This window comes from Pigmentiphaga daeguensis (assembly GCF_039523035.1).
In the GTDB taxonomy this organism is placed as follows: Bacteria; Pseudomonadota; Gammaproteobacteria; order Burkholderiales; family Burkholderiaceae_B; genus Pigmentiphaga; species Pigmentiphaga daeguensis.
Genome location: NZ_BAAAEN010000005.1, coordinates 166,647 through 222,841, shown reverse-complemented (window position 1 = coordinate 222,841; position 56,195 = coordinate 166,647). Strand labels below are relative to the sequence as shown.

Sequence of the window (56,195 nt, the reverse complement as noted above, 5' to 3'; positions counted from 1 at the left end):
CTCTCCGTGCGCGCATGGGCGATGCGCATGCGCAGTTCCTGGACCAGGGTGGCGAATTCCGGCGCGTAGCTGTCCTCCAGCGTGCGCGGGCGCGGGAAGCCGACCTCCCGGTCCTCGAGGATGCGGCCGGGGCGCGAACTCATCACGCAGATGCGATTGGCCAGGTAGGCGGATTCGCGCAGGTCGTGCGTCACCAGCAGCACCGTCGGCCGCTTGGCGATCCACAGCTCCTGCATGATGGCCCAAAGTTCTTCCCGGGTGAACTGGTCCAGCGCGCCGAACGGCTCGTCCAGCAGCAGCAGTTGCGGGTCATGCACCAGCGCGCGGCACAGCGACGCCCGCTGCAGCATGCCGCCGGACAATTGCCATGGGCGCTTGTCGCCGAAGCCTTTCAGGCCCACCTGTTCCAGCAGCGCCTCGGCCCGTTCGGCGAACTCGCCCCGCTTCTTGCGGGCGTAGTCGGCGCGGAACGGCTGGACGATCTTGAGCGGGATCATGACGTTCTCGCGGATGGTCAGCCAGGGCAGCATGGTGGGGTTCTGGAACGCCAGGCCGATGCGTACGCGCGGCGTATGCGGATCGACCGGTCCGCCGCCCTTGGCGCCGGCCTCGCGCCCGCCGACGATGACGCCGCCGGAACTGGGATTGAGCAGCCCCGCCACCAGTTTCAAGATGGTGGACTTGCCGCAGCCGCTGGGGCCGACCAGCGCGACGAAGTCGCCCTGATCGATGTCCAGGTCGGTGTGGTCCAGCGCCAGCGTGCCGCCGCCGTAGCGCAGCGTCACGTCCGCCAGTTCGATGAAGGATCGGGTCATGGAGTCATTCCCTGAGGAGAGACGGCGCGTCGATGCGCAGGATGGCGGCCACCGGCCCGCCGCCGGGTGGACCTTGATGCTCGGCGCCGCCGGACACGTACAGCGCGGTATGGCCGGCTACCGATGCCAGCACGCCGCCGACCGCCGCGCGCGCATGGCGGGTGGCGTTGATGTCGGAGTCGTTGAGCATGGTGTGGCGCTGCCCCCGCACGCCGCCGTCGGGACTGGCCTCGGCCTTGGCGAGCAGGTTCACCAGCCGCTGGCCGAGCGCCTCGGCATCGCGGTCGGGATCCAGGCCGAAGGACTCGCGCAGCATGGCGCGCACGCTCGCGGCGTCCACGGCGTCCCGCATCAGCGTGTGCGCCATGCGATAGGGCGACAGGCTGCCCTGGGCCTCGCCCAGGACGATCACCACGTTGCCCTCGAGTTCGATGCCGGCCGACACCGATGCGCGGGCCGACCACAGCGACCAGTCGTCCAGCACCGAGTCATCGCCGACGCGTTCGCGCGCGATCTCGCCGGTCGCCACCGCCACACCCAGCGCCGAGGCGCCGCGCGAGTAGCCCATGGACTCGTAGGTGTCGCGCGTGACCGGATCTGCCGAGCGCGACAACGCATCGTTCACCTTGGCCGAGGTCAATAGCGGACACTTGACCTGCACGAAATGCACGTCGGCCGCCGACACGATGCCGGCGTCGGCCATGGCGGCCTTCACGGCCTCGGCCGTGGCGTCGGTCTGCGCCGCGCGGCCGATTTCCTCGGGCGCGAAATCGCGCGTGTGCGCAACGCCCACCACCAGCCGCTTGCCCGCCGGCGGCGCATCCGCAGCCGCGGCGAAACGGCGCGTGAATACGGTGAAATGCGGCGACAACACGCCTTCGGTCTTGCCCATGACCGCCAAGACGTGGCGCGGATCCAGTTCGCCCGTGTCCACCAGCGTCCCGACTCCGGACAGGTCGCCCGGCCCGCGGCAGGATACGCGATGCACGCCCACGACCTGCGCCCGGCGGCCCGCGGCTTCTGCTGTCCCGGTCATGTGGCCTCCCGGCTGGGTGCCGCCGTGGGCGGGACACCCGCCGGCGTCTCCAGGATGTTCGACGTGTAGCTCTCGACGTTGCGGGGCCTGGAAGCCGGCATGCGCTGCACGCCCTTGACCGACTGTCCCCACCCGGCGGCCTCCTCGACCAGCCGGCCGTCGCGCATGACGAAGCGGCCGCGCACCAGGGTATGCAGCGGATACCCCTTCACGACGCGGCCGTTCCATGGCGAGATCTTGCTGACGCTGTGCAGCTTGCCTTCCGACAGGACGCCTTCGCGCGCCAGGTCCACGATGGCGATGTCCGCATGCGCGCCGGCGGCGATCACGCCTTTCGTGCCATACAGGCCCCAGGCCTTGGCCGGGTTGACCGAGCTCCAGCGCACATAGTCCATCAGGCTTGCCCGCCCGCGGTTGATCTCGGTCAGCATCAGCGGCATCTGCGTTTCCACCCCGGGGAAGCCGCAGTCGCATTGCCAGATATTCGGCCGGCTTTTTTCTTCCGGCGTGTGCGGGGCGTGGTCGGTGGCGATCATGTCGATCACGCCTTCCACCAAGGCATCCCACAGCGGCTGGTTGTGATGGGCTTCCCGTATGGGCGGGTTCAGGCGCAGGATGCCGCCCAGGCGCGTCATGTCGCCGATGTTCAGCAGCAGGTACTGCGGGCAGGTCTCGACCGTGACGTCCACGCCGCGCCGCTTGGCGTCGCGCAGCAGGAACAGCGAATCGCGTGAACTGTGGTGGGCGATGTGCACGCGGGCCCCGGTCCATTCGGCCAGGGTCAATACCCGGCCGATGGCCTCGATCTCGCATACGGCGGGACGCGAGGCAAGATGGGCCATGGCGTCGATGCGTCCCGCCTCTTCCATGCGCTGCTGGCGGCGCGCCATGATGGACGAGTTCTCGGCATGCACGACCGTGCGTATGCCCAGGGGCGCCAGTTTCTCGAACCCCTCCAGCAGCGCGCCGTCGGTGGGCGCGGGCAAGTTGCCGAAGGTGTTGCCGACGAAGGCCTTGAAGCTGGTCACGCCCGCATCCAGCAATTCTTCCAGCCGGTCTATGGTGTCGTCGCCCAGGAGGCCATGGATGCCGTAGTCCACATAGGACGATTCCGCCGCCTTCTGCTTGATGCGCAGCGCCTCGACCGTGCCGGTGGCGGGGTTGGTGTTGGGCATCTCGAACACGGTGGTGACGCCGCCGCAGGCCGCCGCGGCCGACCCGCTCTTCCAGGTTTCCTTGTTGGGATACCCCGGGTCGCGAAAATGCACGTGGCTGTCGATCGCGCCCGGCAACAGGTACAGGCCGTCGGCCTGCAGCGTCTCTCGCGCGGAAGGCATCATGTCGTCATGGCCGACGGCGACGATCCGGCCGCCGTCGATGGCGACCGACGCCTCGATGATCTGGTCGGGCGACACGATCCTGCCGCCCCGGATGAGGAGATCTACCTGGCTCATGTGTCTTCTCCTTACAGTGCGGCCCAGCCGCCGTCGACCGGCAGATCGACGCCGGTGATCTGGCGCGACGCGTCGCTGGCAAGGAAGAGGCAGGCCATGGCCACGTCCTCGTCGGTGGAAACGCGGCGCAGCGCATAGTCGGCGGCATGGCGCGCCATGGCCTCTTCCAGCGGGATGCCGTGCTTGCGCGCCATGTCCGCGCAGACCTTCTCGCGAAAGCGGGGGCCGTCGACCATGCCCGGGGCAACGCAATTGACGTTGACGTTGTGCGGGCCGGCCTCCAGGGCAAAGCTCTTGGTAATGCCGCGCAGGCCCCATTTCGAGGCGGAGTACGCCATGCGACCGGCGCGCCCGCGCATGCCGAACGTGCCGCCGACGTTGACGATCTTGCCGTAGCGCCGGGCGATCATGCCGGGCAGCACGGCATGCATGGTGTTGAAGCAGCCTTTCATGTTGAGGCCGACGATCTCGTCGAACTCCTCGGCGGTGGTCTCCCAGCCCGTCTTGCCGATCGGACCCGAGCCGCCGGCCACGTTGACCAGGATGTCGACCCGGCCGAAGGCCGCTTCGGCTTCCCGCCCCAGGGCCTCGGTCTGGCCGGCGTCGATCAGGTCGCACCGGATCACCTTGGCGCGCACGCCCAGCGCGCGCGCCTCGGCGGCGACCGGCTCGATGGCGACGACATCCCGCCCGGCCAGCACCAGCGCACACCCTTCACGGGCGAAGGCAAGGGTGATCGCCCGGCCCATGCCCTTGGCGGGGCCGGTGATGACGGCCACTTTGTCTTTCAGCTGCAATTCCATGTCTTATCTCTCGTTCAATGCGGTAGTACTCGATCCCGCCGCGCCTGCCGTCGCCGGCGGTGCGGGGGTTCAGAAATGCGTGGGCCGCTCGGCGCGCGCCGGCAGAAAGCCGCGGTCGAACACCGCTGATACGGCGGGCGTGCTGCCCAGCTGGTTGGCCTGCACCACGAGATCGATGGCCCGCTTCAGGCGGGCATCGTCCACGTCGCCGAGCCCGATCCTGGCAATCTCGGGGTGGCTCATGTCGCGCTTCATGGTCGACAGGAGCTTCTCTTTCTCCAGCTCGGCCTTGAGCAGCGGTTCGCGCTTGAGCACCGCGGCGATGCCGGCGTCGGGATCGGCCACGACGTCCTTGATCGCCTTGTTGAGCGCGCGCAGGAAACCCTTGACCGCCTCGGGGTTCTCCCTGGCGAACTTGCGCGAGAACATGATGGTGTTGGAGTACAGGTCCAGGCCGTAGTCGGCGTACTTGATGAAGCGCAGGTCCTTCTCGGGATCCATGCCGCTCAGCTTGGCGGCGAACCACACGGTGTTCACGTAGCCGAACACGCCGTCGACCTGGTCGCGCAACAGCATCTGCTCGCGCAGGTTGGGCGCCATGTTGTTGATCTTGACCTTGGCCAGGTCGAATCCCGCCGTCTTCGCCAGCGTGGGGAACAGCTTCAGGGCGCCGTCGCTGGCGGGCCCGCCCAGGGTGCGGCCCTCGAAATCCTTGGGCGTCTTGATGGGGCTGTTTTTTTTCACGACCACGGTGAACGGCGCGACGTTGTACAGCATGTAGACGGCCACCGGCGCATCGTCGGGCCGGCGCGCGGCAAAGTCGATCAGCGCATTCATGTCGCCGAACGCCGCGGTGTACGTACCGGCGGCGACCTTGGGCACGCCGGCTGCCGACCCCTCGCCCTGGTCGATCTGGACATCCAGTCCTTCGGCCTTGAAATAGCCGCGCTCCTGGGCCAGGAAGAACCAGGCCTGTGCCCCCTCGTACTTCCAGTTCAAGGTCAGCTTGATCCGGGGCTGGGCATCGGCCAGGGCCGGAAGCGCCGACAGGCACAGTCCGAGCGCGGCGGCGCCGGCCGAGGCGCGAACCAGCCGTTTCAGATGATCAATCATGGAGCGATTCCTATAGAACGAGGAGTGGAGGGAAGCTCCGGCGATTGCGGAGCGTTGGCTGCCAGCGCGCCAGCCAGGTCTTGCGCGCTGGCGACGAAACCGTGCAGTTGTCTGACCAGGAAATGAATGGCCTGGGTGACGTAATCAGGCGATGGCGACCCGCAGGCATCGGCCAGGAGAATGTTGTCGTAGCCCAGAAACCCCGCATCCTGCAGCGTGGAGAACACGCAGCGGTCGGTATTCACGCCCGCGTAGAACAGTGTCGTGATGCCCTGCTGGCGCAGCAGGCTGTCCAGCTCGTTGTCCCAGAAGCCGCTAAGGCGATGCTTGTAGACGGTCACGTCGTCCGCCGCCACCGGCAGTTCCTCGACGACGCGCGCGCCCCACTCGCCGGCCACCACGCTGGGGCCGCGATCATCGGGCGAGCACTCGGCATAGCCCACGCCGTCGGCGCTGCGCTTGCCTTTGAAAAGGATGGTGGGGCTGAGATTGAGGCGATCGGCACGCACGCCCCAGTTGAGCCAGACCACCCGTCCGCCCGCGGCGCGCCATGCCGGCAACAGCGCGGCGATGGCCGGGATGGGTGCGCGCATGGGCGAGACGTCCACGCCTTTCTGGCCGAACCAGCCGTCGGCATGGCAGAAGTCATTCTGCATGTCGATCACGATCAACGCGGAGCGAGCAAGATCGAACTCCAGCGCCTGTCCATCGGACGGCAGGCGCAGCGGCCGGGACGGGCGGGCCGGGCGGACGAGGCTCAGGCAATCGTCTCGCTGGGTCCATGCGTTGTCCGGCGAGGGGCCGAAGGAATGGGTGGGAACAGTCGGTGCGGTCATGGTCTGGACGATGCGTGGATGCCGGCGAATCCCGGAACATGATTTGCTCTATGCAATGACCGTACCCGTCCACCTGATTCTGCGATCCAATTCAATGCCATTTGACGGACTACCCGTTGCCGTATCGGCAACGATGCGGAACACGCCCGCGCCGCCCCTGGCTGGTGGCCTTTCCGCACGGCTGCCGCGCTCGACGGGGCGGCGGGCCGGCCGCCGCCGATGCGCCTCGCACACGTACCGGCCCATGCACCAAACCGAAGCGGCATGCCCGCTATCGGGCGGCGCAGGCCACGAAGCAGTGCGTCCACCCCTTCCCCACTTCCACGTCCTCCCCTCATGAATCACCTGCGCTTTCTCCGCTACGTCGACGAAGTCGCTCGCGTCGGCTCCATCCGCCAGGCTGCCGAGCGGCTCCACGTCGCGCCGTCGGCCGTCAACCGCCGCATCCAGGATCTGGAGGAAGAATTGGGCACGCCCATCTTCGAGCGCCTTCCCCGAGGCATGCGGCTGACCACCGCCGGCGAGCTTTTCGTGCGCTACATACGCAGCCGGAGCGCCGAACTCGACGGCGTCCGGTCACAAATCGAAGAATTGAAGGGAAAGCGCCGCGGCACTGTCCGGATCGTCGCCAGCCAGGCGCTCGCGCCGGTCTGCCTGCCCGGCGCGGTGTCCTCATTCCGCGCCGCCCATCCGCTGGTCTCGTTCGAGGTCACCTTCGGCGACCACCTGCAGGCGCTCGAGGCGCTGCGCGCTTTCGACGTGGACCTGGCCCTGGTCTTCAACCTCGCGCCGGAGGCCGACATCGAGTCCATCAGGCAGTTCGACCAGCCCCTGGTCGCGCTGATGCACCGCAGCCATCCCCTGGCCGGGCAGCCTCGCGTCTACTTGCGCGACTGTGCCGACTATCCCGTCGTACTGCCCGATCGCGACATAGGCGGCCGCCAGTTGCTGGAGCGCTTCATGACGCGCAGCTCGATCAAATTGCACCCGATGGTGGAAAGCAACTCGTTCGAATTCCTGCGCGGCTGCCTCTACTACCAGCAAGCCATTTCCTTCCAGATTGCCATCGGGGCGGTCACCGAAGGCGGGGAACTGGTCGCGCGGCAGTTGGAGGACCGGCATTTCCCCAGGGGCAAGCTGGTGCTGGCGAGTTTGCGGCACCGCCAGTTGCCGGTGATCGCGCATGCCTTCGTCGAACACATCCAGCAGACGCTGGCGGCGGCCGAAGCCTGATGCCCCGCCACCCGGCGCGGATCAGACCACGCGGAGCTGTCCCGCCACCTGCATGCCGCGCTTGAACACGGCAAGCCGGGCGGCCTGCCGCAATATCGCGTCGGACACGCAATGCGCGTCCAGCAACACCAGATCCGCATGACAGCCAGGCGCCATGCCATAGTCGCGCAATCGCAGCATGCGCGCCGCATTGCCGGTCATGGTCGTCCAGATCCGCTCCAGTCCGGCGTTGTGCAGTTGGCGCGTGATCTGCGCGAGCAGCAGCATGGCCTTGAGCGGATCGGCATCGCCATAGCGCACGAACGGATCGCGCATGTTGTCGGTGCCACAGGCCACGTTGACCCCGGCCTCCATCAGTTCGAGCACGCGCGTGAGCCGCATGCGGGTGGGCAGTACGCAAACGTTCACCTCGGCGCGCCTGACCGCGTCGATCGCGTCGGCCGCCTCGGCATCGCCGACCGCGGCCAGCGAGGCAATGTGCGACACCGCCACGCGGCCTTGCCATCCCTGCGCCAGGGTCTTGTGCGCCACGTAGGGCAGGGTGAACGACTCGGGCGTATCCCAGTTGTCGAGGTGATAGTCGATGTCGCAGTCGTAGCGCGCGGCCAGCGCGAAGCTCTCGTCCACCTGGCGCTCGGGATCCGATGGCCACAACGCCCGGTTGACGTTGCCGCCGACGATGCGCACGCCGGCCTCCAGGGCCTGCTCGATGTACGGCGCCGCGCCGTCCTCGGCCGAGCCGGCGGTCTCGAACCAGCCTTCCTGGGGAAATGCGATGACCTGCACGTCCACCGCGCCCGCCAACGCCCGGGCTGCCGCACGCACGCCGGCCACGGCGCGCAAGCCGACATGGCGGTCAGCCTCGCAGTTGGTGCGTGCCACGGTCGTGCCGTGCGCCAGCCCCATACGCAGAGACGCCGCCGCCCGGGCGGCGACGTCCTCCTCGGTAAAGCCGGACTTGAGGCGACGCACGGCCCGGATCGCCGCGTCCAGGTCGGACGCGGCCACGGCATCATCCACGCGGTCGCTGGTCAGCGCCTTGTCCACATGGACGTGAGGGTCGACGAAGGCCGTCGAGAGCAGCCGTCCGTCCGCGTCCCAGGCGTCGGCATACCGGCCGCCGTCGCCCTCGGGCGCGATCTCGGCAATGCGCCCCCCGGCCACGATCACGCGCCACCGCCCTTCGCGCCCGGGGAGAGCCGCATTGCGGATGCCCCAGGCATCCGTTGCCGCCTGCGCGGCCGTCATAGCGGCAGCCTGGCCGTGCGGTCGGCCTTGGGCGGCAGGAAACTCCGGTTGAACACCTCGCCCGGCGACGGCTTGCGCGGCAGGCCGTAACTGTCGGCGATCTGGTCGATGGCGCGCGCCATGCGCTCGTCGCGCACGTCCCCCAATCCGATCTCGGCCACCTCGGATGTCAGGATGGAATGCTTGAGGACGTACAACATGCGGCGCTTCTCGATACTCTTGTCGATCAGCGGCTCGTTGCGCGCCAGGTTGTCGATGCAGGCGTCCGCTGCGGCGATGCATTCCTTCATCGCCCGGTTGACCGCCTTCACCAGGCCGCCCACCGCGCGCGGTTGCTCGGCCAGCAGCTTGGGAGATACCAGCACGCCATTGCTGTACAGATCGAGGCCGTTGTCGTTGTAGAAAATCCAACGGATGTCCTTGTCCGGATCCACGTGCTGCGCGACCAGATTCATGTAGCTGGTGGCGGCGAATACCGCCGAAGCATCCACCTGCCCGCGCAGCAGCATCTGCTCCTGCAGGTTCGGGGCCATGTTGGTCCAGCTCACCTTCTTCTCGTCGATGCCATTGCGCTTGGCGAGCGCGGTGAAGACCTTCAGCGCCGCCGCCCCGGCGGGCGACCCCAGCGTCTTGCCCTCGATGTCCTTGAGCGTCTTGATCGGCCCGCCGGCCTTGGTAATCAGCGCAAACGGCGCCTGGTTGTAGATCATGTAGACCATGACAGGCGCCTCGCCGGGCTTGGTCGCGGCATTCTGGATGATGGCGTTCACGTCGCCCACGCCCGCCTGGTAGCCCCCGGACATGACCCGTGTCACCGCCGCCGCCGACCCGTCGCCCTGGTCGATGGTCACGTCCAGGTTCTCATCCTTGAAATAGCCCTTGTCCTTGGCCCAATAGAACCAGGCGTGGACGCCCTGGATCTTCCAGTCCAGCATGAATCTGATCTTGGCGGGCGATTGCGCGGCGGCGGGCAAGGCGCACGCCAGGGCGGCCAGGCCGGCGGCCCGGATAATCCAGCGGAAAATAGACATGTCGGATCGTTCCTTCGATAAGGTTGCGACCCGGAAGGCAATCCGCCTCGCTGCTCCGAGCGGCGGGATGCCCACTGATGGTGCATGCGGGCGCCCCGTTCCAGGCCACGCCCGACTCATGCATACCTTGTGCCAGTTGGCGTACTCGAACCTTGCCTTTTCACGGCCCATCCGTTGCCGTATTGGCAACGGATGGGCGGGCTGGAGCGCTCAGTGTCCGGATTTGCGCTTGCGGCCCGGTTCCAGCAGCCGCGGATCGAGCGCGTTCAGGTGTTCGTAGATGTCGAGCATGGCCGACTTCAGCCGCGCCACTTCGCTCCGGCCGAAACTGTGGATGGCCACCTCCTCGAATTCGACAGCCAGCGGAATCAGTTCTTCCGCCAGCCGTCTTCCTTCCGCGGTGAGATTGATCGCCACGGCGCGCGCATTGTCCTCCAGCCGGTTCCGGACCACCAGGCCGCGCTCCTCCATGGTGCCGATCAGCCGCGACAGCGACGACACCTCCAGCGTGGTCGCCTTGCCCAGTTCGTTCAGTCTCTGATCGCCCCTTTCCCATAGCGACACCAGCACGCGATACATCGGCAGCGTGAGGTCATAGGGCTTAAGCCGCTTGCTGAACAACTCGCCTATGCGCACGCCCACGCGGTTGAGCAAGTAGGGAAAGGAATCGGTCAATCGATACATGGTCAAGGCTGCGCTCAGGAACCGGGGCAGAGAAAACCCCTATCTGATTTGGACTTTACAACAGTTGTATTTTCAATTGTTGTATGTGAAACTGTTCAAACAGTACGAAAAACATGGAGGAAGACACATGGCCGCCACGCCTTCCGGCGACGTGCAAGTCGCGTTTCGCCAGGCCATGCGCAGCATCGCCGCCACCGTCTCCATCATCACCGCTGGCGACCGCGAGCGCGGCCACGGCATGACCGCCACCGCGGTCACCTCTGTATCGCTCGATCCCGCGGCGCTGCTGGTCTGCATCAATAACCGCACGCTGCTGCATCACATCATGTCCTCGACCGAGCGGTTCTGCGTCAACGTATTGGCGCAGGAACACCAGGACCTCTCCGCCGCCTTCAGCGGCGCGGTCGCGCCCGGCGAACGGTTTGCCCTGGGCGACTGGGCCGAAACCGAAGAAGGCATCAAGCACCTGGCCTCGGCGCAGGCCCGCATTTTCTGCGTCAAGAAGCTCGCCGTTCCGTTCGGCACGCATACCGTCTTCATCGGCGAGGTCGACGACGTACAGCTGTCAGACCGCAGTGCCCCGCTGCTTTACCAGAACGCGACTTATTGCCGCTCGATCCCCATGGCGTCGGGCTAGCGCATTTCCACTCCCTCGCACCGCGCGCCGGCAGGCCGGCCATTCATGCACATAACTCGGAGACCATCATGAGCAGTTTCGCGGAACACGCCATTCTGTCGCCGCCCGGCGGCACGGACGCGCCCTCCCCGCCCCTCGTCGCCGCATTGCGCGAGCTGGCTCCCGGCTTGCGCGCCGCTGCGCGAGAAGTGGAGGCCGCGCGCCGCATACCCGCTGCCCACATGGAACGGGTGCGCGCCACCGGCTTCTTCGACCTGGTCAAGCCGGCCGCATACGGCGGCGCGGAGCAGAGCTTCGCAGCGCTGGTCGAGGCCAATCTGCTCCTTGCGCAGCACTGCGCATCGACCGCCTGGGTGTGCGGCCTGCTGGCCGCGCATCAATGGCTGCTGGCGGGTTTTCCGGCCGAAGCGCAGCACGACGTCTGGGGCGCCGACCCCGATGCGCTGCTATGCGGGTCGTATGCGCCGGCAAGCCGGGCGCAGCCGGCGCCAGGCGGCCTGCGGCTGAGCGGAAGCTGGAGTTTTGCCAGTGGCTGCGAGAACGCCCGGTGGGCGCTCTGCGCCGCCATGGTGCCGTGCGCCGACGATCCGTCTCGCCTGGAGCCCGCCTTCCTGCTGGTACCCGCGACGGACTATCGCATCGTCGACACATGGGACGTGGTCGGGCTGGCGGGCACAGGCAGCAAGACACTGGTGCTCGACGATGTGTACGTACCCGCCCATCGTCTGCTGACCTTCGCCCAGACCACGTCGGGCGACACTCCAGGGGCCGCGCATTACCGGCAAGTCCCCGGCTACCGCATTCCCATGCTGACCGTCATTCCCTCGTGCCTGGCCTCGGTCGCGGTAGGCGCCGCGCAGGGGGCACTCGACGAGTACGTAGCGGTCACCAGCGGCCGCGTCACCCGCGGCGCGGTGGCCGGCGCGCATCAGAAGATGGCCGAGTTCGCCACGGTCCAGTTGCGCGTGGCGGAAGCGGCCGCCAGCGCGGACGCGGCACGGGAGATCCTTCTGCGCGACCTGCGCTGGGTCACCGCCAGGGTCGGCGGCGGCCATGCCGTGACCGAGGAAGACCGCATCGTTTGCCGGCGCGGCCAGTCGTTCGCGGTATCGCTGGCGCTGCGGGCGATCGAGGCCCTCAACGCGTCCACCGGCGGCGCGGGCCTGCAGATGGACAACCCGGTGCAGCGGGCCTGGCGCGACATCAACGCGGTCGGCCGCCACATCAGCATGAACTGGGATGCGGTGGGCACGATGTACGGGCAGATGGCGCTGGGGTTGGCGCCGCGCGGGCAATATTGACCCCCCCTACGCCCTTCGGGCGCCCCCCAGGGGGCGATGCGGGTGGACCGGCGGAGCCGGATCCACCGCATCCTGGGTCTAAGGCCGCTTTTTTGGGTTGGGGCACCGGTGCTTCGCTGGCTGCCAGCGGTAGCAGTGGCGTGACACCTCAAGAAGCTCGTACTAGATCCCGGGCACCGCGTGCTGCGTGAATTGGGATCTTGCATTTTCTGACTGCATGTACAGGAGAAAGAGATGAAAGGAAAAATCGCGCTGGAAGAGCATTTCGCCACGGAAGAGACCCTGATGGATTCGGCGGGCTTCGTGCCGGAGAAGGACTGGCCGGAGCTGAAGTCGCGGCTGCTCGATATCCAGGACAGGCGGCTGCGCCTGATGGACGAGCATGGCATCGAGGTCATGATCCTGTCGCTGAACGCGCCGGCGGTGCAGGCCATCGGGGACCACCGCAAGGCGCATGAGACGGCCCGCAGGGCCAACGACTTCCTGGCGGAGGAAGTGGCCAAGCGGCCGGACCGGTTCCGCGGCTTTGCCGCGCTGGCCATGCAGGAGCCGGAACTCGCGGCGGCCGAACTGGAGCGCTGCGTGAAGGACCTGGGTTTCGTCGGCGCGCTGGTCAACGGATTCTCCGAAGACGTGCGGCATTCCAAGCCGCTGTACTACGACATGCCGCAGTACCTGCCGTTCTGGGCAACCGTCCAGACGCTCGACGTCCCGTTCTACCTGCATCCGCGCAATCCGTTGCCACCCGACGCCGGCATCTACGACGGACACGGCTGGCTGCTCGGACCGACGTGGGCATTCGGGCAGGAAACGGCGGTGCATGCCCTGCGGCTGATGGGCTCGGGCCTATTCGACCAGTTTCCGGCGCTGCGCATCATCCTGGGCCACATGGGAGAAGGCCTGCCCTACAGCATGTGGCGCATCGACCACCGCAACGCCTGGCTCAAGGCCAAGCCGAAGTATCCGGCCAAGAGGAAGATCGTCGACTACTTCAACGAGAACTTCTACCTGACCACCTCGGGCAACTTCCGCACGCAGACGCTGATCGATGCCATCCTCGAGATCGGCGCCGACCGCATCCTGTTCTCCACCGACTGGCCGTTCGAGAACATCGACCATGCGGCCGAATGGTTCGACTCAACCAGCATCAGCGAAGCCGACCGGCTCAAGATAGGCAGCGCCAATGCGGCGCGGCTGTTCAAGCTGGACCGGTAATCGCCCCCCCCCCGGCCGGACATCGCATCCGGCCGGCGATCCCATCCCATAGATGGCCCGAGCCATCAGGAGGAAGACAATGAAGACGATCAATCGATGGTGGATCGTGGTCGGATCCGTGTTCGGCCTGTTGGTCGGCAACGGTCCTATCATGCAATTCACCTTCGGCGTGTTTCTGCTGCCGGTCACCAGCGAGTTCGGCTGGTCGCGTTCCACCACATCGCTGGCCCTGGTGATCGGGCTATGCGTGACCGCGCTATGCGTGCCACTGGCCGGAAGGCTCGCCGACCGCCACGGCGTGCGCGCCGTCACCCTGCCGGCCATCACGCTGTTCGCGCTCGCGATGGTCGCGCTGGCCTTCCTGGCCGATACGCCGGCGAAGTTCATGATCATCTATGCGCTGATGGGCATCGCCGCGGCGGGCCAGACGCCCCTGCCCTACGCCAAGGCCATTGCCGCCTGGTTCGACGACAAGCGCGGGCTGGCGCTGGGCGTGGCCATGTCCGGCGTCGGCCTGGGAGCGGCGCTGGTTCCCCAGTTCGCCCAGGCGCTGGTCGCGCACGTGGGCTGGCGCGGCGCATACGTCGGGCTGGCGGCGCTCACCTTCGTGGTCGGGTTTACCGCAGTCGGCCTGGCGGTGCGCGAACCGCCCCATCGCGCCGCGGCCGACGGCCTGCCGGCGTTGCCCGGACTGACCGGTCGACAGGCGCTGCGCAGCCCCCTGTTCTGGAAACTGGCCATCGCCTTTGCGGGCGTCGCCCTGGCCACGAACGGCGTCATCGCCCACGTGGTTCCGCTGCTGGTCGACCGCGGCATTGCCGCCACGCTCGCCACCTCGGCGCTGGGCTTCGCCGGCCTCGCGCTCATCGGAGGCAGGCTGCTGGCTGGCTTCCTGCTCGACCGCATCTTCGCGCCCTACGTGGCGGCCTTCTTCTTCCTGGTCCCGGTAGCCGGCATCGCCCTGCTGCTCGCCAACCCGTCGCCCGCCTATGCGGCCGTCGCGGTCGTGCTGATAGGGCTGGGCCTGGGCGCGGAAGTAGACCTGATCGCCTTCCTGCTGTCGCGCTACCTGGGCTTGAAGAGCTTCGGCGAGATCTATGGCTATCTGTTCGCAGCCTTTATGGCGGGGTCCGGCGGAGGCCCCTATGTCATGGGGCTCGTGTTCGACGCGACGGGAAGCTATTCGTCGGCATTGGCCGGATTGAGCCTGGTCCTGCTGGCTTCGGCGATGCTGGTGTTGCGGCTCGGCGCCTATACCTACCCTCGCCAGAATGGCGGCGGCAATCGGTCGGAGGTGTTGCAGGCGGCGCATTGACCAGCACGGCGCCACCGCAATGCATCGGGAAGCGGGGCGGATGGCCGCCCCCCCCGCCGCTACTCGTCGCTCACCAGGAACAACCGCCGGTGCTCCTTGATCGCATACCGGTCGGTCATCCCCGCGATGTAGTCGGCAATGGCCCGCGGCTGATCCACGTTGGCCCGTGCCTGGTACTGCGGCGGCAACAGGCGCGGGTCGTCCAGGAAGGCGATGAAGAGGTCGCGCAGCACGCGCTTGGCCTTGGTGGTCATGCGCAGCACCCGATAGTGGCGATACAGGTTGTCGCGCAGGAAGATCTTGAGTTCCTCGGCCTCGGCCTTCACTTCGGGGCTGAAGCCCGCCAGCGGCGGCGCGCGGCGCACGTCGTCGATGGAGGCCGGCTGGTGCCGGGCGATGCGGGCCGCCGTGGTCTCGGTCAGGTCGATGATCAGGGTGTTGATCATGCGCCGCACAGTTTCGGTGATGGCACGCCGCTCGGGCAGGTCCGGGTAGCGCTGCACGACCTCGGCATGATGGCGGTTGAAGATGCCGACCTGCCGCATCTGCTCCAGCGAGACGAGGCCGGAGCGCAGGCCGTCGTCGATGTCGTGGTTGTTGTAGGCGATCTCGTCCGACAGGTTGGTCAGTTGCGCTTCCAGCGAAGGCTGGGTGCGGTTCAGGAAGCGCTCGCCCACGTCGCCCAGGCGCGCCGCCCGGGTCAGCGAGCAGTGCTTGAGGATGCCCTCGCGGGTCTCGAAGCACAGGTTCAGGCCATTGAAGTCGCCGTAGCGTTCCTCGAGTTCGTCCACCACGCGCAGGCTTTGCAGGTTGTGCTCGAAGCCGCCGGCCTCGGGTGCGAACTCCTGCATGCAGGCGTGCAGCACATCCTGTCCGGCATGCCCGAACGGGGTGTGGCCCAGGTCATGGGCCAGGGAAATGGCTTCGACGAGGTCTTCGTTCAGGCCCAGGTTGCGCGCGATGGACCGCGCGATCTGCGCCACTTCCAGGCTGTGCGTGAGCCGGGTGCGGAACAGGTCGCCCTCGTGGTTCACGAAGACCTGGGTCTTGTACTCCAGCCGCCGGAAGGCGTTGGAATGGATGATGCGATCGCGGTCGCGCTGGAATTCGGAACGCCCCTGGGGCGGGGCTTCGGGGTGGCGCCGGCCGCGGGTGGCGGCCGGGTCGGCGGCGTAGGGAGCGAGGACTTGGGGCATGACGTCGGGGCTCCTCCGGAGTGGGCGGGGTCAGGCGAGCGTGGCTGGCTGCTCGCCCGCTGTCTTGGCGACGGTCCGGTCCAGGACCTGCCGGACCAGTCCGGCCTCGGCCGGGGTCCGTACCGCTTCCCCCAGCCTGGGCAAGAGGATGAAGCGGATCTGGCCGGCTTCGGTTTTCTTGTCGCCCTGCATCAGGTCGAACCAGCGGTCGGGCCCCAGGTCGGGCGCGTACACCGGGCAGCCGATGGCCAGCACCAGGCCGCGGATGCGTTCGGCGTCGGCCGGCGGCAGCCCGGCGGCCAGCGCCGAGAGCTCCGCCGCCTGCACCATGCCGCAGCCGACGGCCTCGCCGTGCAGCCAGGCGCCGAAGCCCAGCCCGGCCTCGATGGCGTGGGCGAAGGTATGGCCGAAGTTCAGGATGGCGCGCAAGCCGGTTTCCCGTTCGTCCTGCGAGACGACGTAGGCCTTGAGTTCGCACGAACGGGCGATGGCCACGGCCAGCGCGCCCGGTTCGAGCGCGCGCAGGTCCCGGGCGTGGGCCTCGCACCAGGCGAAGAAGTCGGCATCCAGGATGGCACCGTACTTGATGACCTCGGCCAGCCCGGCGGAGACCTCGCGCGCGGGCAGCGTGGACAGCACGTCGGTGTCGATTTCCACGGCGATCGGCTGGTAGAACGCGCCTATCATGTTCTTGCCGATGGGGTGGTTGACGGCGGTCTTGCCGCCCACCGACGAATCGACCTGCGACAGCAGCGTGGTGGGCACCTGGATGAAGCGGATGCCGCGCATGTAGACCGCGGCGGCGAAGCCGGCGATGTCGCCGATCACGCCGCCGCCCAGCGCGACGATCACGGCCTTGCGGTCGCAGTGCCTGGCCAGCATGGCGTCGAAGATCAGGTTCAGGGTCTGCCAATCCTTGTATTGCTCGCCGTCGGGCAGCTCGATGCGCAGGATGGGCCGGCCGGTGGCCGCCAGGGCCTGCTCGGCGCGCTCGGCGTACAGCGCCGCCACGGTGGGATTGGTGACCACGACCAGGGTGGTGGCGTCGGCCGGCACGGCCTCGGCCAGGCGATCGAGGCGGCCGGGGGCGATCCGTATGGGATAGCTCCCGCCCGGGGTCTCGACACGGACTTCTTTCATAGACACTCCAGCGGGGGCAGGTCGGCGGCGGGCGGCCGGACCTGCTTGTTGCAGGTTGCGAGCATGGGCAGGATGCGGCCGACCAGCCGCGCCACCGACACCTTGCCGGTATCGACGACGAGGTCGGCGATTTCCTCGTACAGGGGTTCGCGCTGGCGCAGCAGCTCGGTGATGCGGCCCAGCGGATCGGCCGTCTGCAGCAGCGGCCGGTTGCGGTCGTAGCGGGTACGCTGGTAGAGCTCCTCGGCCTTGGCCCTGAGGTAGACGACCGTGCCGCGCTGCTGCAGCATGCGGCGGTTTTCCTCGGCCAGCACGGCGCCGCCGCCGGTGGCCAGGACTACCCCGGAAATCCGGCTGCATTCGTCCAGCGCATGGGTTTCGCGGCGCCGGAAGCCGGCCTCGCCTTCCAGTTCGAAAATGGTGGGCACCCGGACCCCGCAGCGCGCTTCCAGCACCAGGTCCACGTCCAGGAACTGGCGCGACAACGCCCGGGCCAGGCCGCGGCCGATCGTGGTTTTGCCCGCCCCCATCATGCCGACGAGAAAGACGGGCGGCACGAACACCGTGCCTGCCGGCCCCGTGGCGGCGGCCGCGCATGAATCGTAAGAGACCTGATCCACTAGCTCGTGAGGCCGAAGCCACAGAAAGATATCGATATAAGATGCATTATCCCGCAAGAGGGCCGGAAGCGGAAAATCGGCCCCCGGGACCCGGCACACCAACTGTTACAGGAACGCCCGGGCCGCCGGGCGGTCTATAAGCCGATCCGTTTCGATGTTCCTATAATGGGTCTCGTCCTCGCACGAGAAGCTGCTTCCTCATGTCCCGTATTCTCCTGAAGGTCGCCGGCGTTCTGGCCGGGCTGGCCGTTTGTGGCGCCCTCCTGGTGGGGCTGGCGCTGGCCCTCGCCTACCCGAACCTGCCCGACCTCGACGCCCTGACCGACTACCATCCGAAGATGCCGCTGCGGATCTACACCGCGGACAATGCCCTGATCGGCGAATTCGGCGAGGAAAGGCGCAACGTCGTGCGCATCCGCGACGTACCCGATGTACTCAAATCGGCGATCTTGTCGGCAGAAGACGACCGTTTCTACCAACATGGCGGCATAGACTGGTCCGGCGTCATGCGCGCGGCCCTCACCAACATGGTGAACCTGTCCAAGAGCCAGGGCGCCAGCACGATCACCATGCAGGTGGCCCGGAATTTCTACCTGTCGTCGGAAAAGACCTGGACCCGCAAGCTCTACGAAATCCTGCTGACCTTCAAGATCGAGGCCAACCTGACCAAGGACCAGATCCTGGAGCTCTACATCAACCAGATCTACCTGGGCCAGCGCGCCTACGGCTTCGCCTCGGCGGCCCGCATCTATTACGGCAAGCCGCTGTCGGAGATCACCGCCGCCGAGGCCGCGATGCTGGCCGGCATTCCCAAGGCCCCGTCGCGCTACAACCCGGTGGTCAACCCGACCCGCGCCAAGCTGCGCCAGCAATACGTGCTGCAGCGCATGCTGAGCCTGGGCTATCTGACCGAGCCCGAATACCGCGCCGCCCTGGACGAAAAGCAGCAGGTCCGGCAACTGGGCGGAGAATTCGGCGTGCGCGCCGAATACGTGGCCGAGCTGGCTCGCCAGCTGGTCTACGACATCTATAAGGAAGAGACCTACACCCGCGGCCTGAACGTCTATACGACCGTGAACCGGGACATGCAGGATGCCGCCTACGATTCGCTGCGCGACGGCGTGCTGGACTACGAGCGCCGCCACGGCTACCGCGGCCCCGAGGCCTTCGTCGACCTGCCCAATGGCATCGACAACAACCCCGAGAAGCTGAACGAGGCGGTCGACGACGCCCTGAACGACTATCCCGACAGCGATACCCTGCTGTCCGCCGTGGTCCTGGCCGCCGATGCCAACAAGGTCCGCGTGGCCCGCAGCTCGGGCGAGATCATCGACATCACCGGCAAGGGGCTCAAGTTCGTGCAGCCGGCGCTGTCGGCCAAGGCCCAGCCTTCGGTGCGCATCCGCCGCGGCGCCATCGTCCGCATCCTGAAGACCGGAAACGAGTGGGAAATCCTGCAAACGCCCCAGGTCCAGGCGGCCTTCGTCTCCACCGACCCGCAAAACGGCGCCATCCGCGCCATGGTCGGCGGCTTCGATTTCCACAGCGGCAAGTTCAACCGCGTCACCCAGGCCTGGCGCCAGCCCGGCTCCAGCTTCAAGCCCTTCATCTACGCGGCTTCGCTGGAACGGGGCCTGACTCCCGCCACCATCATTTCCGACGATCCGTTCGTGCTCGAAGCCTCGGCCACCGGCTCGCAGCGCTGGGAACCGAAGAACTACGACGGCAAGAACGAGCCCCCCATGACCATGCGCCAGGGGCTGGCCAAGTCCAAGAACATGGTGTCGATCCGCGTGCTGCAAAGCATCGGTCCGCAGTACGCCCAGGACTACATCACCCGTTTCGGCTTCGACGCCGCCCGCCACCCCGCCTACCTGACCATGGCGCTGGGAGCGGGTTCGGTCACGCCGCTGCAGATGGCCGGCGCCTATTCCGTCTTCGCCAACGGCGGCTACCGCGTCACCCCCTACCTGATCGACAAGGTCACCGACAGCACCGGCCGCGTCCTGATGCAGGCTCGCCCGACCAAGGCGGGCGACGAATCGCTGCGCGCCATCGACGCCCGCACGGCCTACATCGCCGACTCCATGCTGCGCGACGTCGTCCGCACCGGCACCGCCCGCGCCGCCCTGTCGCTCAAGCGCCAGGACGTGGCGGGCAAGACCGGCACCACCAACAACTCGGTGGACGCCTGGTTCGCCGGCTACACCCCCGGCCTCGTGGGCGTCGCCTGGCTGGGCTACGACCAGCCCCGCTCGCTGGGCGTGCGCGAAACCGGCGGCGGCGCCGCCATGCCGATCTGGCTGAAATACATGCAGCGCGCGCTCAAGGACATCCCCCAGCGCGAACAGCCCATGCCCCCCGGCATCATCGTGCAGAACGGCGACTACTATTTCGCCGAATTCCCGCCCGGCCAGGCCGTCGCCACCGTAGGACTGCCGCCCCCCTCGACCGATCCCATGTCGCGGCTGATCGACAGCCTGGGCAACCTGATCAATGGCAATGGCGGCAGCTCGGGCAGCACCAGCGGCGGCGGCAACACCCGCCCGGAATACCTGCCCTGACCGCCCCTACGCCCGCCCGCCATACCCCCACGGGCGGCCACCACCACAAGACGCCGCAGGCTGGGTCCGGGGCGCCGAGAGGCCGGACGGCGCATTCGGTGCCCCGGACCAGCCGTGTTTAGAACTCACCGAACCGGCAGTTCCTCTACCACAATCTCCTCCCCCGACTGCTCGGAACAAATCCGCGACAACGCCCGCGCCAGTTCCTCGCCAGACCGCGTATCCAGCCACTTCCCGTCCTTCAGGCGATAATGGAACCCGCCGCTGCGCGCCGCCACCCACATTTCCTGCATGGGCGCCTGGCTGTTGATGACCGCCTGGCTGCGATCGGCGAAGGTCAGCGTCAGCACGTTGCCGCTGCGCGTCGCCTCGATATCGATGTCGCGCTGCTCGAACCACACGTCGGCCTGCCGCTCGATGGAATCCAGGATGGCGTCGGCCAAGGCAAGAAACTCGCTTTCGTTCATAATTTCGACTATGTCCGACATGAAACCCACGCGCCCTGCGCGCGCCGCATGCCCAGACCCCTCGTTGGTTGCTGATACCGGCATTGTAGCCATCGGCGCCCGGCCGGCCGGGCGCCGCCTGGCTCCCCTGCTGGCGGTCCTGCCGCTCGCGCTGCTGGCCGCCTGCGGCATCAAGGGCCCGCTCTACCTGCCTGCCCAGCCGGCCCCCACGGCGCCCGCGCCGGCCGTGCAGCCCGCCCCCGCGCCGGTGTCCAAGACCACGGGCGACGTCGACGACATCTCCCGGCGCAACGAATCCATCTCGCATACCCCCCTGACACAATGACCACCCCCGCTTCCCTGCCCACTCCGGTCGGCAGCCCCCACTTTGCCTATCGCGACGGCGTGCTCCACGCCGAAGGCGTATCCGTGGCCCGGCTGGCCGACCAGCTGGGCACGCCGCTGTACGTCTATTCGCGCGCCGCGCTGCACGCCGCCTACGACGCCTACCGGCGCGGCATCGGCTCGCGCGACGTGCTGGTCTGCTACGGCATGAAGGCCAACTCCAACCTGGCGGTGCTGCGGGAATTCGCGCGCATGGGAGCCGGATTCGACATCGTGTCCGCGGGCGAGCTGCAGCGCGTGCTGGCGGTGGGCGGCGATCCGGCCAAGGTGGTCTTCTCGGGCGTAGGCAAGCAGGCCGCCGAAATGCGCCTGGCGCTGGAAGCGGGCGTCAAGTGCTTCAACGTCGAATCCGTGCCCGAACTGCACCGCCTGTCCGAGGTCGCGCAGGCGATGGGCAAGCGCGCGCCGGTATCGCTGCGCGTGAACCCCGACGTCGACCCCAAGACCCATCCCTACATCTCGACCGGCCTGAAGGAAAACAAGTTCGGCATCGCCATCGACGACGCCCCCGCGGCCTACCGGACCGCGGCCTCGCTGCCGGGGATCGAGATCGTGGGCGTCGACTGCCACATCGGCTCGCAGATCACCGAGACCGCCCCCTTCCTGGACGCGCTGGACAAGCTGCTCGACCTGCTCGACAAGCTGGCGGCCGACGGCATCCGGGTCGAGCACCTGGACCTGGGCGGCGGCCTGGGCATCCGCTACGCCGACGAGACCGCGCTGGCCCCCGCCGACCTGCTGTCCCGCGTGTTCGAACGCATCGACGCACGCGGCTACGGCTCGCGCCAGATCGTGCTGGAACCCGGCCGTTCCCTGGTCGGCAACGCCGGCCTGCTGGTGACGCGCGTGGAGTACCTCAAGCCCACGGAAGCGAAGAATTTCCTGATCGTCGACGCGGCCATGAACGACCTGATCCGCCCGACGCTGTACGAGGCCTACCACGGCGTGCTGGCCGTGGCGCCGCGCGCGGACGAGGCCACCGGACGCTACGATGTGGTCGGGCCGGTGTGCGAGAGCGGCGACTGGCTGGCCAAGGACCGCGACCTGGCCGTGCGCGAAGGCGACTACCTGGCCGTGGAATCGGCGGGCGCCTACGGCATGGTCATGGCCAGCAACTACAACACCCGCCCGCGCGCCGCCGAAGTCATGGTGGACGGCGACCACTACCATGTCGTGCGGGCGCGCGAAACCGTCGAGCAGTTGCTGGCGCTGGAATCTACCCTGGGCTGACCGGGTCCGCGCGGCCCAGTCCTCGCCAACCCGCGCAGGCCGCGCGCAGCGCATCGGCGACCTGGCGGGCCTGCGGCGTGGGCGAACGGTGGACGTGCAGCAGCACCTGGGTGCGGGCATCGCACTCGGCCAACGCCACCAGGCGCACCTCGGCGCGCGCGTCGGCCGCCATGTCCGCCGGCACCAGCGCGACGCCGAACCCCAGCTCCACCAGCCGCAGCAGGGTCGCCTTGCGGGACACCGCCTGCGCGGCCAGGGGAAAGAACCCGGCCTGCCGGCACAGTTCCACCACCCGATAGCTCAACCCGCCCCGATGGGCATGCGGCAGCGACACGAAGCGTTCGCCGCGCAGGGCATGCAGCGGCACCGCGTCCCGCCCCGCCAGCGGATGTTCCGCCGGCACGGCCAGCACCAGCGCTTCCTCGTACAGGACCTCCGTCAGCACGTCGGGCAGCTGCCGTAGCACCGGCGCGCGGGCCAGGCCCAGGTCCGCGCGTCCGTCCTGGATGTCCTGCGCCTGCTGCTCGGACGATGCGGACGAGATCGACAGGCTGACACCGGGCTGGCGCGACAGGTGGCGCCGCAGCGGCGCCAGCAGCGACCGGCCCAGCGGCACGGAACTGGAATGCAGCAGCGCCACGCTGCCCTGCACGCCGCGCTCGGCCTGGCGCGCGCGGCCCGCCATCTCGCCCAGCCCCGCCAGCATGCGCACCGCGTCCTCGTGGAAGGCCCTTCCCGCCGCCGTCATTTCCACCTGTCGCGTGGTGCGCGCCAGCAGCGCCACGCCCACCTCTTCCTCCAGCAGCTTGATCTGCCGGCTCAGCGCCGACTGTGCCACGTGCAGCCGCTCGGCCGCCTCGCTGAAGCTGCCGGCCTCGACGATCGCCACGTAGTATCCAAGCTGCCTGACCGAGAACATTTATCGCGCGATGAGATGGATGAGGCCTGATTTTAGAATTGGACCGCCACGCGCGCAGGGCTCAGACTGCTGCCGTTGCCCCGATCGAGCCCAGCCGTGGATGCCCTTCTCTTCCTGCTTCCCGTTCCGCTTTCCCAGTTCGCGCTGATGTTCGCCGGCGTGGCAGCGGCCTACGTCATCTTCGGCATGGCGGGCTTCGGCACCGCGCTGGTCGCCGGCCCGCTGCTGGCCAACTTCGTGCCGGTGGCCACCATCGTACCGCTCCTGGCCTTGCTGGACTTCGCCGCGGCCACCACCAGCGTGGCGCGCGACGTGCGCCACGCGTCGATGGGCGAGCTGCGTCGGCTGGTACCGGCGATGGTGCTCGGCAGCCTGGTGGGCGCCGTCGTCCTGCTGCGCAGCCGGCCGGACGCCCTGCTCCTGTTGCTGGGCGTGTTCGCCATCGCCTACTCGCTGTATTCCCTGAGCGGCTTTCGTCCGCACCGGACGCTGCCGCCAGGGTCGGCCTATGCCTTCGGTACGGTGGGTGGCGTGTTCTCCGCGCTGTTCGGCAGCGGCGGTTTCATCTATGCCATCTACCTGGCCGGCCGCCTGCGGGACAAGAACGACATTCGCGTCACGCAAAGCACCCTGATCGGCCTGGCCACCTTCACGCGCGCCGTGTTCTTCCTGGCGGCCGGCGTCTATGCCGACACCGGACTGCTGGCCACCGCGCTGATGCTGGCGCCGGCCATGCTGCTGGGCACCTGGGCAGGGCGGCGGATCACGCTGGCGCTGAGCCGCGAGGCCTTCCTGCGCCTGGTGGCGCTGGTCGTGCTGGCCTCGGGCGCGGTCCTGGTCTTGCGCTACTTCGCATCATGACCGCCGGCGGCATCAGCCCAGCGCACCGGCGATCTTGCGCTCCTGCTCCTCGCGCACGGCCGAGCCGAAAGTCTGCTCGAACCATCCGTCCTTGACCAGCTTGAGCACCAGGCTGTTGTCCACGACCTTGCCCAGGTCCAGCTTGCGCACCGCCGGCGTCTGCTCCGCCAGCCGGTCGATGGTGGCCTGGATGGCGGCCTTGGAAATCAGAGGTACGCGGTCGAGCACGTTGCGCTTGACGTAGATGTCGTAGACCCGGCTTATGTCGGCCTCGCTCTCGGGCTGGTCAAACGCCTTGAAGGTCGCCACGGCGAAGGCCTTGTCATCGTAGAAACGCTTGATCGCCTCGGCGTGGGCGCGGATCAGGCCCTCGGCCCGGCCTCGCTGCTCGGCCAGGTAGCTGCGTTTGTGGAGGAAGGCCGTGCTGACGTAGATGTCCTCGTGGTCGGGCAGCTCGGTCAGCACCTTCAGGCCCTGGGTTTCCAGCTTGAAGTACGACGGCGCCGTCAGCAGCCCGGCATCCACCTGACCGCCCAGCAGCATGCTGGCGCGCGACGCGGCATCGGTGCCGGTCGACACCCATTGCACGTCGTTGGGCGCGAGGCCGTACTTGCGCAGCAGCTCGACGGTATAGAAATACGGCGGGCTCGGTGCGCTTCGTCGATGCCACCGACATGGTCGACCACATCAAGGCCATCAAGAGCGCCGACGAGATCGAGGCCATCGGCCGCATGGCGGCCATGCAGGACGAGGTACTGCAGGCCCTGGCCCGCCACATCCGCCCCGGCATGAAGGATTTCGAGGTCGCCGCCTACGCCCAGTACGCGGGCCAGCTGCGCGGCAGCGAACAGGGGCTGTTCATCGGCTCGTCCTCGCCCGCCGGCCGCGCCGCGATGTACAAGCCCCGCCACCAGCAAGGCAGGGAGATGCGCGAAGGCGACGCCTTCACGCTGCTGATCGAGAACAACGGCCCGGGCGGCTACTACGGCGAACTGGCCCGTACCTTCGTGCTGGGCAAGGCCTCGCAGGAACTGCTGGACACCATGGCCCTGCTGGTCGAGGCCCAGCGCCACACGCTGGACCACCTCAAGCCCGGCGCGATGCCCGCCGACATCCTGGCCGCCCACAACGCCTTCATGCGTGCCCGCGGCATGCGCGAGGAAACGCGCCTGTATGCCCACGGCCAGGGCTACGACATGGTCGAGCGTCCGCTGATACGCGAGGACGAGACCATGCCCATCGCCGCCGGCATGAACATCGTGGTCCATCCCGGCCATGCCACCGCCAGCGTCTTCACCACCGTCTGCGACAACTACATCATCGGCCCCGACGGGCCGGGGGAATGCCTGCACAAGACCCCCAAGACCGTCATCGAACTCTGAGCCCGCCCGCCGCGCCCCGGCGCGGCGCTTCGCCGCATCACCCCTGCCCTTCCCCTTCTGGAGGCACGCCATGCAACGCAACGGATCGACCCCCTACCGCCTTCCCGCGCGATACGCCCTCGCGTCCACCCTGGCCGCCGCGGCCGCGCTTGCCGCCCCCGCGGCCCACGCGCAACGCTACCCGGACCGCCCGGTACAGGTCATCGTGCCCTACGCGCCCGGCGGCAGCGTGGACGTGATCGCGCGCTCGCTGGCGCAGAAGCTGACCGAACGCATGGGCCAGACGGTGTTCATCGAGAACCGTGCCGGCGCTGGCGGCACGATAGGCGTGGGCGCGGTCACGCGCGCCAAGCCCGACGGCTACACGCTGCTGCTGACCTCGCTGGGCGCGGTGACGGTGACCGTGCACCTGACCAAGGCCGGCTACGACCCGCTCAAGGACCTCGCCCCCATCTCGCTGCTGGCGACCAGCGGCCTGGTGGTGTCGGTCAAGGAAGACTCGCCCATCCGGTCGGTGCGCGACCTGATCGCCGCCGCCAAGGCCAAGCCGGGCGCCCTGAGCTATGCCGTGACCGGCGTCGGCAGCCAGACCTTCCTGGCGGGCGAATTGCTGAAGCGTTCGCTGGACCTGGACATGGTTCCGGTGCAGTACAAGGGAGGCGGCCCCGCCGCGGCCGCCGTGGCGGCGGGCGAGGTGCAGGCCGGCATCACCGATTCCGGTCCCATCCAGCCGCTGCTCCAGTCCAAGCGGGTGCGCGTGCTGGCCGTGACCGGCAGCCAGCGGGCCTCGGCCATGCCCGACGTGCCGACGATGGAAGAAGCCGGCGTGCCGGGCTTCAAGATCGACTCGGCCATCGCGCTGTTCGCGCCGGCGGGCACCCCGCCCGAGATCGTCGACAAGCTCAATGCCGAAGTCGCCGCCGCGCTGAAATCGCCGGACCTGATCGACCGCATCCATGCCGCCTCGCACGATCCCAAGCCCAACAGCCCGGCCGAGATGAAGACCATGCTCAAGTCGGAATTCGACCGCTGGGGCGCGATGGTGCGCGAAGCCGGCGTCAAGCTGGAATAGCGCCATGAGCGGACTCGAGCTCAGCTTCGCGGCGGGTCCGTACGACCGCCTGCAAGGGCTGTACGACGGCAGCGTGGCGATCGACGGCGTGCGCATCGTCCCGCACGTGCGCCAGCGGCCGGTGGACATCTTCAGTCCCATGATCGAACACGGCGCCTTCGACGTCGCCGAGATGTCGCTCACGCACTGCTACGCGCTGACCGCGCAGCGCCGCGCCAACTTCGTCACGCTGCCGGTGTTCCCGTCGCGCATGTTCCGCCACGGCTTCATCTTCGTGAACGAGGACGCGGGCATCCGGTCGCCCGCCGATCTCGCCGGCAAGCGCATCGGCGTGCAAGGCCACCAGATGACGGCCGCGGTCTGGATCCGCGGCCTGCTGCGCGACGGCTACGGCGTCGACCTGGCGAACGCCGAATGGTACGAAGGCGGCGTGAACGAATATGGCGTCGCCGGCGGCGACATCATGGAGCTGCGCCCCAGCCGCCCGTTGCAATGGCAACGCATCCCGGCCACCACATGTCTGTCGGACATGCTGGCCCAGGGCGGCATCGACGCGCTCATCGGCGCCTTCATCCCCCGCTCGTACGGCAGGCACCCCGCCGTGCGGCGGCTGTTTCCGGACTACAGGCGCGTGGAAGCCGCCTACTACGAGGCGACCGGCGTGTTCCCCATCATGCACGCCCTGGTTCTGCGCCGCGATCGCCACGAGGCGCATCCGTGGCTGGCGCCCGCGCTGGTGCGGGCGTGCGAACAGGCCAAGGACCAGGCCTGGCAGCGGCTGCGATTCAGCGGCGCGCTGGCCGCCACGCTGCCCTGGCTGATGGACCACGTGGAGGAAACGCAGGCCACCTTCGGCGCGGATCCCTGGCCCTATGGCGTGGCGCGCAACCGCGCGACCCTGGACGCCTTCTCCGCCATGCTGCATGCCGATGGCTACCTGGATCGCGCATGGTCCGCGGACGAGGTGTTCGCGCTACGCTGACGCGCGACAGGCGCGCCGGGGCGTGGCCCACGTGCGCGAAAAGCCTTAGCATGGAGGCTTCGCAGCCAATATTTAATTAATCGCTTATGAAATTGGTCAGCGGCCGCCGGGGCGCCCCCGCAGCCCAAACCAGGCGCAAGGCCGGCCAGAAGGGCCCCGGCCGCCCCGAGGGCACCAGCGTCGTCCGGGACGACATACTCGATGCGGCGGAAGAACTCTTTTCCAACCTGGGCTACGCGGGCACCACCTTGCGGGAGATCGCCGACCAGGCCAAGGTCACGCAGGCACTGATCAACTACTACTTCGGTTCGAAGTACGGCCTGTACGAAGCCGTGTTCATGCGCCGCAGCCAGATCATTTCGCAGCAGCGCCTGGAGAACCTGGCGCAGTTGCAGGCCAAGCCTGGCCGGCCCAAGGTGCGCGATGTCGTACAGGCCTTCCTGATGCCCACGCTGGCCTTTCGCGCGACGCCCGAGGGGCGGTCGTTCCTGCGCCTGCAGGCCCGCCTGCACACCGAACCGCCGCAGATTTCCTACAAGCTGCGAACCGACGCCTACGGCAGCTCCACGCGGCTCTACGTGGACGCGGTGCGCAAGGCACTGCCCAACCTGCCGGAGCTGGACGCGTACTGGCGCGTCACCTTGATGGTGGGTACCTATCTGTATGCGTTCTCGGATACCCACCGCATGGAAGAAATGGCGCCCCCGGGTCTTTACGATCCGGACGACACCGACAGCCTGATCGACCAGGTCACCCGCTTCGTGACCGGCGGCATGCAGGCCCCCTAGCGCGGGCCGGGGCGCCCCCCGGCCTTTCAGTCGTCCAGCCGGCGGAGCAGGTCGGCGTAGTCCATGACCTCGGCGTACTTCTGCGCCATGTCGAACAGGCTGGCCTCATGAGGTCCGACGGCGCGGTCGCCCACGCAATCGGCCAGCACCACCGGCCGGAAGCCCCAGCACATGGCATCGACCACGCTCGCGCGCACGCAGCCGCTGGTCACGCAACCGGCCACCACGAGCGTGCGCACGCCCCGCTGCGTCAGCCACGGGGCAAGGCCGGTGGCGAAGAATGCCGACGGCACGTTCTTGCGCACCACCAGCTCTCCCGGCAGGGGCGCAAGTTCCGGCACGATGGCGCTGGCCGGCGCGGCTTCGGTCAGGCCCAGCATTCCCGGCACCTTGGCGGAAAAGACATTGGCATCGGCGCCATCGTCCGCGTAGACGATGCGCGTGTGAGCGACGGGCCAGCCGCGTCCGCGCGCCAGCGCGAGCAACGGACGCGTGGCCTCGATGGCCGCGGGGATGTTGCCGCCGCCGAAGATGGCCGGATCGGCGAAGCCGTTGACGAAGTCGACAACGAGCAGGCCGAACGGAGGCTCGGGCACCAGCCCCGCGCCGAAACCCTGGCGGGCGTAGACCGCGCGGTCGTTGCCGTCCTTGCTCATGATGCGGCCTCCGCCTCGGCCAGCCGCTCCTCGATCAGGCGGCCCTCGGCCACCACCTCGCGGCCGTCCAGCGACACCGTGCAGCGGCGCAGCGGAATGTCCATGTGGCACGCGGTGCTGCGGGACCCGCCCACCTCGTTGTTGGGCCCGAGCGAGAACAGGAAGTTGCCGGCGTAGGCGCGCGCATCCATGCCTATCGTGGCCTCGCGATCGTACAGCCCCAGCGTGGACCAGCGCGCGCGGTTCTGCGCCCCCCAGCCGATGTGCGACATGGCATAGGCTTCCGGGTCGTTGAAGGATTCCATGTAGTCGCTGAGCAGTTCGGCGTCCATGCCGCCCGTGATGGACGTGACGTAGCCGTCCTCCACCTCCATCACGATGGGATCGCTGACGTACGACTTCATCGGCAGCAGGATGTCGCCCTTGTCCACCACGATGCGGCCGCGCGTGGCCCGCTCGTTCGGCCAGGTCAGGGCGAAGCCGCTGGGCCAGTGGTCCCAGCGGCCCGGCTCGTCCACGAAGCCGTACTCCTTGACCACCGGGAACTCGCCCAACGGACAGACCAGGTCGGTACCCGCCGCCGACGTCACCCGCATCTCGCGCGAACGTTCCAGCAGCGCCCCGCAGGCCAGCACGCGTGCGCGGTCCGCTTCGTTGGGGACCATGCGCAGCAGGATCTCGGGCGGCTCGACGGCCAGCAGGATCTTGCCTCCCCCTTGCAGGATGTCGTGCTGCTCGGGCGAGAAAAGCAGGGTCATCAGATCGACCACCAGATCGCTGGCCTTGAGCGCGGCGATGGCCGCGCGGTTGCCGCTCAAGGGCGTGGTGCCCAGGTAGGCCAGGGAATCGCGGCTGAGCGATTTCTCGCCGTTGACGGGCGCCAGATCCAGCCGGTTGACGCGCGCGCCCAGCAGCCCGGCGGCGGTCATCGCGCAGCGCAGGGTCTGGGGATGGGTCACGCCCTCGGTGGTCAATACCGTGACGGTGTCGCCGCGCTTCAGGCGCGACAGCGTCAGGACCTGGGTCCATGCCTGGATCAAATCGGAATCGCTGACAGCCATAGCGTGCTCCTTGCTAAACGGGGGTTCCCAGAAAGGTGCCAAAGCCCTGGAAGAAGCCTTCCTCGTCATCCCAGGGGATCATGTGCCCGGCCGTCGGCACGGTCCGCACTTCCAGCCCGGGCATCAGGCTGCGGATCTCGTCGACGTCGGCCGCCTCGATGACGCCTCCCTTGCCCGCGACCATCAGCAGCGCGGGCACCGCGATCGCCGGCAGGTCGGCATGCATGTCGTGCGTGCCGAAGGCGTGGTAGGCGCACACCACGGCGTCCTCGTCGCAGGTATGCAGCCATTCGGCACGCAGGCGCAGTTGTGCCTCGGTCCAGGTAGGCGAGAACGGCTTGAGCTTTTCCCAGTCGGCGCCTTCCCGCATGAGCCGGATGGAATCCACGTACCAGTCGATCCTGGCCGGATAGGGCCGGCGGCCCGGTCCCGACACCGGCGGGTCCACCATGACGAGGCGCGCCAGCCCTTGCGCGTGGTGCGCGGCCACGATGGCACCGATACGCGCGCCCATCGAATGCCCGACCAGGAAATAGTCCGCCAGCCCCAGCGCCTGCGCGAAGGCGCCCACGTCGGCCGCGCAGGCCTCCAGGCTGTAGTCCATGCCCGGCGCCGTCTCGGACAAGCCGCGTCCCCTGACGTCGAGCACGTAGGTGTCGAACTGGCGCCCCAGCCGCTCGGCCACGAACGCCCAGGTCACCGCGGGGCTGGTGATGCCTGGCACCAGCACCAGGGGCCGGCCCTTGCCGCCGAAACGCAGATAGTGTTGGCGTATGCCGTTGGCGCGCACGTTGGCGCCGTAAAGAAAAGTGCTGCTCACGAATGGCTCCCTAGTAACGGCCCGACAGCAAGGCCCCGGCCCCGGGCACGATGGGCTCGAGGTCCAGCGCCTTGAGCATGGCGTAGGTGGTGGCGACGGCCGCGGTCACGGCCGGCTTGCCGGTCAGCGCCTCGACCCGGGCGATGACCGGCAGCGACGGCATCTGCACGCAGGCGGACAGCACGACGGCATCCACGTCCGAGGTATCCATCGAGGCGACGATGTCCGGCAGCCGGCCTGGATCGTGCCGCCCCACTTCCAGGTTGTCGGGAATCTCCAGCGCGCGCCATTGGGTCACCTGGACGCCCTCGCTTTCGATGTAGCCGATCACCAGCCGGGTCAGCGGCACCATGTAGGGTGCGACCAGGGCGATGCGCCGGGCGCCGAGGATCTTCAATGCGTCCACCAGCGCGCCCGCGCTGGTCACGACCGGGGCGGCGCCGCCGTTCTCGCGGGTACGCTGGCCGAGCCGCGCCTCGGACTCGCGGTGATAGCCCGTGCCCATCGCCATGATGGCCACCAGGCAGGCGTAGCCCAGCACATCGACCCGGGCGTCGCTCAGCTCCAGGGCGCAGCGGTCGGACTCGGCGTCCATCGCGGCCAGTTCTTCCTTCGTGACGTGCTTCATGCGCATGCGCGCCGAATGGAAGGTGAACCGTTCCGGCCGGATCTGCTCGCGCAGCCGCAGCATGGCCGGAATCTCGGTCTCCATGGTCGTGTTGGAACTCGGCACGATCTGGCCGATGCGGTAGCGGGATGTCATGGAGGTCCTCCCCTTCACGCCGCCAGCGCCGGCCGGCCGAAGCGCTGCGCGCACGTGGTCGCGTCGTAGATGTAGACCCAGTTTGCCTGGATGCCCACGGCATTGGGATTGATCAGCTCGCGCCACCGGTACAGCAGGTCGCGCTTGAACTGCGCCCACGGCGACGGCAGGTGATAGGTCTTGCCGCGCTCGCGGGCTTCCAGCTGCACGCGGCTGGTGCGCGGCTTGCGCTCGGCCTCGTAGGCCTGCAGCGCGGCGCCGACGTCGCGGCCATAGTGCTCCAGCGCCGCGCCAAGGACGTAGCCGTCCTCGATGGCCATGGCCGCCCCCTGGGACAGGAAGGGCAGCATCGGGTGCGCCGCATCCCCCAGCAGCGTGACCCGGCCCTTGGACCAGGCCTGCATCGGATCCCGGTCAAACAGCCCCCACTTGTAGACATCCTGGGTCCGGCTGAAAAGCTCGATCACGTCGGGATGCCAGCCTTCATAGGCCTTCGTGAGTTCTTCCCGGCTGCTGCGCACGTTCCAGGACTCCTCCACCCAGTTGCGCGACTCGTTCACGGCCACGATGTTCACCGCCGCCCCGCCGTTGACGTAGTAGGTGACCAGGTGTCCGTGCGGCCCCATCCAGAACGCCGCGTCCGGACTGACGAACTTCAGCGGATGGCGATCCACCGGCACCAGGGCCCGCCAGCACATGTGGCCGGTGAACTGCGCCGACTCCGTGCCGAACAGCGCATCGCGCACCACCGAGCGCACGCCGTCGGCGCCCACGATCAGGTCGGCCTCGTATTCGCCGCCGTCGCTCAGGGACGCGACGGCGGTCCCGCCCTCGGTGCGCACGCCGGTGCAATGGATGCCCAGCGTCGCGCCCTTGCCGTCGGCCAGGTGTTGCGACAGGATGGCATGCAGGTCCGCGCGATGGACGTGATAGAACTCCGCGCCGTAGATCTGCGGGCAGCTTTCCTTCAGCGGCGTGCGGAACAGCTCGCGTCCCGAGCGCCAGTTGCGTCCCACCATGGCTTGCGGCAGGAACCCCACCCGCTTCAGGTCGTCCGTCAGGCCCAGCGCCTTCAAGACCTTGACGGCGTTGGGCGTGACCTGCACGCCGGCGCCGACTTCGCCGAACGCCGACGCCCGCTCGAACACATGATTCTCGATACCGCGCAGCGTCAGGGCACGCGACAGCGCCACGCCCCCGATCCCGCCACCCACGATGCCTACGCGCAAGGGACGACTCATACGGCTTCTCCTTTCCTTCCTGCGGGGGCCGGCGGCAGGCCGGCCCCCATAAATAATTAAACAGAAAATTAATAAATGCTTCGATGACGCCCGGGCTCCATCGTCGCCTGGGGCCTGCTCACGCTAGAAGGCGGCTGGCACAGGCCCTAGCCTCCCAGATAGGCGGCCAGCAGTTCCGGATCCTCCAGCAATCCCGCGGACTCCCTCTGCGCCACGACCCGGCCGGTCTCGAACACATAGGCACGCGACGCGGCGGTCAGCGCGTTGTGCACGTTCTGCTCCACCAACAGGACGGTCACGCCCTGCCTGCTGATCTCGCGCACCACGTCGAACACCTCGTCGGCCATCTTGGGGCTGAGCCCCAGGCTGGGCTCGTCCAGAAGGAGCAGCACGGGCTCGGACATCAGGGCGCGGCCGATCGCCAGCATCTGCTGCTCGCCGCCGCTGAGCGTGCCGGCCAGTTGCTGATGGCGTTCCTTCAGCCGCGGGAAACGTTCGTACACCCTGGCCACGCGCTGCTGTACGGTGGCCTGCGACCGGCACAGGTAGGCGCCGAGCACCAGGTTTTCGTAGACCGTCATGGCGGGCCATACATGGCGTTCCTCCGGGCTCTGGGCAATGCCCAGCCCGACGATGCGGTCCGGCGCCATGCCGCCTATGTCGCGCCCGTTGAAGCGGATGCTGCCGCGCGTGGGCTTGAGCAAGCCCGAGATGGCGCGCAGCGTCGTGCTCTTGCCCGCCCCGTTGGCGCCGATCAGCGCCACGGTCTCGCCCGGCTGCACGCGCAGGCTCACGCCGTGCAGCGCGGCGGTCTTGCCATAGCCCACGTGAAGATTGTCCAGCTCCAGCAGCGGAGCGGATGATGCCTGGACGGTGCTCATGCCGCGCGCCCTCCTCCCAGATAGGCCTCGATCACGCGCGGGTCGCGCTGCACGTCCGCCGGCACGCCCTCGGCCAGTTTTTCGCCGAAGTGCATGACGACCACGCGGTCCGATACGCTCATGACCAGGCCCATGTTGTGCTCGACGATCAGGATGGACTGCACCTGCGTGCCCCGCAGTTTTTTCAGGATGCGCCCCAGCTCCATGGCTTCCTGACTGTTCAGGCCCGCGGCGGGCTCGTCCAGCATCAGGATGTCCGGCTTGGCCGCCAGCGCCAGGCCGACCTCCAGCAGGCGCAACTCGCCGCAGGACAGCAGGTAGGCCGGCGCGTTCATGCGTTCGCCCAGCCCCATGATGTGGACGATGCGTTCGGCCTCCTCGCGCGCGGCGCGTTCGGCCGCGCGGACCTTGCGGCCCGGGAAGAAGGTCTGCAGCAGGCCCTGCCGGGCGCTCAGGTAGTGGCCGGCCAGGATGTTCTCGAACACCGACAGCGACTTCAGGATGTTCGTCTTCTGGAAGCTGCGGACGATGCCCTTCCTGGCCATTTGGTAGGGTTTAGCGCCGGTCAGGTTCTCGCCCCTGACGTGGACTTCGCCCGAGGTGGGCGCGTAGAACCCGGTGATCAGGTTGAAGCAGGTCGTCTTGCCCGCGCCATTGGGCCCGATCAGGCCGACGATCTCGCCCGCCCTGACCTGGAAGCTGATGTCCTTGACCGCCTTGATGCCGCCGAAGGTCTTGCACAGCCCGCGCACGTCCAGCATGGGGGCGTGGCCAATTGCATGCACAGTTGTCATTTCGGTTTCCCAAGGCGCCACGCGCCGCTTACACCGGATAGAATGGCGCCCCCCCGACCCAGGGCACAGCGGATCTGGCTCCGCCAGTCCGCCGGTGCCGCCCCCCGGGGGGCGCGCGACAGCGCGTAGGGGGGAGTCCTCATCTCTCGGCGGGTCGTCAGGAATCCCATCAGGCCGCGCGGCAGGAACAGCACGATGGCCATCACCGCCAGGCCGAACAGCGACAGCCGCAGTTCCTTGGCCTCGCGCAGGTATTCCTCCAGGAAGGTCACCAGCAGCGCCCCGATCAGCGGCCCGACCAGGGTCCCCTTGCCGCCGATCAGCACCATGATGATCATGCTGACCATGAAGGCGAAGCGGAAGACTTCCGGCCCGACGAACGAGATGTAGTGCGCGTAGAACCCGCCCGCCATGCCCGCCAGGAAGGCGCCCAGCACGAATGCCAGCATGGCGTAGCGAAACGGCCGGATGCCGATGGACTGGGCGACGTAGCGGTTCTCGCGCACGGCTACCGCGGCCCGGCCGGCATTGGAATAGACGAAGCGGTACGCCAGGTAGAGCGAGACCGCCAGCACGCCCCAGGCCAGGTAGAAGAAGAACTGCTTGGTCGCCAGGTTGCCTGCCTGGGCCAGCCATGCCGGCTGCGGCACCCCGGCGATACCCATCGGGCCGTTGGTGAAGGCGACCCAGTTGTCCGCGACCAGGCGCAGGACCTCGGCGAACGACAGTGTCACGATGACGAAGAACGGCCCCTGCAGGCGCAGCGTGATGCTGCCGATGAGCAGCCCCATGGCCGCCGCCAGCACGCCGGCGGCCGGTATGGTGGCCCACATCGGCCAGCCCAGCTGCGTGGACAGCAGCGCCGCGGCGTAGGCCCCCGTGCCCAGGAAGGCGGTGTGGCCGAGCGAGAACTCGCCCACATAGCCGACGACCAGGTTCAGGCTGGTGGCCAGCACGGCATAGAACAGCACCATGATGGCCACATGCAGCAGGTACTGATCATGGACCGCCAGCGGCAGCAGACCCGCCGCCAGCAGCGCGACCAGGATGGCGTTACGTTCGAATTGCATGATCAGGCTCTCTCGGCTCGTTTGGAGAACAGGCCGTAGGGCCGGAACACCAGGGTAAGGATCACGATGACGAAACCGATGATGTCGACCCAGCCGGTGGCGACGTAGCCGCCCCAGAGCGCCTCCGCCACCCCCAGCACCAGCCCGCCGACGATGGCGCCCGCGAAGCTGCCCATGCCGCCCAGGATCACCACGACGAAGGCCTTCATGCTGACCAGCCCGCCCACCGACACCTGCGCCGAATAGATCGATCCGAGCAGCATCCCGGCCAGCGACGCGATGACGGTTCCCAGCGCGAAGGTGCAGGCGTATACGTTCGCGGTCTTGATGCCCGCCAGTTGCGCGGCCATCGGATCCTGGAAGGTCGCCCGCATCGCGCGGCCCAGGCGCGTCTTCTGGATCAGCAGGTAGGCGGCCACGATCAGCGCCGCGCACACCGCGACGGCGAACAGCCGGATCTTGGTGACCACGATGGGGCCCAGGAACACCGGTCCGCTGGAAACCGGCCCTTCCACCTTCAGCGGCGCGGTGCCCACCACCAGCAGCGCCGTGTTGGCCAGGAAGATGGACAGGCCGATGGTCAGCAGGATGCCCGGCTCTTCGCCCTGGCCACGGATGCGCTCTATCAGCACCCGGTCGACCAGCCAGCCGAACACCCCCATGACCAGGGCGACCAGCGCCAGGCCCGTCAGGAAATCCAGGCCCAGGGCGGTGGTCACCCACCAGCCCAGCACGCCCCCCAGCATGTACAGCTCTCCATGGGCGAAGTTGACGACGCGCATCAGGCCGAGAATGAGCGTGAGCCCCAGCGCCGACAGCGCATAGAAGGACCCGATCACCAATCCGTTGGCCAGGAACTGCGGCAGCAAGTCCATCGTTTCTCCCGACTCGGCGCGCGGATCAGGGCCGCTCGGTGGGGGCCTGCGCCACCACCTTGGGCTCGCGGTTCTGGATCTGCACCAGCACCACGTCGAAGCCGTAGCCCTCGCCCTTCTCGGTGAACTTGAAATGGCCGTTGGGCGCGGCGTAGTCCGTCTTGCGCAGGGCATCGCGGATCGCATCGGGCTGCGTGTTGCCCGCCCGGGCGATCGCCTCCATCACGATGTTCAGCGCGTTGTAGCCGGCGGCGCCGTACTTGCCCGGCTTTTCCTTGTAGGCGGCGCTGTAGGACTGGACGAAGGCCTGGTTGCGCTCGCCCGGCATGCTGGAGGCGTAGGGCACCGCCGCGTAGATGCCTTCCGAGGCGTCGCCCGTCAGCCCGATGAAGTCGGAGGTCGCCCACGATCCCACGCCGAAGATCTTGGTCTGGATGCCGAACTCCTTGAACTGCTTGACCAGGATGGAGCCGTCCTGGGTCTCGGCGGCGACGAAGACCCCGTCGGGCTTGGCCGCGCGCAGCTTGGTCAGCAAGGTGTAGAAGTCGGTGGCGCCGTGATCGAAGTACTCCTTCATCACCGTCTTGACCCCGAGCGCGGAGAGGTCCTTGGAGAAGTCCTCCACGCCGCCGCGGCCCCAGTCGTCGTTGACGCCGATGTAGGCCACCGTTTTCAGTTGCAGCTTCTGCGCCAGGATCTTGCTGAAAGTCCTGGACATCAACCGGTCGGTCTCGGCCGAGCGGAAGAAGTACTGGAGTCCCTTCTCGGTCAGGTCCGCCTTCGAGGACACCCCGGTCAGCATGGGCAGCTTGTATTTCTCGGCCACGGGCATCACCGCCGCCGTGGCCGAGCTGCAGAAGGCCCCGGTCAGCGCCACGACCTTGTCGCGCACGATCAGCTTCTCGGCCGCGTTCACCGAGTTGGCGGGACGGCACTGGCCGTCCTCGATGACCAGCTCGATCTTCTTGCCCAGCACGCCGCCGGCCGCGTTGCGGCGCTCGACCGCAAGCTTGGCGCCGTTGACGTAGGTGAGTCCGTTGTAGGCGACCGAACCCGTGAGGGGCTGGATGACACCGATCTTGATGGTTTCCTGCGCCCACGCCGCGGGAGCTGCCCCGCCCATGGTCCCCGCCAGCAACAATGCCCAAGACAGCTTACGCATAGCGACCTCTCGCAAAGGTTTCGATTAAGAATTGCCCACCGCCTCGATTAATTAAACAAGTAATTAATTTATCGATGAATTAGGGTTTACGGCAACCGGCACGATCCGGGAAAAATAATTGATCGACTCAATAATTTCCCGGCACCGTCGCTTCGTAAGCAGGAAGAGTGCCAGCCGTGCGCCCTGGGCGGACCACCGGTGCGGCGCCCGCTCGGGGCGCGCCGCCGCACCGGCGGGGGTCCATGCGCACCGGAATGGCGCGGCGGGCCGGCCTCAGGTCTTCATCTTGTAGCCGGTGCGGAAGATCCAGGTCACGATGCCCAGGCATACGACCAGGAACGCCAGCGTCATGCCCAGGCTGACCACGACGTTGACGTCGGACTGGCCGTAGAAGCTCCAGCGGAACCCGCTGATGAGGTAGACCACGGGGTTGGCCAGGGTGATCTTCTGCCAGATCGGCGGCAACATGCTGATGGAATAGAACGCGCCGCCCAGGAAGGTCAACGGCGTGACGACCATGAGCGGAATGATCTGCAGCTTCTGGAAGTCGTCGGCCCACAGGCCGATGATGAAGCCGAACAGGCTGAACGTGACGGCGGTCAGGACCAGGAAGCCCACCATCCAGACGGGATGTTCGATGTGATAGGGCACGAAGATGCGGGCCGTGACCAGGATCAGCAGGCCCAGCATCATCGACTTGGTGGCGGCCGCGCCGACGTAGCCGACCACCGCCTCGACCGGCGACACCGGCGCCGACAGCAGCTCGTAGATGGTGCCCGTCCACTTGGGCAGGTAGATGCCGAACGAGGCGTTGGAAATGCTTTCGTTCAGCAGCGACATCATGATCAGGCCGGGGATGATGAACGCCCCGTAGCTGACGCCGCCGATCTCGCCCATGCGCGAGCCGATGGCGGTGCCGAACACGATGAAGTAGAGGGAGGTGGACAGCACCGGCGAGGCGATGCTCTGGGTCAGCGTGCGGAAGGTCCGCGCCATCTCGAACCGGTAGATCGCCCGGATCGCGTAGAAATTGATCATGCTTACTCCCGCACCAGGCTCACGAAAATATCCTCCAGCGAGCTTTCGCTGGAATGCAGGTCCTTGAAGTCGATGCCCTGCTCGTTCAGGGCCCGCATCAGCGAGGCGATGCCGGTGGCCTCGCCCTGGGTGTCGAAGGTATAGACCAGCGCATTGCCGCCGTCGGCCAGTTCCAGCGCGTAGCCGGCCAGCGCCGGCGGCAGCGCCTGGAGCGGGGCCTGCAACTGCAGCGTCAGCTGCTTCTTGCCCAGCTTGCGCATCAGCGCCCGCTTTTCCTCGACCAGCACCAGCTCGCCCTTGTTGATGACGCCGATGCGATCGGCCATGTCCTCGGCTTCCTCGATGTAGTGGGTGGTCAGGATGATGGTCATGCCCTCGTCGCGCAGGCGGCGCACCATCTTCCACATGTCGCGCCGCAGTTCGACGTCCACGCCGGCGGTGGGCTCGTCCAGGAACAGCACCTTGGGTTCGTGGGCCAGGGCCTTGGCGATCAGCACGCGCCGCTTCATGCCGCCGGACAGCGTCATGATCTTGGCGTTGCGCTTGTCCCACAGCGACAGGTCGCGCAGGATGCCTTCGATGCGGGCCGGGTTGGCGGGGTGGCCGAACAGGCCGCGGCTGAAGCTGACGGTGGCCCACACCGATTCGAAGGCATCGGTGGCCAGTTCCTGCGGCACCAGGCCGATGCGCGAACGCGCCGCGCGATAGTCGCGGACGATGTCGTGGCCGTCCACCAGCACGGCGCCCGCGCTCGGGCGCGACAGCCCGCAGACGATGCTGATCAGGGTGGTCTTGCCGGCGCCGTTGGGTCCCAGCAGGGCGAAGATCTCGCCCTTGCGTATCTGCAGGTCCACGCCCTTGAGCGCGTGGAAGCCATTGGCGTAGGTCTTGGCGAGGCCCGAGATGGAAACGATCGCGGGCGCCTCGCCGGGAAGCGGGGGGCGGGTCGAGACTGGCTGCATGGCGTGATGGTCGCGCCGCGGGGGAATGGGAGGGGAAGGCACGGTCCCGGCGGCGGAAGTCGAGTGTATAGGATAGGCATGGCAGCGTCTTCAAGCCTGTTCCGCCAGCAGGGGCATTTCCCGCGCGGGCCGACCCGGTATCATCCTGTTTTCGCGGCAGGCATCCGCCCGCCGCCGCACGACCGGAGCATTCCCCCATGAACCATCCCCCGGAAAACGTCAGCATGGCGCTGTTCTGCGACTTCGAGAACGTGGCCCTGGGCGTGCGCGACGCCAAGTACGAGCGCTTCGACATCAAGCTGGTGCTCGAACGCCTGCTACTCAAGGGCAGCATCGTGGTCAAGAAGGCCTATTGCGACTGGGACCGCTACAAGGGCTTCAAGGCCACCATGCACGAGGCCAACTTCGAACTGATCGACATCCCGCACGTGCGCCAGTCCGGCAAGAACTCGGCCGACATCCGGATGGTGGTCGATGCGCTGGACCTCTGTTACACCAAGTCGCACGTCAACACCTTCGTGATCATCAGCGGCGACTCCGATTTCTCGCCGCTGGTCTCCAAGCTGCGCGAGAACGCCAAGCAGGTCATCGGGCTGGGCGTCAAGCAGTCCACCTCGGACCTGCTGATCGCCAACTGCGACGAATTCATCTTCTACGACGACCTGGTCCGCGAGACGCACCAGGCCGCCCGCCGCGAGCCGCGCGGGGCGCAGCCGGCCAGCCGCCGCCCGCACGACGAAGACAAGGCACGCAAGGACGAACTGGAGTCCCGGCGCGAGAAAGGCATCGCGCTGGCGGTCGAGACCTTCGATGCGCTGCTGGCCGAACGCGGCGACACCGGGAAGATCTGGGCCTCGGTGCTGAAGGAGGCCATCAAGCGCCGGCGCCCCGACTTCAACGAGTCCTATTACGGCTTCCGCGCCTTCGGCAACCTGCTGGAGGCGGCCCAGTCGCGCGGGCTGCTGGAGTTCGGCCGCGACGACAAGTCCGGCGCCTATGTGTATCGCGCCAACGGCGAAGCCGCGCCGGTCGAGCCGGCCGCGCCCAAGCCGGCTGCGGCGCCCGCCCCGGCTCCCGCCGTCGAACCCGCCGAGGCACCCGCAGCCGAGGCCCCTGCCCCCCGGGCGGACAAGCGGCGCAACACCCGCGGCGCCGGCAAGAGCGCTTCCCGCCGCGGACGGCCCGAGGCCGAGGCGGCCGGGGAAACGGCGCGGCAGGAATCCGCCGCCCTGCCCCTGTTTGCCGCCGAACCGGCCGCCCGGCCCGAACCCGAGCTCGGGCCCGCGCCGGTCGCCGCGCCGCCCGAGCCGGCCCAGCCGCCCGCCGTTGAAACCGCCAGCGCCGACGCTGCCGCCACGGCCGGCGCCCCCGCCAAGAAAGCGGCGCGCAAGACCGCCCGCAAGACGCCCGCGCGCCCCCGCGCGCGCAAGACCGCGGCGAAGGCTCAGGAAGACTGAGCGCCCGGCCGGCCGCCGAAGGCGCGCGCCAGCGTCAGCACTTCGCCGGTCGCCACCGGTTCATAGCCCGGCAGCGCCTCCAGGCGCCGTATGAAGCCGGGCGCCTTCAAGATGGCCAGCACGTCGTCCAGCCGCCGCGTCTCCAGGGCCGACTGCTCCACCGCGAAGAAGTAGCGCTCGGTCACCAGCGGCACGAAGTCCAGTCCGAAGCGCCGGGCCGCGGTCTCGATGCCGAAGCCGACGTCGGCCATGCCGCTGGCGATGTAGGCGGCCACCGCCGCATGGGTGAACTCGGTGCTGTCGAAGCCGTTGATGGCCTGCTGCGGCACCTGGTCGCGCGCCAGCATCAGCTCCAGCAGCATGCGCGTGCCCGAGCCGGCCTGCCGGTTGACGAAGCGCACGCCCGGCCGCGCGAGGTCGGCCAGCGTCCGGATGCGCTTGGGATTGCCCGGCGCCACGCACAGCCCTTGCACGCGCAGCGCGAGCTGGACCAGCACGTGCTTGCGCGGATCCAGCCATTGCAGGTACTGGCGCACGGCGTCCCGCTCGAAGGGGCCGATGGGCACGTGGAAACCGGCCAGGTCGCATTCGCCGCGCGCCAGCGCGGCCACGGCCTCGGTGCTGTTGCGGTAGCGCAGTTCCACCGGCATCTGCGCGGTGTTGATCCAGTCCACCAGGGCCGCCACGGCGAAACCGTGGCTGGCGTACAGCCGCAAGGGCGAGCGTTCGGGCGCCACCGCCTTGCGGATCTCCGCCTCGAGTTCCGAGGCCAGGCTGTCCAGCGTGGGCGACAGCCGGGCGCGGATGCGGTCCTCGGCCAGCAACAGGACCGTGCCCAGGTGGCTGAGCCGCGTACCCTTGCCCGGCCGCTTCTCCAGCAGCGGCGTGCCGAACAATTGCTCGGCGCTGCGCAGGAGCCCCCATACGTGGCGATAGGACAACCCTTCCAGGCGGCCCGCCGCCGCGATCGAGCCCGACTCGCGGATGCTGGCCAGCAGGCGCAGCAGCAGGGACGTATCCACCGCGGAAGAGGCCTCGGCCCCCGTCCCCTGGACGTACCAGCCGGGCTGGATCGCGATCTTGAACATTTATGCAATCCTGAACATATTTTTCGACGGAAATTTCTTTGTTAGAGTGGGTCGCGTAGCAAGACATATGTTCTGAATTTCATATATTAGCCGTTTCCTCCTTCGCGACGCACGGCACGGAACCCCATGGACCAGAAAGTCATTCCCATCGTCGCGGCGGCGCCCACGCGCGAACGCAGGCGCCAGCAACCCAAGGGCCGGCGCGTCGATCCCGCCGCGCTGGCCGAGGTGCGTGCGCTGTTGGGGGACGCGCCGCGCCGGCGCGACCTGCTGATCGAACACCTGCATCGCATCAACGACCGCTACGGCCAGCTCGGCACCCGCCACCTGGCGGCGCTGGCGCAGGAACTGCGCATGGCGCAGGCCGAGGTCTATGAAGTGGCCTCCTTCTACCACCACTTCGACGTGGTGCGCGACGACGGCCAGGCCGAATCCGGCACCGCGCCGCTGACCGTGCGGGTGTGCGGCAGCCTGTCCTGCGAACTGGCGGGCGCCGGACCGCTGATCGAGCGTCTGCGGCAAGTGCTGGGCGCCGGCGTGCGGGTCGTGCCCGCCCCCTGTCTGGGGCGCTGCGAACAAGCACCCGTGGCGATGGTGGGCCAGCGCCCCATTTCCTGTGCAACGGCGGATACGGTGCAGGCAGCCGTCGCGAGCGGCGACACCCGCGACGTGCCGGGCGCCTACATCGACTACGCCGGCTACGTCGCACAGGGCGGCTACCTCGTGCTGCGCGAATGCGCGTCCGGACAGCGCGACGTGGAGTCCGTGCTCAAGGCCATGGAAGATTCGGGCCTGCGCGGCCTGGGCGGCGCGGGCTTCCCGGCCGGCCGCAAGTGGCGCGCGGTGCGCGCGGAACCCGCGCCGCGCCTGATGGCGGTCAACGTGGACGAAGGCGAGCCCGGTACCTTCAAGGATCGCTACTATCTCGAGCGCGATCCGCATCGCCACCTGGAGGGCCTGTTGATCGCGGCCTGGGCCGTCGAGGCGCAGGCCGTCTACATCTATCTGCGCGACGAATACCACGGCTGCCGCGCCATCCTGCAGGCGGAGCTGGACCGCCTGCGCGCCGATCCGCCCGTTTCCGGCCTGCCCCGCATCGAATTGCGGCGAGGCGCCGGTGCCTACATCTGCGGCGAGGAATCGGCCATGATCGAATCGATCGAAGGCAAGCGCGGCATGCCCAGGCTGCGCCCGCCCTATGTCGCGCAGGTCGGACTGTTCGGCCGTCCCACGCTCGAGCACAACTTCGAGACGCTGCACTGGGTCCGGGACATCCTGGAACGCGGCGGCGCCTGGTTCGCCTCGCAGGGCCGGCGCGGGCGCAAGGGCCTGCGCTCGTTCTCGGTATCGGGACGCGTGCGCCAACCCGGCGTCCATCTGGCACCGGCCGGCATCACCATCCAGGAACTGATCGACGAATACTGCGGCGGCATGCAGGACGGCCACCAGTTCTACGCCTACCTGCCGGGCGGCGCGTCGGGCGGCATCCTGCCGGCATCGATGAACGACATCCCGCTGGATTTCGACACGCTGCAACCCTACGGCTGCTTCATCGGCTCGGCGGCGGTCATGGTCCTGTCCCATCGAGACACCGCCGTGGGCGCGGCGCGCAACATGATGGCCTTCTTCAAGGACGAATCCTGTGGCCAGTGCACGCCCTGCCGCGTGGGCACGGCCAAGGCGCTGGAGCTGATCCGCCAGCCCGAGTGGGACATCCCGCTGCTGGAGGAGTTGTCCGCCGTCATGCGCGATGCCTCGATATGCGGACTGGGCCAGGCCGCCCCCAATCCGGTCGATTGCGTCATCAAGTATTTTCCTGGAGAACTCGGCTCCGGGTCGTCCGGCCGTGCCACGGGTAACTGACATGAATGCCATCAATCGCCGCGAGCTCGGCCTCTCTGCCGTCACCGTGAACTTCCGCCTGAACGGGCAGGAAGTCAGCGCCGCCGACAACGAAACCCTGATCCAGGTGGCCGACCGCCTGGGCATCGAGATTCCCCGCCTGTGCCATGCCGACGGACTGGAACCGGCCGGCAACTGCCGCTCGTGCGTGGTCGAGATCGCCGGCGAGCGCGTGCTGGCGCCGTCGTGCTGCCGCACGCCGCGCGAGGGCATGGAGGTCACGACCGACAGCGAACGCGCCGTGCGCGCGCAGAAGATGGTGCTCGAGCTGTTGCAGGCCGACATGCCCGAGACCTCGTACACGCGGAACAACGAAGTGGATCTCTGGGCCCGCAAGCTGGGCGTGGGCAAGCCGCGCTTCGCGCCGCGCGCGCCGGTGGCCGCCGACACCTCGCACCCGGCCATCGCCGTCAACCTGGACGCCTGCATCCAGTGCACGCGCTGCCTGCGTGCCTGCCGCGACGAGCAGGTCAACGACGTGATCGGGCTGGCCCATCGCGGCGACCATGCCAGGATCGTGTTCGACATGGACGACGCCATGGGCGCTTCCACATGCGTGGCCTGCGGCGAATGCGTGCAGGCCTGTCCCACCGGCGCGCTGATGCCCGCGCGCGAGGTGGCGCTGCAAGTGCCGGACAAGGCGGTCGAATCGGTCTGCCCCTATTGCGGCGTGGGCTGCCAGCTGACCTACCACGTCAAGGACAACCGCATCCTGTACGTCGAGGGCCGCGACGGTCCGGCCAACCACGAGCGCCTGTGCGTGAAAGGCCGCTACGGCTTCGACTACGCCCACCACCCCCACCGCCTGACCCGTCCGCTGATCCGCCGCGCGGACGCGCCCAAGCGCGGCGACGCCGTGATGGATCCGGACCGCGTCATGGAGGTGTTCCGCGAAGCGACGTGGGACGAGGCGCTGGACCTGGTGGGCGAGCGGCTGCGCACGATCCGCGACACGCACGGCAAGCGCGCGCTGGCCGGCTTCGGCTCGGCCAAGGGCAGCAACGAGGAAGCCTATCTGTTCCAGAAGCTGGTGCGCACGGGCTTCGGCAGCAACAACGTCGATCACTGCACGCGGTTGTGCCATGCCTCGTCGGTGGCGGCACTGCTGGAAGGCATAGGCTCGGGCGCGGTGTCCAATCCGGTGATGGACGTGGGCAAGGCCGAGGTGGTGATCGTGATCGGCGCCAACCCCACGGTCAACCATCCGGTGGCGGCGAGCTGGATCAAGAACGCGGTGAAGAACGGCACCAAGCTCATCGTGGCCGACCCGCGCCGCTCGGACCTGGCCCGGCTGGCGCACCGCTTCCTGCAGTTCAAGCCGGACACCGACGTGGCGATGCTGAACGCGATGATGCACGTGATCGTCCATGAAGGCCTGGTCGACGAAGACTTCATCGCCGGCCGCACCATCGGCTACGACGAACTGCGCAGGAACGTGGAAGGCTACAGCCCCGAGAGCATGGCACCCATCTGCGGCATCGACGCGGACACGCTGCGCGAGGTCGCGCGGCTGTACGCCACCTCCAAGGGCTCGATGATCCTGTGGGGCATGGGCGTATCGCAGCACGTGCACGGCACGGACAACGCGCGCTGCCTGATCGCGCTGGCGCTGATGACCGGGCAGATCGGCCGCCCCGGCACCGGCCTGCATCCGCTGCGCGGCCAGAACAACGTGCAGGGCGCGTCGGACGCGGGACTGATTCCGATGATGTATCCGGACTACCAGCGCGTGGACAACGCCGCCGCGCGCCAGAAGTTCGAGCAGTTGTGGGGCATGCCGCTGGATCCGCAGCCGGGGCTGACGGTGGTGGAGGTGATGCACGCGATCAGGGCCGGCACGGTGCGGGGCATGTACATCATGGGAGAAAACCCGGCGATGTCGGACCCCGACGCCAACCACGCGCGCGAGGCGCTGGCGGCACTGGACCATCTTGTCGTGCAGGATATCTTCCTGACCGAGACGGCCTACCTGGCCGACGTCATCCTGCCCGCCTCGGCTTTTCCGGAAAAGACCGGCACGTTCACCAATACCGACCGGCTGGTGCAGATGGGCCGGCAGGCCCTGGATCCGCCGGGCGACGCGCGCCAGGACCTGTGGATCATCCAGCAGATCGCAGCGCGCATGGGGCTGGACTGGCACTACCGCGACGTGTCCGAGGTGTTCGACGAGATGCGCCATTCGATGCCGAGCATAGGCGGCATCACCTGGGAGCGCCTGCAGGCGGAGCATGCGGTGACGTATCCCTGCCTGGCGGAGGGCGATGCCGGAGACCCTGTCGTGTTCACGACCACGTTCCCGACCGAGACGGGCCGCGCGCGTTTCGTGCCTGCCGACATCATTCCGGCGAACGAGCGGCCGGACGGGGAGTATCCGCGGGTATTGATCACGGGGCGGCAGCTGGAACACTGGCACACGGGCAGCATGACGCGGCGGGCATCGGTGCTGGATGCGATCGAGCCGGATCCGGTGGCGTTGGTGCATCCGCTGGATCTGGAAGAGATCGGGGTGCGGCCGGGAGACGTGATCACGCTGGAGTCGCGGCGCGGAGAGGTGTCGCTGTATGCGCGGGCGGAGGAAGGCACGCCGCGGGGAGCGGTGTTCGTGCCGTTCTGTTATTACGAGGCGGCGATCAACAAGCTGACGAACGCCGCGCTGGATCCGTTCGGGAAGATTCCGGAGTTCAAGTACTGCGCGGTACGGATCCGGGCGGGAGGGACGGAGCCGGTGCAGAGCAGTTATGGGGGTGGGCAGATATTGGGGTTGGGCGCTTGAGCCGTCACAGCGGGTTGCTGTCCTGGTAGATGATCTTCGACTCCGTGAAGTCGTTCAACGCCTCATGTCCATGCAGGCGCCCCAGCCCGCTGCGGCGATAGCCGCCGGTTTCCGCTTCAGCCATCAGCTTGTTGTGATCGTTGATCCAGACCGTGCCCCGGCGCAGCTTGCGGGCGACGCGTTGGGCGCGGGCGCCGTCGCGGGTCCAGACGCTGGAGGACAGGCCGTAGACGGTGTGGTTGGCGCGGGCGATGGCTTCGGCCTCGTCGTGGAATTTTTCCAGGACGACGAAGGGGCCGAAGATTTCCTGTTGGACGAAGAAGGCGCTGGTGTCGCCGTGAGCCACCAGCGACGGGGTCAGGAAGGCGCCGTGGGGATGCTGGCTGTCCAGCGTGGAGCCTTCCAGCAGCACTTCGTCGGCTTCGCTCATGGCGCGGTGGACCTGGGACAGGACGCGGTCGCGCGAGGCGCGGTCGATCAGGGGGCCGAGGTGGTGGCCGGGCAGCCAGCCGGGGCCGGTTTTCAGGGCGGCCAGGGCGTCGCGCAGGTGGGTGCGGGCGGCGTCGTAGGCGTTGGCATGGACCAGCACGCGGCGCGCGGCGGTGCATTGCTGGCCGGAGATGATGGTGGCGGCGTCGGCGATCTTGCGCATGACGTCGGGGATGGGGGCGTCGTCGAAGACAATGCAGCTGGCCTTGTCGCCCAGCTCCAGCGACAGCTTCTTCATCGTGGGCGCGGCCGAGGCGTAGATGCGCTGGCCGGTTTCGTTCGAGCCGGTGAAGCTGATGACGTCGACGTCGTCGGACTGGCAGATCAGTTGCGAGAGTTCGGCGCCGTCCTCGACCACCATGTTGACGACGCCCGGCGGCAGGCCCGGGATCCTGATCAGTTCCTTGAGCATCTCGCAAGTGACGAGCGCGGTCTGCCAGGCGGGCTTGATCACCGTGGTGCATCCCGCCGCCAGCGCGGGGGCCAGGCTGCGCACCAGCAGCAGCGCCGGGGCGTTCCAGGGCACGATGATGCCGGCCACGCCGGCGGGTTCGCGCAGCATGGTCGAGAACACGCCGGGGCTGACTTCCTGCGCGTTGCCGGCGATATAGCGAGCCAGGCCGGCGTAGTAGTTGATCTCGGAAATGGCGCCATGCATTTCGCCGGTGGATTGGGCGATGACCTTGCCGTTCTCCATCGTCAGCAGCATCGCCAGTTCCTGGGCGCGCGGAGCGAGGTTGCGCGCCCATTGCAGCAGCACGTCCTGCCGCAGGCGGGGGGAGTTGGCCCAGGCCGATTCCTCGAAGGCCTGGCGGGCCGCGCCGATGGCGGCGCGCGCGGCCGCGGCGTCGGCCGTGGCGACGGTGCCGACGGTCTCGCCGTTGGCCGGGTTGATGTTGTCCAGGACCGGCGCCGCGCCGGACTCCTGCAGGGCGCCGGCGATGATCAGGCCGGAATGGTGTCGGGTCGTCATGATTGCTCCATAGGGGACACGGCCGCGGTCGGCGGCTCGAAAGAGGAAATCGGCCGCGATCCGTGCGCGAGACACGAGGCGTCGAGATCGCGGATGTCGGCGCGGCCGATCAGCGCCAGGTCGCGGTCCAGTTCGGCATGCAGCAGGCCGATCGCCCGCCGCACCGCTGCGGTGGCGCCCACGGATGCCGCGTACAGGAATGGCCGGCCGATCAGCACGAAGTCCGCGCCCAGGGCCAGCGCCTTGATGATGTCGGTGCCGCGCCGGAAACCGCCGTCCACGATCAGCTTGGCGCCGCCGCGCAGCGCGGCGATCCGGGGCAGCATGCGCAAGGGGGACACCGCGCCGTCCAGTTGCCTGCCGCCGTGATTGGACAGGATCATGCCGTCCACGCCGGCGTCCAGCGCGATACGGGCGTCGTCCTCGTGAAGAATGCCCTTGACCAGCAGCCTGCCCCGCCACCGGCGCCGGATGTAACGCAGGTGGTCCCAGGTCAGGCGGTCGCGGCCGACGCGGAACCCTGGGCTGGGCGGTGCCACGATCGGTCCTCCACGGTCGGCGCCGAAGTTCTCGAAGCGCGGGATGCCGCCGTTCAGGAGCGTACGCAGCACCACGCTCGCCATCCAGCGGGGATGCGCCAGCACGTCGCCCAGCAACCGCGGGCCAGGCGTGACCGGGATGCCGAATCCTCGCCGCAGGTCGTTCTCGCGGTTCGCCGCGACGGGCACGTCTGCGGTCACGACCAGCACTTCGATACCGGCACGTTCCACGCGCTGGAGCAGGCTGTCTATCCGCCCCGGGTCCGCTGGCAGATAAGCCTGGTACCACGCCCCGGGCGACCGCGCTGCGATGGTTTCCAGCGGCACGGACGAGGCCGCGCTCAGCACGAACGGGACCTGTTGCGCGGCGGCCGCCTCGGCCAGGGCCAGGTCCGCCTGGAACGCGAACAGGGCCGCGCCGCCCATGGGCGCGATGCCGAAGGGCGCACTGTACTCGCGGCCCCACAGCTGGCAGCGTGTGGACCGGGTTCCGACATCGACCAGGACGCGGGGCACCAGTTCCAGCCGGGACAAGGCCTCGGCATTGGCGCGCAGCGAACGCTCGTCCTCGGCGATGACCTCGTCCAGCGAAGGGCCGCCACGGTCGCGCCTTTGAAGCGCCTGATGGCCGACGACCATTTTCAGATGCTGGTAGCCCTGGGCCCTGAGCGTCGCGGCCGCCTGGCCGAGCGCATCGCGGTCCAGGAAATCGAAGCCGAAGGTCGCGTAGACGGGCACGCGGGAACGGGCGCCCCCCAGCAACCGCCACACCGGCTGTGCCAGCGCCTTGCCCTTGATGTCCCACAGGGCGATGTCCAGCGCCGCCATGGCATGCGCGGCGTGGCCGGTCTGTCCCCGGGGCGACAGCAGCCAGTAGAGACGGTCCCACAACGCCTCGTGGTTCATGGGGTCCTCGCCGACCAGCGCCGGCGCGGCCACGTCGTTCACGGCCGCGGCCACGACCCGTTCATTGGTGATCGATGTCAGTCCATGGCCGCACAACCCGGTGGAGGTTTCCACGCGCACCAGGCACGCCCGGATTTCCTGCTCGACGGGCGTGGTCCCGCCTATGCCGACCTGCACGGGCCATTTGATCGGCACCGCCGCGACTCGCGTGATCTTCATGTCCGCTCCCGTGCGCCCTACTCGACCTTGATGTCGTTCTCGCGCGCCACCTTGGTCCAGAGCGGCACTTCCTTCTCGATCAGGCGACGGAACTCGTCGGAGGTGCTGGCCTGGGCCAAGCAGCCGAGGGAGGCCATCTTCTTGCTTACCTCGGGCAGGGCGACCACGCGCGCGATCTCCCGCTGCAATACCTGGACCACGTCCGCCGGCGTGCCGGCCGGCGCCAGCAGGCCCGCCCACAACTCGACATCCAGGTCCACCCCCGCCTCCCGCATGGTCGGGACCTCGGGCAGGAAGCCTGCCCGTTGCGGCGAGGTCACGGCCAGGGCCCGCACGCGCTTGCCCTGCAGGCCGGTCATGGCCGGCGCCGGATCGGTGATGGCCATGGTGACGTTGCCCGCCATGACGGCCTGAATCGACTCGTTGCTGCCTTTGTAGGGGATGTGCGCGAAGCGCGCGCCGGTCTTGCCGTTGAACAGCTCGGTCACGAGCTGGAACGAGGCGGCGCTGGAGCCGTAGTTCGCCTTGTCCGGGTGCTGCTTCGAATAGGCCACGAGGTCGCTCACGGACTTGATCGGCAGCGAGGCATCCGAGACCAGCACCAGCGGGAACTTCGCCGTCAGCGACACGGGGGTGAAGTCCTCGACCTTGTAGGGCAGCTTGGCGTACAGGGCGGGATTGAACGAGATGGGACCGCTGGCTCCCCAGAACAGCGTGTAGCCGTCCGGCCTGGCCTTGGCCACGTAGGCCGCGCCCACGATGGAGGCCACGCCGGGGCGGTTCTCGACGATCACGGGCTGCTTGAGTCCCTTGGTCATTTCCTCGGCCACGATACGGGCCAGGACGTCGTTGCCCCCGCCCGCCGCGTAGCCGACGATGATGGTGATCGGGCGCGCCGGATAGTTCGGCTGCGCATGCGCGGCCGGCAGGCCGAGCGGCGAGATGGCCAGCGCCAGCGCGGCCAGGTTCAGGATGCGACGTACTTGCATGGTGTCTCCTTCCACGGGACTCGTGCGTTCCCTTGATTCCGGCCACGGGCGGCGCCGGCCGCCCGCGCCCCTAGATTCCGCCGATGCGCACGTGCAGCACCGCGGCCCGTCCTTCGTCGACGGCGCGCAGGCAGCGGGCGATCGCGTCCGGCACGTCGTCGGGGTCCTCCACCGTCTCGCCATGGCCGCCGAAAGCCTGGGCGACCAGTTCGAAGCGGCGCGTCTCGCCATGCAGCCGCGCATGGAACTCGTCCGTGTCGGCCGCCGAGCCATCCGGGTGCACGCGCAGCACGGCCTCTTTCACCGCCTGCCATCCGCCGTTGTCCAGCACGACGGTCAGGATGGGCAGCCGGTAGCGCTGCGCCACGTCATAGACCGAGGTGGGCGTGCCGAAATGGAAGCCGCCGTCGCCGACCACTTGCACCACGCGCGCATCCGGCCGCGCCAGCTTGACGCCCAGCGCCATGCCGCCGCTGTAGCCCAGGCCACCTCCGGCCGTGCCCAGCAGCGTCAGCGGCCGGGTCCGGCGAATGTGGCCCAGCACCGCGGGCGCGTTGCGGATGGCCTCGTTGATGACCACGTCGTCCTGGGACAGGGCCGCGCTCAACTGCGCGCACAGGAAGGCCGGCGAGATCGCGCCGCGGGCGCCGCGCTTGCCCGCGGCCTGGGACAGCGCGTCGGCGCGGGCCTTGGCCTGCGCCCGATAGTCGTCCAGGCGCACGCGCACCCGCTCGTGGAAGTCCTTGCCGGCACGGGCCCGGACGATGTCGATGACCTGGCGCAGCACCGTGGCGCAATCGGCCTGCACGCGCATGTCGGTCGCGAATCCCCACATGGGGAAGTCCTTCTTGATCGGATCGACATCGACATGCAGCCAGCGCATGTCGGGCCGCTCGGCCACGTACTTGGGCAGCCAGGGCACGTCCACGTCCAGCAGCAGGCCCAGGTCGGCGTCGGCCTGCGCCGCGCCGGGGTCGAAGCCGCCGAAGCAGGGCGAATCGCGCGAGATGCCCAGGTAGCTGGGCGCGAACTCGAAGACGCGGATGCCGCACAGCAGCGCCAGTTCCTCCAGCGCCTGGACGGCCTCGGCCTTGCGGCCGAGATAGGCGGTAACGGCCATGGGGCGCTCGGCCCGCATCAGGGCCTCGGCGATCTGCGCGGCCCGCGCCTCGTCGATGCCGCCGGCGGCGACGGGACCGTAGCGGTCCTGGCCAAAGGCCTTCACCTGGTCTTCGGCCCATTCCTGGGTCAGGGCCTCGCGCGGCAGGGTCAGGTAGACCGGCCCCGGTGGATCGCTCTGCATGACCGAGTGGCCGCGCCGCACCACTTCACGCGCATTGATGCCGGTCGAGAGCGAGTATTCCCATTTGACGTAGGGACGCACCAGGCTCGCCATGTCGAAAGGGTCCTGCACGAAATGCACGTAGTTGTCGCGCGAGCCGGGCAGCTCGCCGCGCACGGTGCCCGGCGCCCGCCCCGCCATCAGCATGACGGGCAGGCGCGAGCGGAACATGTTGTGCATGCCCATGGCCGCGTTCGCCGTGCCGGCGTCCACGTGGACCATCACCGCCTGCCCCTTCCCGGTCATGGCCGCGTAGCCGGCGGCCATGTGGATCGCGACATTCTCGTGCGGACAGAGCATGAAGCGGGGGTGCTTGCGTCCCTGCTCGCGCCAGCGCGCGAGTTCCTCGATGACGGAAGCGTGGTCGGTGCCCAGGTTGGAAAACACGTACTCGATGCCGAGATCGGTGAGTCCCTGGAGCAAATAGTGGGCGCTGCTGTACATGGGGTCTCCTGTGCGGTTGGCCCATGTTAGGAATCGGAGTGAAATCCGTAAAATGAAATGAACTGATGTCTGACATGCATCATAGGTATATCCAAGCCATGGCCAAGCGTCTTTCCCACCAGGTGGACCTGAACCTGCTCGAGCTCTTCCTGGCGGTATACGGCAGCCGCAACCTGACCACCGCCGGCAGGGAGCTCGGGCTGAGCCAGCCCGCGATGAGCCGCGCCCTCGCCCGCCTGCGCGATGCCTATGGCGATCCGCTGTTCGTGCGGCAGCCGCACGGCCTGCTGCCCACGCCCCTGGCCGACGACCTGAACACATCCCTGCACCAGGCCCTGGACATCGTGAGGGGGACGCTGCAGACGCCGGCCTTCGTGCCCGCCACCGAACGGCGCGTATTCACGCTGGCGATGTCGGACGTCAGCGAGCAGGTCTTTCTGCCCGGACTGGCCCGGCGGGTGGCGGAGCTGGCGCCCGGCGTGCACCTGCGCACGAGCCAGTTGCAGGGCAAGGCACTGCGCGAGGCCATGGCGGACGGCAACGTGGACCTGGCCGTCGGCCACTTGCGCCTGGATCCGGAGGGACTGCAGATCGGCCGGCTCTTCTCGGCGCGCTACGCCTGCATCGCCCGCAACGACCACCCCGCCATATTCGGCCGGATGACCATGGAGAACTTCCGTCAGCTCGGCCACGTGATATCGGAAGGTTCAATGACGGGTCATGCGCACGTGCTGGAGGGCATTCTCGCCTCGCCCGGCGTGGGCGCTTCCGTCGCGCTGCGCGTGGGCCACTTTCTCTCGATCGGCCGCATCGTCGCCCAGACCGACTACATCGCCACCATTCCCCGCACCCTGGCCGCGACGTTCGAGGCCGCATGGGGCGTCAGGATGTATGACCCGCCGCTGCGCCTGCCCGCCTACGACGTATCCCAGTTCTGGCACGAGCGCTACGCGCGCGAACCCGGGCGGGTCTGGATGCGGACGGTGATCCACGAACTGTTCGGCCGGGCCCCCTGACCGCGCGGGCGGGAGCCGGAGGCGCCGCGCCGCGGGTCGGCTCGACAGCACCCCGGCCAATTGCTATGTTCGCGAAAAGGGGCGCCGTCCCGGCTCCCCGCCGCTACCCGGCTTTCCCTCGTCCATGAACACACACGAAACGGATGCCCCGACGGCAGCCCCCGGCAGGCCCGACGGCGGCTACGGCTGGGTCGTCGTCGCCGCGGGCGCGCTGATCACCTGCGTGGCCGCGGGTGCCATGTTCTCGCTGGCGGTCTACCTGCAGCCCATCTCCACCGATACCGGCTGGTCGCGCGCAGGCATCTCGGCGGCCATGACGCTGGACTTCCTGGTGATGGGCGCCGCGGCGTTCGGCTGGGGCGCGCTGAGCGACCGTTACGGCACGCGCCCCGTGATCCTGGCCGCCTCGCTGTTGCTGGGCCTGGGGCTGCTGCTGGCCAGCCGCGCCACTTCGCTGCTGGCCTTCCAGCTCGGCTATGGCGTGCTGGTGGGTGTGGCGGGCGGCGCGTTCTTCGCCCCGCTGATGGCGGTGACGACCCTCTGGTTCGAGCGCCATCGCGCCCTGGCCGTCTCCCTGGTCTCCGCGGGCATGGGCGTTGCGCCCATGACCGTGTCGCCGCTGGCCAGCTGGCTCATCCTGGAGCATGGCTGGCGCACGGCGATGACGACGACAGGCATCGCCGCCCTGCTGCTCCTGATCCCGGCGGCCCTGTTCGTCCGGCAGCCACCTGCCGGAATGGCCGGCCAAGCCCGGCCCGAGGCGGAGGATCCCGGCCTGTCGGTCCGCCAGGCCCTGAGATCGGCGCCCTTCGCCGCGCTGGCGCTGACCTTCTTCCTGTGCTGCGCCGCCCATTCCGGCCCGATCTTCCACGTGGTCAGCTTCGCCACGTTCTGCGGCATCGCGCCCATGGCCGCCGTCACCATCTACAGCGTCGAAGGACTGGCCGGGCTGGGAGGACGGTTGCTGCTGGGGACCCTGGCCGACCGGCTCGGCACCAAGCGGGTACTGATCGCGGGCCTGCTACTGCAGGCGCTGGTGATAGCCGTCTATTCGCAGGCCCGCGCGATCGGCGAATTCTATGGCCTGTCCATACTGCTGGGAGCCGCCTATGGCGGCGTGATGCCGCTGTACGCGGCGCTGGCGCGGGACTACTTCGGGCCGCGCATCATGGGCAGCGTGCTGGGCGCCGCGGTCATGGCCTCCAGCCTGGGCATGGCCTTCGGACCGCTGGCCGGAGGCTGGATCTTCGACCACTTCAACGGCTATGCCTGGCTGTACCTGGGCTCGGCCGCGGTCGGCATGGGCGCGGTCGCGATGGCCTTCGCCTTCCCGCCGTCGCCGACGCGGGCGCCGCCGCATCCGGCCTGAGGATCAGGCGGGGTACATCGGCTTGTTGTCGTTCAGGTTCAGCCAGCCCTTCACGATGCGGTAGATGTACCAGATGAAGGCCACGAACCACACGACCCAGCCGATGAAGGCCCACACCGTCAGCGCCCCCACGATGGCCCACAGCACGGAGAACCAGAACGTGCGGATCTGCCAGCGGAAGTGGCTGTCCAGCCAGGTGCCGGCCATGTCGCCTTTCTTGACGTAGTTGATGATGATCGCGACGATGCTGCTCAGCCCGATCAGGATGGCCAGCGCATACAGCGCATAGACGACGGTGGTGAGGTTCTTGGCGGATTGAAGCTTGGCGGAGTCGACCGTGACGTCGTTCATGATGCACCTCTTGTTGTTGTCGGTAGCGGGCATCGGGAAGCGCATGGTCGGGCGGCCGCGCCGCCTGCTGCGGTCACGGCCTGGCGGCACGCCGGCGCACCAGGCGCCATCCCATCAACCCCGCGAAGACCACAGTGTAGAGAAACACCGCCGAAAAATCATTCTTGCCGGCCTTCTGCCACCAATAGTGCAACAGCACGAGCACGCCGATCAGGTAGACCAGCCGGTGCAGCGACTGCCAGCGCGAGCCCAGGCGCCGCATCCAGCCGCGCGTGGACGTGGCCGCGAGCAGGCATAGCCCCGCGAAACCGGCGAAGCCCATCGTGATGAACGGACGCCTGGCCACGTCGCGTGCGATGGACATGAGATCGAACCACTGGTCCCACCAGATGTAGGTGGTGAAATGCAGGCAGGCGTAGAAGAAAGCGAACAGCCCGCACATGCGGCGCACCCGCAGCAAGGCCGGCTGGCGGAGCAGGACGCGCAGGGGACTGACCGCCAGCGTGACCAGCAGCGCCACCAGGGTCCAGGTGCCCGAGGAACGGGTCAGGAACTCCACGGGATTGGCCGTCAGCGCATCCGTCGCCCCCAGCCAGATCCAACGCGCCAGCGGCAGCAGCGCGACGATGAACAGCAGGACCTTGAAGCGCCCCACCGCCAGTCCGAACACGCGCGGCTCGGGCGGCGCG

Annotated in this window: 52 protein-coding genes (2 of these 52 cut by a window edge); 18 read left to right on the top strand and 34 right to left on the bottom strand. The window is 68.3% G+C overall.

Going from position 1 to position 56,195, the window contains the following annotated elements; all coding sequences use genetic code 11:
* The 6 genes from ABD104_RS09390 to ABD104_RS09365 form a co-directional block, all read right to left on the bottom strand.
* Nucleotides 1-815, bottom strand: the 5' portion of a protein-coding gene (locus ABD104_RS09390; RefSeq protein ID WP_343927421.1) for an ABC transporter ATP-binding protein. The gene continues 49 nt to the left of window position 1, outside the view; only the first 815 of its 864 coding nucleotides appear in the window; it begins with the start codon at nt 813-815; its stop codon lies beyond the left edge, outside the window.
* Between the two features lie 4 nt (nt 816-819).
* Nucleotides 820-1,851, bottom strand: a complete 1,032-nt coding sequence (gene atzD, locus ABD104_RS09385; protein ID WP_343927420.1) for a cyanuric acid amidohydrolase — start codon at nt 1,849-1,851, stop codon at nt 820-822.
* Entirely contained in the window at nt 1,848-3,305 is a 1,458-nt protein-coding gene (allB, locus tag ABD104_RS09380; RefSeq protein ID WP_343927419.1) for an allantoinase AllB, read from the bottom strand. The genes atzD and allB overlap by 4 nt, the downstream gene beginning before the upstream one ends.
* Before the next feature lie 11 nt (nt 3,306-3,316).
* Nucleotides 3,317-4,108: an SDR family NAD(P)-dependent oxidoreductase gene (locus tag ABD104_RS09375; RefSeq protein WP_087841564.1), complete on the bottom strand. Its 792-nt coding sequence runs from the start codon at nt 4,106-4,108 to the stop codon at nt 3,317-3,319.
* 69 nt (nt 4,109-4,177) lie between these two features.
* Entirely contained in the window at nt 4,178-5,221 is a 1,044-nt protein-coding gene (locus ABD104_RS09370; RefSeq protein WP_343927418.1) for an ABC transporter substrate-binding protein, read from the bottom strand.
* Nucleotides 5,218-6,057 (bottom strand): cysteine hydrolase family protein, encoded by an 840-nt coding sequence (locus ABD104_RS09365; protein ID WP_279814658.1) that lies wholly within the window; start codon nt 6,055-6,057, stop codon nt 5,218-5,220. Before ABD104_RS09365 ends, ABD104_RS09370 begins: the two co-directional genes overlap by 4 nt.
* Nucleotides 6,058-6,393: 336 nt before the next feature.
* On the opposite strand from ABD104_RS09365, the gene ABD104_RS09360 reads away from it, so the two are divergent.
* Nucleotides 6,394-7,290: a LysR family transcriptional regulator gene (locus tag ABD104_RS09360; protein WP_087841561.1), complete on the top strand. Its 897-nt coding sequence runs from the start codon at nt 6,394-6,396 to the stop codon at nt 7,288-7,290.
* Nucleotides 7,291-7,311: 21 nt separating this feature from the next.
* Here ABD104_RS09360 and ABD104_RS09355 read toward each other — a convergent pair whose 3' ends face one another.
* From ABD104_RS09355 to ABD104_RS09345, 3 genes are all read right to left on the bottom strand, one after another.
* Nucleotides 7,312-8,538 carry an amidohydrolase family protein gene (locus ABD104_RS09355; RefSeq protein ID WP_132979115.1) on the bottom strand — a complete coding sequence of 409 codons (1,227 nt, stop codon included), beginning with the start codon at nt 8,536-8,538 and terminating at the stop codon, nt 7,312-7,314.
* A complete protein-coding gene (locus ABD104_RS09350) occupies nt 8,535-9,569 on the bottom strand; it encodes an ABC transporter substrate-binding protein (RefSeq protein ID WP_087841559.1) in 1,035 nt (344 codons plus the stop codon). The genes ABD104_RS09355 and ABD104_RS09350 overlap by 4 nt, the downstream gene beginning before the upstream one ends.
* Nucleotides 9,570-9,779: 210 nt before the next feature.
* Nucleotides 9,780-10,253, bottom strand: coding sequence for a MarR family winged helix-turn-helix transcriptional regulator (locus ABD104_RS09345; protein ID WP_087841601.1), 474 nt, complete (start codon nt 10,251-10,253; stop codon nt 9,780-9,782).
* Here ABD104_RS09345 and ABD104_RS09340 point away from each other — a divergent pair.
* From ABD104_RS09340 to ABD104_RS09325, 4 genes are all read left to right on the top strand, one after another.
* A complete protein-coding gene (locus tag ABD104_RS09340) occupies nt 10,252-10,890 on the top strand; it encodes a flavin reductase family protein (protein ID WP_343927417.1) in 639 nt (212 codons plus the stop codon). The two genes, ABD104_RS09345 and ABD104_RS09340, sit on opposite strands and share 2 nt — an antisense overlap.
* A 68-nt stretch (nt 10,891-10,958) precedes the next feature.
* The gene (locus ABD104_RS09335) at nt 10,959-12,191 is read left to right on the top strand and encodes an acyl-CoA dehydrogenase family protein (RefSeq protein WP_087841558.1); all 1,233 of its coding nucleotides are present in this window, start codon (nt 10,959-10,961) and stop codon (nt 12,189-12,191) included.
* A gap of 234 nt (nt 12,192-12,425) precedes the next feature.
* Nucleotides 12,426-13,406, top strand: coding sequence for a gamma-resorcylate decarboxylase (gene tsdA / locus ABD104_RS09330; RefSeq protein ID WP_087841557.1), 981 nt, complete (start codon nt 12,426-12,428; stop codon nt 13,404-13,406).
* Nucleotides 13,407-13,485: 79 nt separating this feature from the next.
* A complete protein-coding gene (locus ABD104_RS09325; protein WP_087841556.1) occupies nt 13,486-14,721 on the top strand; it encodes an MFS transporter in 1,236 nt (411 codons plus the stop codon).
* A 59-nt stretch (nt 14,722-14,780) separates the two neighbouring features.
* Here the strand turns inward: ABD104_RS09325 and ABD104_RS09320 are convergent, their stop codons facing one another.
* From ABD104_RS09320 to ABD104_RS09310, 3 genes are read right to left on the bottom strand one after another with little or no spacing between them, the layout of a single operon-like run.
* Complete coding sequence (locus ABD104_RS09320; RefSeq protein ID WP_087841555.1) at nt 14,781-15,917, bottom strand: deoxyguanosinetriphosphate triphosphohydrolase; 1,137 nt, start codon at nt 15,915-15,917, stop codon at nt 14,781-14,783.
* A 30-nt stretch (nt 15,918-15,947) separates the two neighbouring features.
* Nucleotides 15,948-17,057: a 3-dehydroquinate synthase gene (gene aroB / locus ABD104_RS09315; RefSeq protein WP_087841554.1), complete on the bottom strand. Its 1,110-nt coding sequence runs from the start codon at nt 17,055-17,057 to the stop codon at nt 15,948-15,950.
* Complete coding sequence (locus ABD104_RS09310) at nt 17,054-17,590, bottom strand: shikimate kinase (RefSeq protein ID WP_087841599.1); 537 nt, start codon at nt 17,588-17,590, stop codon at nt 17,054-17,056. The genes aroB and ABD104_RS09310 overlap by 4 nt, the downstream gene beginning before the upstream one ends.
* A 287-nt stretch (nt 17,591-17,877) precedes the next feature.
* Between ABD104_RS09310 and ABD104_RS09305 the strand changes: the two genes are divergently transcribed.
* Nucleotides 17,878-20,241: a penicillin-binding protein 1A gene (locus ABD104_RS09305; RefSeq protein WP_087841553.1), complete on the top strand. Its 2,364-nt coding sequence runs from the start codon at nt 17,878-17,880 to the stop codon at nt 20,239-20,241.
* 125 nt (nt 20,242-20,366) lie between these two features.
* On the opposite strand, the gene cyaY is transcribed toward ABD104_RS09305, so the two are convergent.
* Nucleotides 20,367-20,708: an iron donor protein CyaY gene (gene cyaY, locus ABD104_RS09300; RefSeq protein WP_087841552.1), complete on the bottom strand. Its 342-nt coding sequence runs from the start codon at nt 20,706-20,708 to the stop codon at nt 20,367-20,369.
* 64 nt (nt 20,709-20,772) lie between these two features.
* Here cyaY and lptM point away from each other — a divergent pair, with 64 nt between their 5' ends.
* Nucleotides 20,773-21,033 (top strand): LPS translocon maturation chaperone LptM, encoded by a 261-nt coding sequence (gene lptM / locus ABD104_RS09295; protein ID WP_243724385.1) that lies wholly within the window; start codon nt 20,773-20,775, stop codon nt 21,031-21,033.
* On the top strand, nt 21,030-22,322 hold the full coding sequence (gene lysA / locus ABD104_RS09290) for a diaminopimelate decarboxylase (protein WP_279814645.1): 1,293 nt from the start codon (nt 21,030-21,032) through the stop codon (nt 22,320-22,322). The genes lptM and lysA overlap by 4 nt, the downstream gene beginning before the upstream one ends.
* Here lysA and ABD104_RS09285 read toward each other — a convergent pair.
* A complete protein-coding gene (locus ABD104_RS09285) occupies nt 22,309-23,241 on the bottom strand; it encodes a LysR substrate-binding domain-containing protein (protein ID WP_087841549.1) in 933 nt (310 codons plus the stop codon). The two genes, lysA and ABD104_RS09285, sit on opposite strands and share 14 nt — an antisense overlap.
* Nucleotides 23,242-23,337: 96 nt before the next feature.
* Here ABD104_RS09285 and ABD104_RS09280 point away from each other — a divergent pair, with 96 nt between their 5' ends.
* Entirely contained in the window at nt 23,338-24,102 is a 765-nt protein-coding gene (locus tag ABD104_RS09280; RefSeq protein ID WP_243724386.1) for a sulfite exporter TauE/SafE family protein, read from the top strand.
* Between the two features lie 12 nt (nt 24,103-24,114).
* Here the strand turns inward: ABD104_RS09280 and ABD104_RS09275 are convergent, their stop codons facing one another.
* Nucleotides 24,115-24,720, bottom strand: coding sequence for a substrate-binding domain-containing protein (locus ABD104_RS09275; protein ID WP_254914703.1), 606 nt, complete (start codon nt 24,718-24,720; stop codon nt 24,115-24,117).
* 32 nt (nt 24,721-24,752) lie between these two features.
* Between ABD104_RS09275 and ABD104_RS09270 the strand changes: the two genes are divergently transcribed.
* The 4 genes from ABD104_RS09270 to ABD104_RS09255 all read left to right on the top strand — a co-directional run bounded on the left by ABD104_RS09270 (nt 24,753) and on the right by ABD104_RS09255 (nt 28,326).
* Nucleotides 24,753-25,484, top strand: a complete 732-nt coding sequence (locus ABD104_RS09270) for a M24 family metallopeptidase (RefSeq protein ID WP_132979122.1) — start codon at nt 24,753-24,755, stop codon at nt 25,482-25,484.
* Between the two features lie 70 nt (nt 25,485-25,554).
* Nucleotides 25,555-26,556, top strand: a complete 1,002-nt coding sequence (locus ABD104_RS09265; RefSeq protein WP_343927416.1) for a Bug family tripartite tricarboxylate transporter substrate binding protein — start codon at nt 25,555-25,557, stop codon at nt 26,554-26,556.
* Nucleotides 26,557-26,560: 4 nt separating this feature from the next.
* Nucleotides 26,561-27,538, top strand: a complete 978-nt coding sequence (locus ABD104_RS09260) for a substrate-binding domain-containing protein (protein WP_343927415.1) — start codon at nt 26,561-26,563, stop codon at nt 27,536-27,538.
* 86 nt (nt 27,539-27,624) lie between these two features.
* The gene (locus tag ABD104_RS09255) at nt 27,625-28,326 is read left to right on the top strand and encodes a TetR/AcrR family transcriptional regulator (RefSeq protein ID WP_087841544.1); all 702 of its coding nucleotides are present in this window, start codon (nt 27,625-27,627) and stop codon (nt 28,324-28,326) included.
* Nucleotides 28,327-28,352: 26 nt separating this feature from the next.
* Here the strand turns inward: ABD104_RS09255 and ABD104_RS09250 are convergent, their stop codons facing one another.
* From ABD104_RS09250 to ABD104_RS09195, 12 genes are all read right to left on the bottom strand, one after another.
* Complete coding sequence (locus tag ABD104_RS09250) at nt 28,353-28,982, bottom strand: isochorismatase family protein (protein WP_132979125.1); 630 nt, start codon at nt 28,980-28,982, stop codon at nt 28,353-28,355.
* Nucleotides 28,979-30,043, bottom strand: coding sequence for a 2,5-dihydroxypyridine 5,6-dioxygenase NicX family protein (locus ABD104_RS09245; protein WP_279814638.1), 1,065 nt, complete (start codon nt 30,041-30,043; stop codon nt 28,979-28,981). The genes ABD104_RS09250 and ABD104_RS09245 overlap by 4 nt, the downstream gene beginning before the upstream one ends.
* A 13-nt stretch (nt 30,044-30,056) precedes the next feature.
* Nucleotides 30,057-30,863: an alpha/beta fold hydrolase gene (locus ABD104_RS09240; protein ID WP_087841541.1), complete on the bottom strand. Its 807-nt coding sequence runs from the start codon at nt 30,861-30,863 to the stop codon at nt 30,057-30,059.
* A gap of 10 nt (nt 30,864-30,873) precedes the next feature.
* Nucleotides 30,874-31,626 carry a maleate cis-trans isomerase family protein gene (locus ABD104_RS09235; RefSeq protein ID WP_486352023.1) on the bottom strand — a complete coding sequence of 251 codons (753 nt, stop codon included), beginning with the start codon at nt 31,624-31,626 and terminating at the stop codon, nt 30,874-30,876.
* A 14-nt stretch (nt 31,627-31,640) separates the two neighbouring features.
* Nucleotides 31,641-32,867: an FAD-dependent monooxygenase gene (locus ABD104_RS09230; protein WP_087841540.1), complete on the bottom strand. Its 1,227-nt coding sequence runs from the start codon at nt 32,865-32,867 to the stop codon at nt 31,641-31,643.
* A 146-nt stretch (nt 32,868-33,013) separates the two neighbouring features.
* Nucleotides 33,014-33,748 (bottom strand): ABC transporter ATP-binding protein, encoded by a 735-nt coding sequence (locus ABD104_RS09225; RefSeq protein ID WP_087841539.1) that lies wholly within the window; start codon nt 33,746-33,748, stop codon nt 33,014-33,016.
* The gene (locus ABD104_RS09220; protein WP_243724388.1) at nt 33,745-34,542 is read right to left on the bottom strand and encodes an ABC transporter ATP-binding protein; all 798 of its coding nucleotides are present in this window, start codon (nt 34,540-34,542) and stop codon (nt 33,745-33,747) included. The genes ABD104_RS09225 and ABD104_RS09220 overlap by 4 nt, the downstream gene beginning before the upstream one ends.
* Entirely contained in the window at nt 34,539-35,612 is a 1,074-nt protein-coding gene (locus ABD104_RS09215; RefSeq protein ID WP_087841537.1) for a branched-chain amino acid ABC transporter permease, read from the bottom strand. Before ABD104_RS09215 ends, ABD104_RS09220 begins: the two co-directional genes overlap by 4 nt.
* A gap of 2 nt (nt 35,613-35,614) precedes the next feature.
* Nucleotides 35,615-36,487, bottom strand: a complete 873-nt coding sequence (locus ABD104_RS09210) for a branched-chain amino acid ABC transporter permease (protein WP_087841536.1) — start codon at nt 36,485-36,487, stop codon at nt 35,615-35,617.
* 25 nt (nt 36,488-36,512) lie between these two features.
* Complete coding sequence (locus ABD104_RS09205) at nt 36,513-37,649, bottom strand: ABC transporter substrate-binding protein (RefSeq protein WP_343927414.1); 1,137 nt, start codon at nt 37,647-37,649, stop codon at nt 36,513-36,515.
* Between the two features lie 273 nt (nt 37,650-37,922).
* Nucleotides 37,923-38,684: an ABC transporter permease gene (locus tag ABD104_RS09200; RefSeq protein WP_087841595.1), complete on the bottom strand. Its 762-nt coding sequence runs from the start codon at nt 38,682-38,684 to the stop codon at nt 37,923-37,925.
* A gap of 5 nt (nt 38,685-38,689) precedes the next feature.
* Entirely contained in the window at nt 38,690-39,649 is a 960-nt protein-coding gene (locus ABD104_RS09195) for an ABC transporter ATP-binding protein (RefSeq protein WP_338617355.1), read from the bottom strand.
* Between the two features lie 197 nt (nt 39,650-39,846).
* Between ABD104_RS09195 and ABD104_RS09190 the strand changes: the two genes are divergently transcribed.
* Nucleotides 39,847-41,106: an NYN domain-containing protein gene (locus tag ABD104_RS09190; protein ID WP_338617354.1), complete on the top strand. Its 1,260-nt coding sequence runs from the start codon at nt 39,847-39,849 to the stop codon at nt 41,104-41,106.
* Here ABD104_RS09190 and ABD104_RS09185 read toward each other — a convergent pair.
* On the bottom strand, nt 41,094-42,194 hold the full coding sequence (locus ABD104_RS09185) for a substrate-binding domain-containing protein (protein WP_343927413.1): 1,101 nt from the start codon (nt 42,192-42,194) through the stop codon (nt 41,094-41,096). The two genes, ABD104_RS09190 and ABD104_RS09185, sit on opposite strands and share 13 nt — an antisense overlap.
* A 126-nt stretch (nt 42,195-42,320) precedes the next feature.
* On the opposite strand from ABD104_RS09185, the gene ABD104_RS09180 reads away from it, so the two are divergent.
* Together ABD104_RS09180 and fdhF are read left to right on the top strand one after the other, a co-directional pair.
* Nucleotides 42,321-44,057 (top strand): NADH-ubiquinone oxidoreductase-F iron-sulfur binding region domain-containing protein, encoded by a 1,737-nt coding sequence (locus ABD104_RS09180; protein WP_343927412.1) that lies wholly within the window; start codon nt 42,321-42,323, stop codon nt 44,055-44,057.
* A 1-nt stretch (nt 44,058) separates the two neighbouring features.
* Nucleotides 44,059-46,869 (top strand): formate dehydrogenase subunit alpha, encoded by a 2,811-nt coding sequence (gene fdhF / locus ABD104_RS09175; protein WP_087838258.1) that lies wholly within the window; start codon nt 44,059-44,061, stop codon nt 46,867-46,869.
* A 4-nt stretch (nt 46,870-46,873) separates the two neighbouring features.
* Here the strand turns inward: fdhF and ABD104_RS09170 are convergent, their stop codons facing one another.
* The 4 genes from ABD104_RS09170 to ABD104_RS09155 all read right to left on the bottom strand — a co-directional run bounded on the left by ABD104_RS09170 (nt 46,874) and on the right by ABD104_RS09155 (nt 52,770).
* Entirely contained in the window at nt 46,874-48,331 is a 1,458-nt protein-coding gene (locus ABD104_RS09170; protein WP_343927411.1) for an aldehyde dehydrogenase family protein, read from the bottom strand.
* A complete protein-coding gene (locus tag ABD104_RS09165; RefSeq protein WP_343927410.1) occupies nt 48,328-49,995 on the bottom strand; it encodes an alpha-hydroxy-acid oxidizing protein in 1,668 nt (555 codons plus the stop codon). The genes ABD104_RS09170 and ABD104_RS09165 overlap by 4 nt, the downstream gene beginning before the upstream one ends.
* Before the next feature lie 17 nt (nt 49,996-50,012).
* Nucleotides 50,013-50,984, bottom strand: coding sequence for a Bug family tripartite tricarboxylate transporter substrate binding protein (locus ABD104_RS09160; protein WP_343927409.1), 972 nt, complete (start codon nt 50,982-50,984; stop codon nt 50,013-50,015).
* Between the two features lie 70 nt (nt 50,985-51,054).
* On the bottom strand, nt 51,055-52,770 hold the full coding sequence (locus ABD104_RS09155; RefSeq protein WP_343927408.1) for a thiamine pyrophosphate-requiring protein: 1,716 nt from the start codon (nt 52,768-52,770) through the stop codon (nt 51,055-51,057).
* Between the two features lie 98 nt (nt 52,771-52,868).
* Here ABD104_RS09155 and ABD104_RS09150 point away from each other — a divergent pair, with 98 nt between their 5' ends.
* Both ABD104_RS09150 and ABD104_RS09145 read left to right on the top strand, forming a co-directional pair.
* Nucleotides 52,869-53,786 carry a LysR family transcriptional regulator gene (locus ABD104_RS09150; RefSeq protein WP_165963031.1) on the top strand — a complete coding sequence of 306 codons (918 nt, stop codon included), beginning with the start codon at nt 52,869-52,871 and terminating at the stop codon, nt 53,784-53,786.
* Nucleotides 53,787-53,910: 124 nt separating this feature from the next.
* Nucleotides 53,911-55,155 (top strand): MFS transporter, encoded by a 1,245-nt coding sequence (locus tag ABD104_RS09145; RefSeq protein WP_087838266.1) that lies wholly within the window; start codon nt 53,911-53,913, stop codon nt 55,153-55,155.
* A gap of 3 nt (nt 55,156-55,158) precedes the next feature.
* On the opposite strand, the gene ABD104_RS09140 is transcribed toward ABD104_RS09145, so the two are convergent.
* Both ABD104_RS09140 and ABD104_RS09135 read right to left on the bottom strand, forming a co-directional pair.
* Nucleotides 55,159-55,506: a DUF4870 family protein gene (locus ABD104_RS09140; protein WP_087838485.1), complete on the bottom strand. Its 348-nt coding sequence runs from the start codon at nt 55,504-55,506 to the stop codon at nt 55,159-55,161.
* A gap of 73 nt (nt 55,507-55,579) precedes the next feature.
* Nucleotides 55,580-56,195, bottom strand: the 3' portion of a protein-coding gene (locus tag ABD104_RS09135) for a protein-methionine-sulfoxide reductase heme-binding subunit MsrQ (RefSeq protein WP_087838267.1). 44 nt of this gene lie beyond the right edge of the window; the window shows 616 of its 660 coding nt (coding positions 45-660); the start codon falls outside the window, past its right edge; it ends in the stop codon at nt 55,580-55,582.

Bases quoted from the DNA above. Each gene is read 5' to 3' on its own strand.
- ABD104_RS09150 (WP_165963031.1), top strand. From the start codon at position 52,869: ATGGCCAAGCGTCTTTCCCACCAGGTGGACCTGAACCTGCTCGAGCTC.
- ABD104_RS09165 (WP_343927410.1), bottom strand. From the start codon at position 49,995: ATGAAGATCACGCGAGTCGCGGCGGTGCCGATCAAATGGCCCGTGCAG.
- ABD104_RS09235 (WP_486352023.1), bottom strand. From the start codon at position 31,626: ATGACATCCCGCTACCGCATCGGCCAGATCGTGCCGAGTTCCAACACG.
- lysA (WP_279814645.1), top strand. From the start codon at position 21,030: ATGACCACCCCCGCTTCCCTGCCCACTCCGGTCGGCAGCCCCCACTTT.
- ABD104_RS09320 (WP_087841555.1), bottom strand. From the start codon at position 15,917: ATGCCCCAAGTCCTCGCTCCCTACGCCGCCGACCCGGCCGCCACCCGC.
- ABD104_RS09325 (WP_087841556.1), top strand. From the start codon at position 13,486: ATGAAGACGATCAATCGATGGTGGATCGTGGTCGGATCCGTGTTCGGC.
- ABD104_RS09245 (WP_279814638.1), bottom strand. From the start codon at position 30,043: ATGGCTGTCAGCGATTCCGATTTGATCCAGGCATGGACCCAGGTCCTG.
- ABD104_RS09155 (WP_343927408.1), bottom strand. From the start codon at position 52,770: ATGTACAGCAGCGCCCACTATTTGCTCCAGGGACTCACCGATCTCGGC.
- aroB (WP_087841554.1), bottom strand. From the start codon at position 17,057: ATGAAAGAAGTCCGTGTCGAGACCCCGGGCGGGAGCTATCCCATACGG.
- ABD104_RS09310 (WP_087841599.1), bottom strand. From the start codon at position 17,590: ATGATGGGGGCGGGCAAAACCACGATCGGCCGCGGCCTGGCCCGGGCG.
- ABD104_RS09365 (WP_279814658.1), bottom strand. From the start codon at position 6,057: ATGACCGCACCGACTGTTCCCACCCATTCCTTCGGCCCCTCGCCGGAC.
- ABD104_RS09305 (WP_087841553.1), top strand. From the start codon at position 17,878: ATGTCCCGTATTCTCCTGAAGGTCGCCGGCGTTCTGGCCGGGCTGGCC.
- ABD104_RS09190 (WP_338617354.1), top strand. From the start codon at position 39,847: ATGAACCATCCCCCGGAAAACGTCAGCATGGCGCTGTTCTGCGACTTC.
- ABD104_RS09340 (WP_343927417.1), top strand. From the start codon at position 10,252: ATGGTCAAGGCTGCGCTCAGGAACCGGGGCAGAGAAAACCCCTATCTG.
- ABD104_RS09185 (WP_343927413.1), bottom strand. From the start codon at position 42,194: ATGTTCAAGATCGCGATCCAGCCCGGCTGGTACGTCCAGGGGACGGGG.
- ABD104_RS09210 (WP_087841536.1), bottom strand. From the start codon at position 36,487: ATGGACTTGCTGCCGCAGTTCCTGGCCAACGGATTGGTGATCGGGTCC.
- ABD104_RS09225 (WP_087841539.1), bottom strand. From the start codon at position 33,748: ATGAGCACCGTCCAGGCATCATCCGCTCCGCTGCTGGAGCTGGACAAT.
- ABD104_RS09360 (WP_087841561.1), top strand. From the start codon at position 6,394: ATGAATCACCTGCGCTTTCTCCGCTACGTCGACGAAGTCGCTCGCGTC.
- atzD (WP_343927420.1), bottom strand. From the start codon at position 1,851: ATGACCGGGACAGCAGAAGCCGCGGGCCGCCGGGCGCAGGTCGTGGGC.
- ABD104_RS09260 (WP_343927415.1), top strand. From the start codon at position 26,561: ATGAGCGGACTCGAGCTCAGCTTCGCGGCGGGTCCGTACGACCGCCTG.
- fdhF (WP_087838258.1), top strand. From the start codon at position 44,059: ATGAATGCCATCAATCGCCGCGAGCTCGGCCTCTCTGCCGTCACCGTG.
- tsdA (WP_087841557.1), top strand. From the start codon at position 12,426: ATGAAAGGAAAAATCGCGCTGGAAGAGCATTTCGCCACGGAAGAGACC.
- ABD104_RS09195 (WP_338617355.1), bottom strand. From the start codon at position 39,649: ATGCAGCCAGTCTCGACCCGCCCCCCGCTTCCCGGCGAGGCGCCCGCG.
- ABD104_RS09255 (WP_087841544.1), top strand. From the start codon at position 27,625: ATGAAATTGGTCAGCGGCCGCCGGGGCGCCCCCGCAGCCCAAACCAGG.
- ABD104_RS09285 (WP_087841549.1), bottom strand. From the start codon at position 23,241: ATGTTCTCGGTCAGGCAGCTTGGATACTACGTGGCGATCGTCGAGGCC.
- ABD104_RS09370 (WP_343927418.1), bottom strand. From the start codon at position 5,221: ATGATTGATCATCTGAAACGGCTGGTTCGCGCCTCGGCCGGCGCCGCC.
- ABD104_RS09335 (WP_087841558.1), top strand. From the start codon at position 10,959: ATGAGCAGTTTCGCGGAACACGCCATTCTGTCGCCGCCCGGCGGCACG.
- ABD104_RS09180 (WP_343927412.1), top strand. From the start codon at position 42,321: ATGGACCAGAAAGTCATTCCCATCGTCGCGGCGGCGCCCACGCGCGAA.
- ABD104_RS09140 (WP_087838485.1), bottom strand. From the start codon at position 55,506: ATGAACGACGTCACGGTCGACTCCGCCAAGCTTCAATCCGCCAAGAAC.
- ABD104_RS09205 (WP_343927414.1), bottom strand. From the start codon at position 37,649: ATGCGTAAGCTGTCTTGGGCATTGTTGCTGGCGGGGACCATGGGCGGG.
- ABD104_RS09350 (WP_087841559.1), bottom strand. From the start codon at position 9,569: ATGTCTATTTTCCGCTGGATTATCCGGGCCGCCGGCCTGGCCGCCCTG.
- allB (WP_343927419.1), bottom strand. From the start codon at position 3,305: ATGAGCCAGGTAGATCTCCTCATCCGGGGCGGCAGGATCGTGTCGCCC.
- ABD104_RS09265 (WP_343927416.1), top strand. From the start codon at position 25,555: ATGCAACGCAACGGATCGACCCCCTACCGCCTTCCCGCGCGATACGCC.
- ABD104_RS09160 (WP_343927409.1), bottom strand. From the start codon at position 50,984: ATGCAAGTACGTCGCATCCTGAACCTGGCCGCGCTGGCGCTGGCCATC.
- ABD104_RS09375 (WP_087841564.1), bottom strand. From the start codon at position 4,108: ATGGAATTGCAGCTGAAAGACAAAGTGGCCGTCATCACCGGCCCCGCC.
- ABD104_RS09355 (WP_132979115.1), bottom strand. From the start codon at position 8,538: ATGACGGCCGCGCAGGCGGCAACGGATGCCTGGGGCATCCGCAATGCG.
- ABD104_RS09170 (WP_343927411.1), bottom strand. From the start codon at position 48,331: ATGACGACCCGACACCATTCCGGCCTGATCATCGCCGGCGCCCTGCAG.
- cyaY (WP_087841552.1), bottom strand. From the start codon at position 20,708: ATGAACGAAAGCGAGTTTCTTGCCTTGGCCGACGCCATCCTGGATTCC.
- ABD104_RS09250 (WP_132979125.1), bottom strand. From the start codon at position 28,982: ATGAGCAAGGACGGCAACGACCGCGCGGTCTACGCCCGCCAGGGTTTC.
- ABD104_RS09215 (WP_087841537.1), bottom strand. From the start codon at position 35,612: ATGCAATTCGAACGTAACGCCATCCTGGTCGCGCTGCTGGCGGCGGGT.
- ABD104_RS09220 (WP_243724388.1), bottom strand. From the start codon at position 34,542: ATGACAACTGTGCATGCAATTGGCCACGCCCCCATGCTGGACGTGCGC.
- ABD104_RS09145 (WP_087838266.1), top strand. From the start codon at position 53,911: ATGAACACACACGAAACGGATGCCCCGACGGCAGCCCCCGGCAGGCCC.
- ABD104_RS09230 (WP_087841540.1), bottom strand. From the start codon at position 32,867: ATGAGTCGTCCCTTGCGCGTAGGCATCGTGGGTGGCGGGATCGGGGGC.
- ABD104_RS09345 (WP_087841601.1), bottom strand. From the start codon at position 10,253: ATGTATCGATTGACCGATTCCTTTCCCTACTTGCTCAACCGCGTGGGC.